We start from the raw sequence: 54,222 nt of genomic DNA, 5'->3' as shown, positions 1-54,222 counted from the left end.
CCCGCTCGTCCCCCGCAGCAGAAGCCGCCTGCGCCGCCGCAAGCGCTGCGGCTGCGGCGCGCTCCGCCTCGACGTAGGCCTTGGGCTTCCGGCCGCGGCGATGCGGGCGAAGCGCCGGGTCGACGGCAGGGGCTGCAGACACGGCAGCATCATCTGCAACGGGAGCCGTCGCTGCATCTGCAGCAGCCTTGTCTGCGTCACCGGCGGCCTTCTTGGTCCTCTTCGAGGTGCTGCGCGGCTTGGCAGAAGCCTTTGCGGGCTCGCTCGCCTGCACGGCATCGCCCGGAAGCGCCGCCTCGCCAGAGGCAGCCGTAGCAGCATCGGCCGCATCCGCCGCCTTCTTGGTGCGGCGCGTCCGCGTGGCCTTAGCGGGGGCCGTCAGCGCTTCCTCCGCGCGAGCGGCGGCGCGGCGCTGCTTGCGAACGATCGACGCCTGCGAGATCTGCGCCAGGGCGCGCGCCTGCGCGACCTCGGCCGTCACTTCACCGGCCGCCGCCTTCGATGCGCTCGGCGCGTCAGGCTCGCTCGAAGCGGATGCCGGCGCCTTCTTGGCGGCAGGCTTGGCCTCCTCTGCCTTCTTCGTCGTACGACGGGCACGGGTGGTGCGGCGCGGCTTCTCCTGCGCCTCGGAAGCTCCTGTGCCGGAGCCGGTGGTGGTGTTCGTATCCTCTGCCACTATGCCTGTTCAACCTTCTTCCAGTCTTCCAAAAACGATGCAAGGCCGCGGTCGGTGAGCGGATGCTTGACGGCCTTCTTCAACGCGGCGAACGGAACCGTCGCGATATCGCAGCCCATGAGGGCGGCTTGGGTGATGTGATTCGGCGTGCGAATCGAGGCGCCGATGATTTCGACCTCGTGGCCGAAATCATAGTTGTGGATGGCGGCGCACACGTTCGAAAGCTGCTCGACGCCATCCTCGGCGATGTCGTCAAAGCGCCCAACGAAAGGCGAGATGTAGCGCGCGCCCGCACGGGCGGCGAGCAATGCCTGGGGAACGGTGAACACGAGCGTCATATTCACCGAGATGCCCTCCTGCGCCAGCGCATGCGTCGCTGCCAGGGCCTCCGTGCACACCGGAAGCTTGACGACGATATTCGGAGCGATGCGCGCGAACCGGCGACCGTCCTCAATCATACCCTCCGTGGTATCGGCACAAGACTCAGCCGAGACCGGCAGGCCGTCGCATACGGCGCAGATGGCGCGCATGTGGTCCTCATACCCAGCAAGCGTACCTCCCGTCTTGGCGTACAGCGACGGATTCGTGGTAACGCCCGAGATGACGCCCCAGCTCACCGCCTCGCGAATCTCGTCGAGATTCGCGGTGTCGAGGAAGAATTTCATCTTCGACCTCCTAGTCTTGGCATTATGATCCCAGGTCGCAGCGACAATGCGGCCTGGCAGTCTGCCCGAGCCGATATTCCTGGCAACCGATATGCCTGCGAAACATGCGAAAAGCGAATGACATGCGTATATGGCTATGATTTTGAGCGGAATATGCTGCTTATGCGTTCGGCATGGTTGCAGTGTATCACAGGTGAGCAGCGTTGGTGAGCGTGAGCAGGCGATGCATGCATCGGCATAAAGAACAGGCATAGCTACGATCATTCTCAGCAGTAGTTTTGCCGCAACTAATATCGAACATATGTTCTTTTTCTGCTAAAAAGGTGATATTATTTAACTAAGCGAGCGGGCGGTGCCCTCCGAGTCCAGCGGGGTAGATGGAGGGATCCCATGCAGAAGCTCACCCAGCTGCTGCTTTCGGCGGCAGTGCTTCTTGCTCTGGTCTTATTGGCCTACGAGATGCTCGTCTAATCCGAGCCTAGGGTGATGCTTGACGCAAAAGGGAACAGCCGCCTTGGTGGAGACGGCTGTTCAGCGTGGGCATCACCCACAAGAAAGTTATCCACAGGAGGGCTTAAAACCTTCTGCTCGACACGAGTATACCCCAAACGGCGCCCCCGTTCGCCGCAGGGTATACTCGGTTTTTCGTTCCACATATCCCTAGCCTGAGCCCCATCGAGACGACCCCAGACTCAGCGCAACATGTTCGGCTGAGCTCGAGAACAAGCCTCCAAAGAGTTGGGGGAAGGCAGCTTCGCTATACGCCGAAAAGAAGCTGCTGGTACGCCCGGACGCCGCGCAGCAGCACGCGCTCGTCGAAGTTGAAGGTATCGGCATGGAGCGGGATGCCGGTTCCCGTCCCCAGCAGGAAGAACACACCCGGCAGATAGCGTTGATAAAACGCGAAGTCTTCGGCTATGAGGAGCGGTTCGGGCACGCGCTCGAGCTCCGGTAGCGCCTGCGCGGCCTCCCCGAAAAGCGTCCCGTCGTTTACCACGGGTGGATACCCCTCCGAAAAGTGGAGGTCGAAGGTGCACCCCTCCTCATCGGCAGCAGTTTGCGCCAACGCACGGACCTCGTCCTGCGCGCGTGCGAACATATCGTCCGAGAACACCCGGAGGCTGCCCTCCACGCGCGCCTGCCCGGCAACGGCGTTTCGCACCGTACCTGCCGTCATATGGCCAAAGCGCAGCAGAAACGGCTCGTCCTGCTCCAGTTTTCGCGAAAGCCACTTCGATCCCACCACGAATCGCGCCGCGGCCCCCAGGGCGTCCCGACCATCCCTCCACTTCGCGATATGGCTCGACACGCCGTGGAACGTGATGGTCGTCTCGCTCGAACGCGCGAGCAGCGGGCCAGGCCGCGATGCGAGGCTGCCCGCGGGCAAATCGGGCCAGAGGTGCATGCCAAAGATGCGCGTAACGTGGTAGCGCTCGAAAACGCCGCTCTCGCACACGCGCTTCGCGCCGCCCGTGGTCTCCTCCGCCGGCTGGAACACGAAGAGAACGTTTCTGGGGAGCTGCTCGGCCTCACCGGCGCCGCCTGCACCCCGCGCCACGCGATCGACCCATGTGGCCGCCGCAAGCGCCATGGCCATGTGGCCATCGTGGCCGCAGGCATGCATGCGACCGGGGTGCTCGCTCGAGAACGCCGCTCCGCTCGCCTCGTCGATGGGAAGCGCATCCATATCCGCCCGGATCGCCACCGTCTCGGCGCGACCGAGGTCGAAAAACGCGCATACCGCCCCCTTGCACGGCTCGAGGACATCGCACGAAAGCCCGCTGAGCACGCTGCGCACGTAGGCGATGGTCCGAGGCAGGTCATCGTCAAGTTCGGGAATGCGGTGGAGGTCGCGGCGGTAGCGCGTGAGCTCGTCGAGGAGCTCCTGGCCCTCGACGGAGCTGAGAAGGCCCTCGCCATCGGTGGCGGAGGCGTTGAAAGGCGGGCACGCGTGCGGCATGGCGATCACTCCCTACATAACGACCACGACATTGTAGCGTCTCGTCAACGCGCGCGAGGCGGTGGCTCGCCTGTGGCCGCGTGGCGCACCGCGTGTAACCAACCGGAAACCTAACGGCAAAACGAACGAAACGGGCCGGCTTCGCGCAGGCCTATGGTACAGTTGACGCACTTGATAGAGGCGCGGGCGAGATTGAGCGCGGGCGAGCCGGCAGGCAGCGACCCCGCAGCAAGGCGGACCCGCCGAACACGGCAACCGGGCGCGGGCGCCGTGTGGGCTTGCGGGGAACACTCGTAAGACTGTCTGCAAGCATGCAGGAGCGCTATCAGCCAAGGAGTTTGCCATGAAGCGAACGTTTGTCACGAAGCACCAGCTGGTCGACATCGCCGGCCGCTACCCTACCCCATTCCACCTCTACGACGAGGCGGGAATTCGCGCCAACATGGAAGCCGTGCGCGAAGCCTTTTCCTGGAACCCCGGCTTCCGCGAGTATTTTGCCGTCAAGGCCAATCCCAACCCAGCGCTCATCTCGATCCTACGGGAATACGGCTGTGGATGCGACTGCTCGAGCTCGACGGAGCTCATGATCGCCCGTGCCCTCAATGTGCCCGGCCCGGAAATCATGTTCTCGTCGAACGACACGCCCGCTGCGGATTTTCGCCTTGCACGCGAGCTCGACGCCATCGTGAACTTTGACGACATCAGCCATATCCCGTTTTTCGAACGCGTCGCGGGCCCCATTCCCGAAACCGTGAGCTGCCGGTTCAACCCCGGCGGACTCTTCCGTCTTGCCAACGACATCATGGACAACCCGGGAGATTCGAAATACGGCATGACCGAGGAACAGCTTTTCGAAGCATTTCGGATGCTTCGCGAACGCGGTGCCAAGACCTTCGGCATCCACGCCTTCCTCGCCTCGAACACCGTCACGAACGACTACTACCCCGCGCTCGCGCGCATTCTCTTCGAGCTTGCTGTGCGCCTGCAGCGCGAGACGGGGGCGCACGTTGGGTTCGTGAACCTCTCCGGCGGCGTGGGCATCCCTTACCGGCCCGATGAGCCCGCCAACGACATCCGCGCCATCGGCGAGGGCGTGCGACGCGCCTTCGAGGAGATTCTCGTGCCGGCGGGCATGGGGGACGTCGCCATCTACACCGAGATGGGACGCTTCATGCTGGGGCCGTACGGCTGCGTGGTCACACGCGCTATCCACGAGAAGCGCATCTACAAAGACTATATCGGCGTCGACGCCTGCTCTGCCGACCTCATGCGTCCCGCGATGTACGGCGCGTACCACCACATCACCGTGATGGGGCAGGCAGACGGCCCGGACAAATCGCAGGAGGCGGCCACGCGCACCTACGACGTCACGGGAGGGCTCTGCGAGAACAACGACAAGTTCGCCATCGACCGCAAGCTCCCCGAGATTGAAATCGGCGACCTGCTCATCATCCACGACACCGGCGCGCACGGGCACTCGATGGGCTACAACTACAACGGTCGGCTTCGCTCGGCAGAAGTGCTGCTTCGCACCGATGGGTCGACGGAGCTTATCCGCCGGGCAGAAACCCCCGCCGACTACTTCGCCACGCTCGACGTGCTGCCCCAAGGGCGCGCGCTGCTCGAGCACGTCGCCATACACGAGACAGATGAGACAGATTAACCCGGCACAACTGTCTCATATCAACAGGAAGGAGCAACGATGGACGTGCGGCATCTTGAAGGGTCGATCGTCGCGCTCGTAACGCCATTCAACGACGACGGAAGCGTCGACTTCGAAGCGCTCGACCGCCTCATCGAATTCCAGATCGAAAACGGCACCGACGGCATCCTCACACTCGGCACCACCGGCGAGAGCTCCACGATGTCGCATGAAGAGGACAACGAGGTTTGCCGCTTCGTGGTCGAGCACGTTGGCGGCCGCGTACCGGTCATCGCAGGCTCGGGATCCAACAGTACCGAGACCATGCTGGAAAAGAGCCTCGCCTACCAGAAGCTCGGCGTGGATGGACTGCTTATCATCACGCCGTACTACAACAAGGCGAACGAAGAGGGCATCTATCGCCACCTCGCGACCGTCGCAGACGGAGTCGACATCCCCTGCATCCTCTATAACATCCCCGGGCGCTGCGGGTGCTCCATCTCGGCCGCGAACATGGAGCGGCTTGCCCAGCACCCCAACATCATGGGCGTGAAAGAAGCGAGTGCAAACGTCGCATTTGCCGCGAGTATCGCGCATCTCATTGGGCCCGAGTTCCGCATGTTCTCGGGCGAGGACGGCATCGCGGTGCCGCTCATGTCGCTCGGCGCGAGCGGAGTCATCTCGGTTTGGGCGAATGTGCAACCCGCGCTCGTGCATGAAATGTGCCGCGCCTACCTGGACGGCGACACCCAGCGCGCACGCGAGATTCAAATTGCCGGGCAGCCGCTCGTGCACGCGCTCTTCAGCGAGGTCAACCCCATCCCCGTCAAGGAGGCGCTCGCCCAGATGGGGCTCATCAAGGCGAACTACCGCCTGCCGCTCTGCCCGATGTCGGAGGGTGCGCGCAGCGGGCTTACCCAGGCTATGAAGGAGGCTGGTCTTCTTGCTTAGCATCGTTATCTGCGGCACGGGCCGCATGGGAACCCTCATCGACCGCACCGCCCGTGAAATGCGCGACGGCGCGGGCGAACCGCTGTTCGAGGTGGTGGCGCAGGTCGGCTTTGAGGTGAAAGAGCTTGAGACCGCCCCTGCTGCGGAGATCATCATCGATTTCTCGAACGTGGCCGCACTCGACGCTGTCGCCGGCTACGTGCGCAGGACCGGCGCCGCCTTGGTAAGCGGGACCACAGGCCATTCGGATGAGCAGCTCGCGGTCTTGCGCGAACTGGGCAGCATCGCCCCCGTCGTGTGGTCGGGCAACTACTCCATCGGCATCGCGGCGCTCAGGCACCTTGTAGCCCAGGCGACGCGCGAACTCCCTGGTTTCGACATCGAGATCGTGGAGACGCACCACAACCAGAAGGCCGATGCGCCGAGCGGCACGGCAACGATGCTGCTTGACGAGGTGCGTGCAGCAAAGGCTGAGTTGGGCGCCGGCAGCGTGAAGCCCGTGTACGGACGCGAGGGCCTCTGCGGCGCGCGCGATACGCAGGAAGTAGGCATCCACGCCCTGCGCGGCGGCACGGTGGCGGGCGTGCACACGGTATCGTTCTTCGGACCGAGCGAGGAGGTTTCGCTTACGCATCGCGCCGAAAGCAGGGAGATCTTCGTGAACGGGGCGCTCGCGGCGGCGCAGAAGCTCGTCGTTCGCGACAAGGGGTTCTTTACCTTCGACGAGGTGATGTTCGGGTAAGGGTAACGAACGGGGCGGCACGGAAGGTTTCCTGCTCGAGCAGTCCTCGCCGGCGCTCGCGCCGGCTGCGGAACTCGCGATAAACCTTCCGCGCCGCCTCTGCGCAACGGCCGCCCAATCGTCTAGCGCAGACGCTATTGTCTATGCAGGCATGGGCTTCTGCGCCGCGCTCGCTGAAAGAATTTGTCATAGAAAGGGTTATTGATGGCTGATAACGGCACCAACATGAATGCTCAGGAAATCATCGACTTCATCGCTTCGGCTCCTAAGAAGACGCCGGTAAAGGCATACATTCGGGAAAAGCCGGGAGCGACGATTGAGTGGGGATCGTTGCGTGTGTATGGTTCTCCGGAAGGGCGCGTGGTCTTTGGCGATTGGTCCGAAGTCTCTGCCCTGCTGGAAGCTAACGCCGACGCGATCGAGCACTTCGACATCGAGAACGACTGCCGCAACTCCGCCGTTCCGCTTTTGGACCTCAAGGGCGTGAACGCGCGCATCGAGCCCGGCGCGATCATCCGCGACCGCGTGTCCATCGGCGACAACGCAGTCATCATGATGGGCGCGATCGTGAACATCGGCGCCGTCATCGGCGAGGGCACCATGATCGATATGGGCGCCGTCCTGGGCGGGCGCGCCACGGTAGGAAAGAACTGCCACATCGGCGCCGGGACCGTGCTCGCCGGCGTTGTTGAACCCGCAAGCGCTACGCCCGTCATCATCGAAGACAACGTGATGATCGGTGCGAACGCCGTGGTGCTCGAGGGCGTCCGCGTAGCCGAGCGCGCCGTGGTTGCCGCTGGCGCCGTGGTCGTTGAGGACGTTCCAGCCGGCGCTGTAGTGGCCGGCGTTCCCGCGCGCGTCATCAAGCAACGCGACGACAAGACCGACAGCAAAACCGGCCTCGAGGAGGGGCTGCGTCAGCTCTAGGACGAGTATGCAAAATCGAGCAAGCGCGGGAGAGGCCGACTGCGCTCCAGCCAGGCTGGAATGCGCAGCCGGCCTCTTCCGGACCTTTTCCCGTTCTCGCGCAAGTTCGAGGCTCGAACCTTCCCACCGCGTGGATTCATGCGACAATAGAGGCTCTTTGCGCGGCCCGCTTACGCCCGCGCAGACCATCACCATCGGAAGGCCTCGTCCATGTTCAAAATCAACCACGCGATCTTGCACGTCATCGACCTCGACTCTGCAGTCAACGTGTTTTCCCAGCAAGAGCTTGAACTCGAGACGCGCTCGACGCGCAATTTCGTGGCCAAGCACCTGCGCCGCGCCCGTACCGCCGACGACAACCGCCGCGGCACCTTTGCGGAAGAGAGCGCATTCGCCACGGAGCTCAAGCGCTACTTCTTCGGCGAACGCGACTTCATCGACCTCTCGCTGCAAATCGCCGAGTTCCTTGGCGGCGAGCTCGCCCGCGCCGATAAACCGGAATCCACCGACATTCTCGTTGCGGATTTCGAAGACGAAGACGACATCCGGTGGTTCGCTATCTTGCTCATGACGAGCCGCATGGCATTCATGCACGAGGTGGCCGATCAAAATGGCTCCGTGCGCAACGACATCGCCCGGCATTACGCCATCCTACCCAACCCGTCACAGAAGATCTCGTCTTACGCGCTCGTGCGCGCGAGCACGCTCGAGGTGCTCTACCAGGACAAGAAGCGCAGCATCGCAGGCCAAGACACCATGCTCATCCCCGACGGCCTGCTCCAATGCGAGGCGGGCGTGTCCACCAAAGAGATCATCGACACCGTAACGCGCGTGGTCGCCGAGGTGGCCGAGGAGCACGGCGCGAACACGAGCGTGGCGCTCGCCATGGCGAAAGCGGCGATGGTCGAGCATGTGGAGGAGGACGAGGAGCTTCCACCTTGGGATATCGTGGACGAGGCCTTTGAAGACGAGCCCGTGCTGCGCGACCGCGTGAAGGAAGCGCTCGAGGAAGAGCACCTGCCCGAGCGCGTTCCCGTCGAGCGTTCGCAGGTGCAGCGTGCCGCCGTGCGCAACCAGAAGATTCGCACCGACACGGGCATCGAAATCTCTTTTCCCGTTGAAATGGGAAAGAACCCCGAGTACATCACGTTCAAGAACGAGCCGAACGGCCTCATCTCGATCGAGCTGAGAAACATCGGAGCCATTGAGAGCCGATAGCTCCCCTAACCAAAAGTGAGACAGATTGAGACAGTTGTGCCGGGTCAATCTGTCTCATAAGACAAAGCGAGACAGATTGACCCGGCACATCTGTCTCACATCCGTCTCATGCGTTGGTGACATCGTCACTGACAAGCGGGACCGCCCCGTCCTATGCTCCCCTTGTACGAACGCATCCTACGAGGGGAGCCGCGATGTTCCTTAACGCACTGTTCGGACCCAATATCAACGAGCATATGCAGCAGGCAGATGCCGTGGCAGAGAAGACCGTGCTCGACGTGCGATCGCCCGAGGAGTTTGCCCAGGGCCATCTTCCGGGAGCGGTGAACCTGCCGCTTGACCGCATCCGCGAGGCACCGCACCACGTGCCCAACCGCAACCGCTCGCTCTTCGTGTACTGCCTTTCGGGCGCTCGAAGCGCCTTGGCATGCCGCTCGCTCGCGGCGCAGGGGTACACCAACGTTACCGATATGGGCGGCATCAACCGCTGGAGAGGGCCGCTCGAGATGGGAGGCAACGCATGAAGGTAGTCATCATCGGCGGCGTGGCTGGCGGGGCCACCGCCGCGGCGCGCCTGAGGCGGCTGAACGAGGCAGCCGAGATCATCGTCATCGAGCGCACGGGATACGTAAGCTACGCGAACTGCGGGCTCCCCTACTACATCGGCGGCGTCATCACCGATCGGGCCAAGCTCACCCTGCAGACGCCCGAGAGCTTCTGGGACCGCTTCCGCATCGACGTGCGGGTGCGCCAGGAAGCGGTATCGATCGATCGCGGCGCCCGCACCGTGAGCATACGGCGTCTGGACGACGGCAGCGTCTATGCTGAACGCTACGATAAGCTTATCCTCTCGCCCGGCGCGCGACCCGTTGATCCCGGCGTGCCCGGCACGGATTCCGACCGCCTCTTCACCCTGCGTACCGTTGAGGACACCTTTCGCATCCATGACTTTGTGGAGCGCGAGCACCCGCAGGCGGCAACCATCGTAGGCGGCGGCTTCATCGGGCTCGAGATGGCCGAAAACCTGCGCGAACGGGGGCTCGACGTCACCGTGGTGCAGCGCGGAAGCCACCTCATGCCCACGCTCGACCAGGATATGGCGGCGATTCTCCACAACCACCTGCGTAAGCATGGCATCCGCGTGCTGCTCGATGCGAACGTGACCGGCTTTTCCGCTTTGGACGGGGGCATACGCACCGCACTCGCCGAAGGCGCTCCGCTCGACGCCGACCTCGCGATCATGGCGGTGGGCGTGGCACCCGAAAGCACGCTCGCGCGCGAAGCGGGGCTCGAACTGGGGCTCCGCGGTGCGATCAAGGTGGATGAGCACCTGCGAACGAGCGATCCGGACATCTACGCCGTGGGCGACGCCATCGAGGTGAAGCACGCCGTCACCGGAAAGCCCGCGCTCATCGCGCTCGCCGGCCCCGCCAACAAGCAAGGGCGCATCGCGGCCGATAACATCTGCGGCATCGACCGCACCTTCAAGGGTTCGCAGGGCTCATCAGTCCTCAAGATGTTCGACCTCACCGTGGCCACGACCGGGCTTACGCTGCGCGCGGCGCAGGCAGCGGGCCTTGCCGCCGATGCCGTGGTGCTCACTCCGGCGAACCACGCCACCTACTACCCCGGTTCCGAGAGCCTGGTCATGAAAGTCGTATTCGAGCAGAATACCGGCCGCATCCTTGGCGCCCAGATCGTGGGCGGAGCGGGGGCCGATAAGCGCATCGATGTTATTGCAACCGCGATCCGGGCGGGCATGGACGCAACCGACCTCACCGAGCTCGACCTTGCCTATGCCCCTCCCTACGCCTCGGCAAAGGACCCGGTAAACATGGCGGGATACCTCATCGAGAATATCCTTGAGGGGCGCGTCGAACAGGTTGGCTGGAGCGAGGCGCTCGAACTCGCGGCGTGCGAGCACGACAGCGAGGCAAGCCCCGTTCTCCTCGACACGCGCACTGCCGACGAGGTTGCACGCGGCAGTGTCGAAGGGGCGCTCCACGTCCCCCTCGACGAGCTGCGCGAACGTCTTGATGAGCTTCCCAGCGGCCGCCGCCTCCTCGTGTTCTGCCAAAGCGGCCTTCGGAGCTACGTTGCCTGCCGCATCCTGACGCAGCACGGCTTCTCCTGCGCGAACGTTTCCGGAGGTTACGGATTCCTTGAGCAGACCCTCCGCGACGGTGCGCTTCCTCCGAGCGGCACCGGCCCATGCGGGCGGCAGGTGTAGCAATCCGACGCAAGCGGCAGCCACCCCTTCCTCGCACATGCGCCGCAACAAGCCATACGCACGGCTCCCATCTGGTCTACCATGGAACGAACACCCCTCGACCAGATGGGAGCCACGTGCCCTATGCCCGCCATCGAAGAGCTGCTCGCGCAGCGCATCCCCTTTTGGCATAACCTGATCGCCGCCGAGAAGCAGGACCTTGTGAGCAGCGCCCGAGTGGCTCGCTTCGCTGCCGGCGAGCACGTGCAAGGCGCCGGCACGGGCTGCGCCGGCGTGATTTTCATGCTTTCGGGGTCGCTCCGTGCCTATCTTCTCGATGAATCCGGCAAGGAGGTCACGCTCTTCCGCGTGGGACCGCGAGAATGCTGCGTCCTCGCCGCCTCGTGCATCATGCCCATGATCACCTTCGATATCGCGCTCGATGCCACAGAACCTGCCGAGCTCATCGTAATCGACGCCGCGAGCTTCGGGCGCGTTGCGCAGTCGAACGTGCACGCCGAGGCATTCACGTACCGGCAGGCGACTGAGCGCTTCAGCGACTGCATCTGGGTCATGCAGCAGGTGCTCTTCATGAGCTTCGACCGCCGCCTCGCCGTCTTCCTTTCCGACGAGCTCGCGCGCGGCGGGCAGGATCGCATCGCCATGACGCACGACCAGATCGCCCGCCATCTCGGCACGGCGCGCGAGGTGGTTTCGCGCATGCTCAAGTACTTCGAACAGGAAGGCATCGTCGAGCTTTGCCGCGGCTCGGTGACCGTCCTCGACCGCACGCGACTGCGCAACCTCGCCGCAAGCGCGTAGCCCGCGGATGAAACGCAGGCACCGGGTGACTACGATTCATATCGGCCGATGAAACGCAGACACCCGGTGTCCACGATTCAAACTGCTACGATTCCGCCGTTTCATCCTCGTGCGGCATGCGCAAACGGGGAAGCGGCGGCGCGGGAAGCTTCGCCATGGCGCTCGACGCCGCACCCGCAGCCTTAGCAGCCGCGGTCTTCGCCCGCTGCGCCGCGTCGGACACCTTGCCCACCGTTGCAGTCCGAGCAAGAATGCCCAGCGTGCGGGTTATAAGCGAGCGCGTCTCGGGGTCCACCTCCCCTGCCGCAGCAAGCATCTTGGGCACGCTCTCCTGCCAAGAATCGCGAATGTCGGCAAAGCGCGTCGCATCGGTCGCGTTGATCACCTGGAAGAGCGCGTCAATGAAACGCTCACGCTCCTCGGGGGTCACCTGGGCAACCCAGTTCGCGAGCGTGGAATCCACATAGCGCGCGCCCGCCGAGATGCGCTCCACGCAGCGAAACTCCGTGCCGTCGACCACCCACGAGAACGGATTGTGCTGCATGAGCGCGAAGCTCGTGCTGTCCACGATGGAATAGTCCTCCTGGTCCTCGAAGATCATGCCGAAAACCGAAGACCGGGGCAGCGTCTTGTCGATGCGGTCGCGCATGCGGGCAAACCCCTTGCCACGCAAGAAGTTCTCATTGAAGCCGGGACCGTCATGCGAGAAAGCGCGCACGATGCGGTCCTGCTGGGCATGCGGGCACATGATGGCGGCGTACACCGCAAGGTTGCCCCCTTTGGAATGGCCTCCCACGTAGAGCGGGCCGTCGAGCGCCGCAGCGGCCTCCTCCAAGTACTCCTGGGCAGACACCTGCGAGGGCACGGGGCTCTGGAAGGCCATGTTGAAATCTTCCTTCCAGCCCACGAGGGTAGAGTCCGTTCCGCGAAAGGCGATGTAGGAGGAGCCATCTGGGAGCAAAAACGTCGCTGCGGCGAACTGTTCCTCGGTCGCGTCGTCAAACGCCGTGCGATACCCGGCGATGCGCATCCCACGGAAGCGAGGGTTGGCGCAAACGGCGAAGAGCAAGTCGCGCCCGCCGTCTGGATCCCAGCTACCGCCGAGCATCTCCTCGAAATACTCCGCCCTCAAAAGCTCCCCAACAGGAGCCCCCTTCCAGGATGCGATGCCAGGCACCTCGCGCAACAGTCGCCCGGGCAGGCGATAGTAGGAGAGCCATGAGAGGACGAGGCTATCGACGGCGCCGAAGGGTCGCTCGTCGAGCGAGTCGAAGTTCGTCTGCGCATAAGTAACGAACGTGCCACCTGCCTGCCGCTTCGCAAACGCAGGTCGTTCCTTGCTCTCTTTGTCCATGTGCCCTCCATTAATGCTTAAGGCAAATCGAACGTGAATCCAACTCGTCTGTGGGCTCCTCCGCTAAAGCCAGCACTACGAGCAAGATGTTCCACACTACCACGTACAAACCAAGCCGGTTATCCCCCAGCACCAAAAGCTTGCATGAGCCATAGGGCAAATTCATTAACTTACCGGTTTTTGCAGGTTACCACAGGTGTACGACATGACATACGCACTTACATCGGCAACCATTTCCCCTAAAGCTTGCGCCTGACCGCATGGGCGACATCAAGGTAGCCACCTAGCTTAAGAAAGAAGGTAGCATGAGAACAAGGTTGAGTTCTGCAGGGCTCGGGATAGCTCTGCCCCATCCTGCTGTGCTGACCGCTGCAGTCGCCGTTGTCATATTGTTTGACCTTCCATCCGCCTTCTCAACCATGCTCGGCTATTCGGTGCTAAGCGACCGAGAGTTCTGGCTTCGCGACCTCCCTCCCCTACTCGCCATGCCCTACGCACTAACGAACTCGTATGTCCTAGTGCTCGGCATACCGATCTCGCTCTGCCTGCGCATGGCAGAGCGCCTGCCCCTCGCATTCCTCCCGGTCATGACCTGCCATGGATGCAGCCCGCATCGCGTGGTACGCGACCTTTTGCGCGAAGCAGTCTTGCATTCACTGCTATTCTGGCTGGCAACCACAGGAATCGTCGCCATCGCGATGCACATCTGCTGCACGGGAAGCTACGACCCTTCTTATCTTGACACGCTCGCGCAGGCGGGCGCGGACCTCTCGCCCCTGCCCCATGCCGCGCTCATCTCCCTCGTCCTCTGCGCCGAAACCCTCATCGAGGCACTTGGCCTTGCCCTCGTTGTAGCCGGCATCAGAATCATCTCGGCGAACGGAGCCGCGCCTATCGTTGTGCTCCTTGCGATGGTCCTCGCGCGCGACGTCGTCGCACCCCTTGCACTCACGTTCGCCCCGGCTTCGTTGCAAGAGTCCGCAATGTCGATCATCGGGCTACTCGAACCCGACTCTTACAACGAACTTTCCGCCACGCTCTCGCATGCCGCGGCGTTCTCGCTGGCATGCCTGACGGCGGGCGGCGCGTTGGCTGTTGCATGCCTCTGTGCCCCACGCGCCTGCACGAAAGGAGGCCGTTGGTGAACATCTTGCACCTGGCACGACTCGAGTTCGAACGCCCCCTCTCCAGCAGAACGGTCATCGCCTGCACGTTGCTGCTGGCAGCCATTATCGGCAGGTCGTACCTATGTCTCGACACCATCCAATACGACTTGGGTGGCGCGCTCGACGGAACGACGGCCATCGATTTGTTCTACATCGCCATTAACGATACCTGGTGCGCCATTGTCCTCATCCCCATTACGAGCCTCGTGTTGTGCATGAGCGTCTTTTCAAGTGACGCCGCCACGGGCTTCGACCAGCTGCTTCTCACCAAAGTCGCCGATCGGAAAACGCTTTGGCTGTCAAAGGCCATCGCCGTCGCGCTGCGATGCGCAACCTTCGTCGCCATACTTGCCATAACCTTGGCAATCGTCGACCAGGCGCTCTACGCAACCCCACTTCCCACTTCCCGCGTACCCGAATGGCTTGCCTATTCTGGCATTACGGACGAGTATCTGTTGCCGGGCCTCCCAACGTATTCCCTTGTCCCCGAAACCTGGAATTACACGTACTTCATTTTGTTTATCTGGTTCGTCGAAAGCATCATCTGCGCGAGCGTTGTCCTGTTCTATACGGGAATCACCATCCGCTCGGCATTCCCCGCGCTACCCGTACTCGTCGGGTTCCTCGGGCAATTCATCGTGCTTCAACTTCCCCAACTCTTTGCCGACCTCACATTCCTCCTCGATCCGGCGGGGGCGGCGGAACGTGCGGGCGTACCGGTTCGAGGCGTCGTGGTCGACGCGCTCTGCCTGGGAACGTACGCCTGGGGAGCCGGCCTGTTCCAAACGGGCGTCGGCGGTCCGGCGCTGCTCGCACGGGCAGCGAACGAGCTCCCGCTCGATGAAATGGCCCCGCAGCAGGTGGAGAGCCTTCTCCGTGGATACAGCGTTAACAGCTTTGCCACGCTCATCGGAGTGGTCGTTACGCTCCTCATCATCTCTATTGCATGCATCGCCAAACGGTACGCGCTACGAAGAACGCGCAAGGTTCAGGAACATGCCGCCACGACCGAAAGGGGAACCCGCCCATGATGACCACGCTCGAATCATCCTCCACGGCCCCACGCCACGGTTCCCGGGCAACGTCAATCAAGCTGAACGCCCTGTCCGTCACGTTTCGATCAAAACGCGTCCTCGAAAACATCTCGTTTGAAATCAAAACCGGAGAGATCGTGGGCCTTATCGGCCCGAACGGGCAGGGGAAATCTACGCTCATCAGAACGCTCGCGGGGCTTATCGCGCCGAGCGCGGGCACGGGAACGGTCTGCGGCACCGACCTTGGAAGCGGCCATGTTCCCGAGAGCGGCATCATGTTCGAAAATCCCCCGTTCATCGACACCGGAACCGGAAGGTACAACCTTTCCTTCCTAGCTCGGTATTCGCAGAACACAGTGAACGACCTCAACGCCCTCATGCGCCATGTAGGCCTCGATCCAAGCGACGCTACCCCGGTGAGAGCATATTCCCAAGGTATGAGAAAACGCCTAGGCTTTGCCCAAGCGCTTTTGGGAGATCCCCCGCTCTTGCTCCTCGACGAGCCCATGAACGGGCTGGACCCGGAAGGGGTACATATGATGAGGGAGGAGCTGCTCGCCCGCGCGCGGAAGGGCGCGACCATCGTCTTTTCAAGCCATCTGCTTCACGAGGTAGAGCGCCTGTGCACACGCGTTTTCTGGATCGAGCAGCGCGGGGTGCAGAGCATTCCGCATGAGGCGATAGAGCAGAAGGGGCTCGAAATGGAGTATCTTGAGCGGTTGGGGCGTCGAGCTTGATGCCACCTATCCTGCCCAGCCCCGCATGGCGGTCGCGCGCCTTGGCAATGGGAGCGCAAACAGCCCTCATAGCCGCTCCGCTTGCACTCCTTACCCTCAATCTCATAGGCCTACCCCTCGGCGAAGCGCTGCCCGCCCTTTGGGATAGCCGGTTTCCACTCGGCAGGCTCCCCTATCCGCAGGCGCTCTCGAACCTGCCGAGCATGAGCCTCATCACGGTCGTGGTATCTGTTGCCTACCTCTGCTCCCCCCGCGTGCGACGCGCCATGAGGGCGTGCGCAACACGTCCCGCAAGCGCTGCGGGAACGATTGCCGGGGCGGGAATCCTGCTCCTCGTGTACACGGTGAGCCGAGGTGAAGCGAACGCCGTGTTTGAACCCGTCGCCTCCGCCTGCTGGTTCACCGCGCTCCCCCTTGTCGCGCTCATCCTCTATCGCTCTGCGTTCAGATGTTCCGCCCGCATGCTTTCCGGAGCCAGCATGCTCGCCGCGGGAATCGTCTTGCTTGCCTTGCTCCACCCCGCCATCGCAAGCGCGGTCGTGATGCTCGTTGGCTTCAGCGTGCTTGCCATAAGCTGCTCAAAACGCAGGGGCAATCGATGCGAATTCGAAGATACAGGCGTCCCGCGCATCGACGACGCCGCTCCGTGGGCGCATCCTCCCCGACTTCGCATCGACGCCATCCTAATCGGGGCGCTAACGCTCGCCTTCTGCCTGTGCGCGAGCGACGGCAGCCTCACCGCCCTCGAGAGCTGGCCGGTGTGGCTGCCCCTCGACGCGGGCACCTGGCTCAGGCTCAGCATCATGTTCGTGCTCGTCGCCTGCGGATTGACAGGAAGCGTCGCGCTTGGACAACACCGGATCGAAGCGCGATCCCTGCTCCTTCCGGCAATCGGCGGCGCCATCGGAACCGGCGCCGTTATAGCTACCCCTCCCGTCGCGCTACCGACCGCCTTCTCCCTCACCGCGATACTCCCTGCAATGCTATCCGTAGCCTTTGCATGCCCCACGCCTCGAGCGGGACTTCGGGCAGCATCTTGTGAAGAGCCTATCGCCCTATTCCCCGCCCTCTGCGTGCTGATGGCCAGAGCCGCCTCGTTCAACGCTGCATCCATCTATGACGAGGGAGCGCTGGCGACCGCAGGGGTGCACTATCTTGCCATTGTGCTCGTATTGGCAATCGGAGCCGCAACCCTTGCGCACCCGCCATCCAACAAGCTCGTCAATCCTCCAGAACGGTTTTCCCCGTTTTTCGATCGCTACGGCATCGCCGGTCGCGAGCAGCAGATTATCTACGCCCTCTATAAGGGGAACTCCTTCAGCGAGGTGGCGCATGAACTCGGGATCCGTCGATCGACGGCATCAACCTATGCTGAGCGTTGCTACCGCAAGCTTGGGGTCACCAACAAGCGCGATGCACTCGATGCCATGCGTCGGTTCGACGTGTCCTCCACCCAACGCGGTGGGGCAATCTCGATATGGCTCATGCGGCGATGCGCCGCCATCGCGACCGGTACGGCGCGCTCGTGGATTGGCACCTCGCTCTGGATGGGCTGCCTGCTGTTCTCGGTTGGTAGCGCATTCTCGCTAAGGCTTCACGTGTTAGTGCAGGCCAGCAACATCGCCGTAGGCAGCACCATTCCCCTTTTGATGGGAGCGGCGCTCGTCGCGCTCATCCTTCACCGCACCCATGATGGCATCTCGGAGCCCACACCTTCCATTGCCTGCCTCGTCAGCCTTCTATCCCTTGTCGCCACGGCGATGCTCGCGTTCCCGCCTGCAGTCCCTCGCCCCGCATGGGCAACCGCCCTCTTCAGCGAGCTTGCCGCCTACGCGATCATTCCAATTGCAGCCCAGTGCATGTTTTCTATCAACCTCATCGCGTCCCGCAGACTGCCGTTCAGGCTACTTTTGGCAAGCGTCACCGCGGGCGGGCTGTTTACGCTTTCTCACGCGTTTCCAAGCACGGGAGCAACGCTGATCATAGGAGCCCACGCGTTATTGACGCTCGGCACCGCCTGCTTCATCTTGGGCATCCCGGCCGGTAAGCATCGCTCGAACGACGCGCACAGAGAAATCTACCGTATGCGCCCGCTCCAGGTTATTGGGTTCGCGCTTCTAGGAGCCGCCCTCACCGCTGCGCTCACGCGGCTCTCGCCCACAGACCTCATCACCCCGATCGCAGCAACGCTTCCGGTCGTCTTCGCCGCGCTGCTGGCCGCATCAAGCGCACTGGCACTCTCCCTTGCCCGATACACCGCTATTCCAAGCATCCTTCCCGCGCTTCCCCCATATGCATGCGTTTTAGCAGGCGCATGCTGCGCGGGCGGGCTTCCCGCATCGGTCGACGCCACAGTGTCGCCATCCATCGCAACGGGTGCCCTGATGGTAATTGGGCTTGTCTTCGCATGGAGCTATCCGAAAGACGTTCGAACCCGCTATTCGCTCTTCTCGCTCCCCGAGCACCTGCTCCGCAGGCGTCTTGCCCGAAAGGCGCATCTCACCGATGCCGAGCAGACCGTAGCCGTCGGGCTCGCGCGCGGGCTCAGCGCGAGCGCCCTCGCGAGCCAGCTCGTCGTCTCGCCGCATACCATCAGGACGCATCGAAAGCATATCTACCAAAAACTTGGAGTCCATAGTTACCAGGAGTTTCTCGAAGCATTCCAAACCATTGCAAGCAGGAGCCAACACGGCGGGGAAGAAGCTGCCACGGCCCAGAACAAAATCACCGGGTGGAAGAGCTCCTCGCGCCCTCCCACCCGGTGAATCGCTCGCCTTGCGCTATGTTCTTCCAGCCGGCGACGCACGGCCTTCTTTAGCTATGCCTCGAAATCAACCTGGTCGATGATGGCCTTGAGCGCATCGGCAGAGCCGTGCAGCTGCGCCATCTCGTCATCGGAAAGCGCCACCGGCACACGGCACACCACGCCGTCCTTGCCGATGATAGTCGGCATGGAGATGGCGATATCGTTAAGCCCGTACTCTCCCACCATCAAGCTCGAGACAGGCAGCACGCAGTCCTCGTCGCGCATGATGGCGGTGCAGATGCGCTTCACGCTCATGGCGATGCCATAGTAGGTGGCGTGCTTCTTCTCGATAATCTCGTAGGCGCTGTTCTTGACGTTCTCGGCGATGCGCGCTTCGGCGGCCTTATGGTCGCGATGCCCGCGCATCTCGCAAAACGTGTTGAGCGGCACGCCGGCGACCATGGCGCTCGACCATGCCGCGAACTCGGAATCGCCGTGCTCGCCCATGATATAGGCGTGGACGTCGCGCGGGTCGACGTCGAGGTGCTCGCCGAGCATGTACTTGAGCCGCGCGGTATCGAGCACCGTGCCAGAGCCGATCACGCGGCCCTCGGGCAGGCCAGACATGCGTATGGCGGCATAGGTGAGAACGTCGACCGGATTGGCGACGACGAGCAAGATGCCCTTGAAGCCGCTTTCGCGAATCTGCGGAATAATGCTCTTGAAGATCCCGACGTTCTTGTTCACCAGGTCGAGCCGGGTCTCGCCGGGCTTTTGAGCGGCGCCGGCAGTGACCACGATAATGGCAGCGTCCGCGACATCGTCGTACGTTCCGGCGTAAATCTTCATAGGGCTCGCGAACGGCACGCCGTGCACGATATCGAGCGCCTCACCCTCGGCGCGCCTGGTGTCAACATCGATGAGAACCATCTCGGAGAACAGCCCGCTCTGCATGAGGGCGAACGCCGAGGAAGATCCAACGAACCCGCAACCGACGACGGCGACTTTGCGATCGTTAATCATAGGAAACCCCTATCACTCAGCCGGGCGCAACGGCGCCCGATGCAATCGCTACTGATTATCACCAAATCAGCAACATTTCATACGCCGAGATGCCCAGTATGCGCCGAACACGCCGCAAGCACCGCAATGCGCACCGAGGTGCCCCGCATCAGCGGATGCCCGCCGCCTCGATAGCGGCGACGGCAGCACGCAGGCCGTCCGGCGGAAGCACGAGCGCCATGCGCACATAGCCTTCGCCGTGCGGGCCAAAGCTCGCACCCGGCGTGACCACCACGCCCGCCCGCTCCATGAGCTCCTCACAGAACGCCATGGAATCGGTGCGGCCACCGGGAAGCTTCACCCACACGAACATCGAACCATGCGCATTGGGGCGCTCCCAGCCGATGGCCTCGAGCCCGTCGCAGAGCGCGTCGCGGCGCTCCTGGTACTTAAGACGTTGGTTCTCCACCTCATCGAGCGGACCGGTGAGCGCGGCGATCGCGGCTTTCTGGATGGGAAAGAACATGCCGAAGTCGATTTGGCTGCGGAGCTTCGCGAACGCCGCCACCACATCCGCGCGGCCCACGAGAAAGCCGATGCGGGCACCCGTGACGTTGAACGACTTGGAGAGCGAGAAGAACTCCACGCCCACCTCGAGCGCGCCGGGATAGCTCAGGAAGCTGCCGCCGCGGGGCCCGTCGAACACGATGTCGGAATAGGCGTTGTCGTGCACGATGATGAGGTCGTGCTCACGCGCGAACGCAATGATTTCTTCGTAGAGCTCAGGCGTGCCAACGCTACCCACCGGATTCGCCGGCAGAGAGACGATCATGTACTTGGCGCGATCCGCGACCTCGGGGTCGATGCCCGCCACGTACGGCAGGAAATCATGCTCGGCATTGAGCGGGTAGTATGCGAGCTCTCCGTCGGCGATCTTCACACCGGCCTCGAATACGGGATAGCATGGGTCGGGCACGAGCACCGTATCGCCGGGATCGAGCAGTGCCAAGCCCAGATGCCCCACGCCCTCCTGCGTCCCGTTGCAGCTCGCGACCATATCGGGCGTGATGCCCTCCACGCCGAAGCGACGCTCGTAATAATCGCAGACCGCTTGCTTGAGCTCGGGCAGGTCGCCCAGGCTGTACTTCCACTGTGCAGGATCGGCAGCGGCATCGCGCAGCGCTTGGACCACGTGGTCGTACGGAGCAAAATCCGGCGTGCCGACCGACAGGTTGTAGATGGTGCGGCCCTCGGCCTCAAGCTTCAAGCGCTTGGCGTTGAGCGAGCTGAAAACCTCCGCGCCAAACCGATCAAGACGCTGGGAAAACTGCATGGAAGATCCTTTCGTTGACAGCAACTGGTTACCTAGCCAAGGAGGGGCGCCGCGGGAGGCCGCGAATGGCCCCAAATGACCCCGTCCCAAAAGGGGCAAGGCGACGGGGCAGGCCGGAATGGGTCAAAACAACCCCGTCCCATTTTGACCCGTTTTATCATTTTTCGAGGCCATCGATCTCGGCGAGCCAGAGGCGCGCGCTGGCGTCGCTCGGCATGCGCCAGTCGCCGCGGGGGCTGAGCGTCACCGAACCCACCTTGGGACCGTCGGGCAGGCAGCTGCGTTTGAACTGCTGAGCGAAGAACCGGCGGTAGAACACGCGCAGCCAGCTGTGAATGGTTTCGCGATCATAGACGCCCTCGAACGAGCGGCATGCCATTCGGAAGATCTTCCCCGGAGCGAATCCAAAGCGCAGCAGGTAATACAAGAAGAAATCGTGCAGCTCGTAGGGGCCAACCAAATCCTCGGTCCTCTGCGCGATCTGGCCATCGCCCGTAGGAGGCAGAAGCTCGGGCGAGACGGGCGTATCGAGAATGTCGAGGAGCGTTTCTTCAATCTGCCCGCCGAAAACCCCGGCCGCGTAGCGCACGAGGTGGCGCACGAGCGTCTTGGGCACGCTCGCGTTCACGGCGTACATGCTCATGTGATCGCCGTTGTAGGTAGCCCAGCCGAGCGCCAGTTCCGAAAGGTCGCCCGTGCCGATTACGAAGCCGCCCTGCTGGTTGGCGAGGTCCATGAGCACCTGCGTGCGCTCGCGCGCCTGACTGTTCTCATAGGTCACGTCTTGCACCGCGGGATCGTGGCCGATATCGGAAAAGTGCTGTTCGACCGCCGCCCCAATGGGAATCTCACGGAAACTCACCCCGAGCGCCTCGGCGAGCGTCTGGGCATTCGTCTTGGTGCGCACCGTGGTGCCGAAGCCCGGCATCGACGCGGCCGTGATGCCATCGCGCGAAAGCCCGAGCGCATCGAAGGCGCGCACGGTCACGAGCAGCGCGAGCGTGGAGTCGAGCCCGCCCGAGAGGCCGATGACCGCGCGCTTGGTGCCCGTATGGGCGAGGCGCGTCTTGAGGCCGGCGGCCTGCAGGCTCAAGATCTCCTCGCAGCGCTCGGCAAGGTCGCCCGCATCAACAGGCACGAACGGAGCCTGCGGAAAGACGCGGTTGATATCAAGCGCCGAGAGCATGAGGGGCGCCGTGGCGGGAGCGCCCTCCCCTTCTCGCGCCTCACCCCGTGCGGCTGCAAACGAGAACGGCACCTCGCGCGACAAGCCGTGCGAAAGCGGCGAGGGGGCCCAGGTGGTAGAGCGGCGGCGCTCGGCGCAGAGCCGGTCGAGATCGACATCGGCCACAGCCATCTCGCAGCTGAAGAGCGGCGTCTTGGCGAGCACCGATCCGTTCTCGGCGACGAGGTTCTCACCCGCGAAGACCAGATCCGTCGTAGACTCGCCCTCCCCGGCATCGGCGTAGGCGTAGGCGCAGTACAGCCGCGCCGACTGCTGGCTCACGAGCTGGCGGCGGTAGGATGCCTTGCCGATGATCTCGTCCGAAGCGGAGGCGTTTAGGATGACGGTCGCGCCGAGCTCGGTCGCCATAGCGGTCGAAGGCGGCTCGGGAACCCAAAGATCCTCGCAAACCTCCACACCGATGGCCACCGATGAGGCACCCGCATCTTCGCAGCGATAGACGATGCGCGCCCCGAGCGGCACGTCGCGCTGGCCCGCAAACAAGGGGACGATCTTTGGCTCCGCCGGCGCTGGAGTAAACCAGCGGCACTCATAGAATTCGCCGTAGTTGGGAATGTGCTGCTTGGCGGTAAGCCCGAGCAATTTGCCCGCGCAGCACACGGCAGCACAGTTATAGAGCGCCACAGCATGCGCCACGGGAAGGCCTACGGTAAAGATGATGGGGAGGGTGCGCGTCTCTTCGAGAAGCCAAACGAGGGCAGCCTCCGCCTCGCGCAGCAAGGCGCGGTCCAAAAAGAGATCCGCGCAGGTATAGCCGGTTAGGCACAACTCCGGCAATGCGAGCGCGCCCACGCCGCCCTCGGCCGCCGCGCGCACGCACGCGAGGACGGCCTCGGCGTTGCCCTGCACATCTGCCACGCGAATCTTGGGCGTCGCAGCCGCAACGCGAAAGAACCCGTCGCGCGCAGCAGGATCGGGCGATCCCGTGCCGCAGGCCCCCGTGAACATCAGCTCATCCATGCCGAACTCCTTTGCATCGGACATTCTTTGCTCAGTATTCTAACCCGCATTGGTTGTTGCAGCGGGTCGGGGACAGGAAGGGCGCCGTCCGCGCGCGTTCGTTCCACTTTTGGGAATATCTTTTGCGCACGGCATAAGATAACAGCCTTACGCCCAGCGATATCCTGCACGGTTTCCATGTTTTTGTAGGCGTTACCCCATGACACCGGAAAAGAAGTTCCCAAAAGTGGAACGAACATGCGCAATGATGCGATCGGCAGTTTGGCACCCCGCTCTACCGCAGCACCCGCTGTACGCACGCGCGCAGGCCACGGGTGGCGAGAAAAAAGCGCACGATGTCGATTTTACCCAGCGTGAGGCCCGTGCCCGCGGCGGCAGCGTCGGCAACCTGCTGCGCCGTACGCCGTACGGCCTGCTGCCGGGGGAGCTCCGCCCAAGCTTCCCCATAAACATCCGCCAAAGTCTGCGCAAGACGCGCGACGGCGGCGGCCCCCTCCTTCGCAGGCAAGCGCACGAGGTCGAAGGCGGTCATATCCAAACACCACGTCACCATCTGCGCGGGGCAGAGCGACTCGAGCCCGCGACGCGACCATTCCGCAAAAATCGCCTCGAACGCGCCCAGGTGCTGGGCAACCTTCCGTGCAAGAGCCGACGGGTCGTCCAGCGCGTGTGTGAGCGATCCGCCCACCATGCGGTAGCGGTATAGCTTGTCGGGAATCAGCTCGATACCGTGCGCCACCGGATAAAGCGTGAAGAGAAACGCGGCGTCCTCGCCAAGGCGAACGCCCTCAGGGAACCGCACGAGCTCGCGCTCTTCCAGCGATCGCGTCCACGCCGCCCGCCACGCGTAGGGTTGGGCATGCGCGGAAAACAGCAGCTCGGGCGCGAAAGATGCATAGCTCGCTGCCCTGGGGCTCAAAAGCTCACGGATACGCTCCGACGCCGCGTCCTCCGGCTCGCACACCGCGCCGAACACCACGACCTCGGCGCCGGTGCGCTCAAAAACCTCGACCAAGCGGGCGCAGTGCTCCGGCACAAGTGCATCGTCGGCATCGATCGTGCAGATGATGCGCCCCCGCGCCGCATCGAGCCCCGTGTTGCGCGCGGCGGAAGGACCGGCGTTCTCCTGCGCGATCACGCGAACGCGGGCATCGCGACCAGCAATGCCCTCAAGCACCGCTCGCGAGCCGTCCGTCGAGCCGTCGTCCACGCAGATAAGCTCAAGGTCGCCCATGGTCTGAGAAAGCACCGACTCGACGCTCTCCCCCACCGTGGACGACGCGTTGTACACGGGCATGACGAGCGATACCGCTGGAGCGCGCCCTTCCGCAGGCCTACTCATGGCCCAACCTGTTCCTGGCATACGCAAGCAGAAGCCCCGGCCCGCCGAGCTTGAGATAATGGAGTGCGCGGCCAGCCGGCCCCGCTGTGGCATACGAGGCATTCGCTCGCTCCCACGCCTCGGGATCGCGCAAGATCCCCTTAAGGTTTGCCCGCTTCCACGGCTTCATGTCGTCGAGGGCGACCTCCCCCGCGTCGAGCGCCCGACGGTACTCGGCCGCCATACGCTCCAGAAACTCAACATGGAATTGCGGGGCCAAGCGCACGTAGCTCCACATATAGGAATCGTATTTTGCAACAAGCGCACTACGCAGAAGGCGCGCGGCCGCGTCTGCCCCAAAGCGAGCGGGCGCTTCCGCGCTCAACCAACGCTCGATCTCGGCATACTCCTCGCACACGCAATACACCTTGTTGGACGCGTTGACCGAAGAGCCTTCGTTATCTTGCCGGTATGCGAGCACGGGATCGTGCACGTACACCACGCGTTCCGCGCAGGCATACGCCTTGAACGAGAACGACGTGTCCTGGAACGCCGCACCTGGCGTGGGCAGGAAGCGAATGCCGTTCTCGGCAAGGAACGCACGCCGGTAGACGGCCGACCAGATGGAGGGCTTTTGCCCGAAGATAAACGGATCCTCGCGGGGGCGCACCGGAACACCGCAGCGCTCCGCACGCGCGACCTCGAAGAACTCACGGCGCTCCTGCGGAGTCGACCAGTACAGGTCGAAATTGCCCTTGGCAATCATGGCGTCCGCATTCTCGGCGGCTGCAACGAGCATCTCGAGCGCACGGGGATACATGATGTCGTCCGGCTCCAGGATGGCGATGTAGGCACCGCGCGCAGCATCGAGCCCTCGGTTCATAGAATCCCCGTAACCTGAATTAGCCTTGGTGATGACCCGGATGCGCTCGTCTTCGGCAGCCGCGCGAGCAATGATCTGGGGCGAACCGTCGGTCGAGCCGTCGTCGATGCAGATGATCTCGATGTCTCGAAGCGTCTGCGCGCGCGCCGAGGCGATGCTCTCCTCGAGATAGCGCTCGACGTTGTAGATAGGCATGAGCAACGAGGCCACGGGCGCGGCAGCGTTCCCGGACGCCCTGTCCCCTGCCGCGGCTGCATCGGCTGGCGAGATACCCACAAACCCCTCCTTCTTCATATAGCTAAGCACGGCCCCATGATACCGCGTCGGTGCGCCCGCAGCGAGGCGTCACACTGACGAGCGCACGTTTCGCGGAATTTGGCGGGGGATGCGGGGCCGGAGGCCCGGAAAAGCGCTCTCGCGTATAATGGGGAGGCCCGGGATGGACCGGGAACCATGCTCCGGCACGAGGAAAGGGGCGGCGCGGGTGAGCGCAGCAGCCAACACATCGAATGCGCCCGCCGGCGGCGCTCAGGAACATCTCGACCGCTTGGCCATCGTCGTGGTCACGTATAAGCGGCAAGAGCTTCTCTCTCGCCTCTTCGATTCTTTCGCCACCCTCACGCAGGCGCCGTGGCGCATCATCGTCATCGACAACGAGGCATCCCCTGCAACCGAAGCGCTCGTGCACAGCGCGAACAAGCGCTTCGCCGAGCTCTGGGGCGCCGCAGATGCCGATGCGCTCGGTGGGACGGACCGCATGATCTGCGTGCCTCAATATGAGAACACCGGTGGCGCGGGCGGATTCTCAGCTGGCGTGCAGCACGCTTGGAAGCTCGGTGCCCAGTGGTTCTGGGTCATGGACGACGACGTGGAGGTCATGCCCGAGGCCATCGACCGCCTCGCCCGCTGGGGAGCGCGCTACCAGGTGGTGCAGGGATCGCGTCTCGATTACGACGACGGTCCTTTCTATTGGCAGTACCAGCAGCTTCTGCGCCTTGGCATCCCCAACCCGCTGGCTCCCGCAGACCTTGGGCCGGAGGGCTACAAGCGCATGAACTCGCTTTGCTTCGAAGGAGGCCTCTTCTCGCGCGATGTGGTGCGAAAGATCGGTTTTCCCGATGCCCGCTTCTTCATCTACGGCGACGACGCCTGCTACGGCTACCTTGCATCGAAGGTGACCGAATGCGTGGTGGTTGCCGACCTTATCCTCAAGCGCAGCCGCGTGGTCTCAAACTGGGATATCGCGGGAAAGCGGCAGCTCAACAGCACGAGCGACACCAACCGCTTCTACATCATGCGCAATCGCGGGTTCCTAGCGCGCTATCTGCGCGAGCATGGCGACTATCATCGCGTGCTCTATGGCGTGGGAACGTTCGCGACCTTTTCGAAGGAGCTCATCCGCCTGGCCGTAGTCGACCGTACCTTCAAGACGGGCATTGCGCAGCTTGTGCGCGGTATGCGCGCGGCACGACGCATCTATCGCGATCGCGATTGGACACCCATGCCGCCGCTTGACGAAGCGTAGCATCCCCCACCACCGATACCGCGCGGATTCTCCCTGCGTGCGCCCGCTTCCCATCCCCAGTGAGCATCAACGCCCCGCGGTCTCCCGTGCGCACCCGGCCCTGCGCGCACCGCTCCCCCGTGCGCCGACCCCCGCGCGCACCGCCTGAATATGCATGCTCGCGACATGCGCCTGCCCCCCTTCACAACCCCTTCATCTGTTCGCTGTCTTTCTGTTGACTTCCACATGGAGCGGACAATGCCGTGCACGCCGGGTAGGAGAGATGTATAACGAACACGCGCGGGCCGAGGGGCGGCATCGCGCTCTATAGACATTCAAACGGGAGGCACCATGGCACCCGATGCATATGAGGAGTTCACCGATCGGCAGCGGACGCGCGTGGTCAGGCGCGAGAGCGACGACCAGGCCGCAACCGAGGCATCTATTGGCAACACGCAATCGTTTTCCAAGCATAAGGAGCGTCTGTTCGACGACCTCTCGATTGCCCAAATCATCGCGGGAGCGGCCGCAGCCGCCACCTCGGTGGTGCTCGCATCGAGGATCGGCATCGCTGGCTCGGTAATCGGCGCCGCAGTAAGCTCCGTCGTGACGGTGGTCTCATCCCAGCTATACCGTCGCTTTCTCACGGCAAGCGCCGAGAAGCTCAAGAAGAACGTCGTCGCGCCCGCAATCGGCGACGACCGGCACTCGGCGCGGGGAAAGCGGTCGGGCTCCTCATACCATGCGGGCGACCAAGGCGTCACCCAACCGATAGCGCCCGACCCGATCGATATCTCCAGCGGGCAGGCCACCACCTGGACATCGTATGGAAGCGCGAGCGGCTACGCGCGGGAAGCCGGAGGCACTCCAACCGCCTACGCCTCACAGGGCGCGCGGAACGGTGCCGCAGCGAGCGCGGGCTCGGGAACGAGAATTGCACCGAAGCGGCTCCAAGCACGCGCCGTGGCTGAGCGCTCGGCTACCCAGCGCAAGGTTGTCGCGTTCTCGATCATCTCGGCCGTAGTGGCGCTCGTCGCCTGCACCGCGGTGATACTCGTCCTCACCGCTGGCGAGGGCCTGGGCACGAGAACCACGCCCATCTTCACCCCTGCAACCGAAGAGCTTGACACCTCCGCCGATGCCACCGTAGACACCTTGGAGAACGGCACTTCCTCTGATGAAGAGTCACAAGCTGCAACGGGATCAGAATCCAATCCGGGCACGGCAAGCGACGGCACCTCGGCCGATTCGCCATCGACTCCGAGCGCGAGCGACCCTGCCACCGGCGGCTCCGGAGATGGAACGCAAGGAAGCGGATCGGACGCAACACCGGAAGACGGTACGGATAGCTCCGGAAGCGGCGACGGCACGTCGGGCGGCACCGGCGGTTCGCAATCCGGCACGTCGGGCGGCACCGGAGGCGGCACGAGCAGCGGAGCCACGGGACAGACGCCCGCGGCGGGGACGACGACCGGCGCCGCCGCATCTCGATAGGCGCCGCGAGCCTCCGATCGCCTGAGCGTCCGAGGCAATAGGTGCCCGCACGAGCCCGAGCGTCCGAATCCGTCACGGTGCCTGTTGCATCGTCGAAAATAGGCGCCCGAGTGCCTGAACGTCCGAGGCGAGAGGTGCCCGGCGAGCCCGAGTGTCCAAGGCGAGCGCCGATGCTAAGATGCTAGGGGAACATACTACGAAAGAGGCGCCCATGTCATCGCAGCAACAACCGCAGCTTAGCCAAGGCAATCGCATGTACCTGTATCGCATGCTGAAGGCCGCCATCGGAACCGGACGGCAAACGTTTATCACGCAAATCGAAGAAGCACTCGCCGCCGACGGGCTCGCCGCCGAGGACATGGGGTTTGCCGACGCGCGCGCCCTCATGGAGGCGCTGGGCGATATAGTGACGCTCACTGTCTTCAAGGGAGGCCGCGTCTACGCAACGCTTGTTGCCCAGCCGGAATGGGACGAAGCGCTCGAATCCGCCGACGACTCCCCCAAACCCGCCGGCGGCAAATCCGCGGGAAAGCCCTGGAAGCGCAAGAAGGGCGCACGCGGCCTCAAGCCGGTTCGGCCGCGCATCGTTCCGCGCGAGACGGCCGATGAGCCCGCCAATGTGGAAACCGCCGAATCCGCGAGCGCCGAGCAGGAAACCCCTGTGGCTTTGTCGGAAACTCCTGCAACCTCGCAGGAAGCCCCCGCGCGCGCTCCAGAAGCCCTCGTGGCCCCAGAGGGGAGCGCCGAGGCCGACGTGCCCGCAACCCGCGAAGCCGCTGCAGATGCTTCAGGCGAAGCAGCCTCGCATGACGCCGAGGAGCCTACCAAGCACGCGGCAAGCGAAACCGATGGTGCCGAGCAACGAGGACCGTCAATGTCCGCGAAAGGCGATGGGCTGGAACCGTCTGGGGCGGCAACCGATTCCGAAGAGAACCCATCTGCCACGGCAGACGATGCGGGGATAGGGTCACCTGAACCCGCAAGCAACGTTCAGCAAGAGCGTGCCGAGACAACGAACAACGCCGTGCAAGAGACCGCGGGAGCCACAAGCGGCGAGGCGCCCGAGGCAACGGTGCGCGCCCCTGAACCGGCCTTCTCGCTCACGGTCACCTTCGACCCGGACCGCGCCGATGCCGGCGTGACCACGCTGGAATCGACTCCGGTCACAAACGACGCGTCAACCGCCGAGACCGCGGCGGAGGCCCCGTCAGGCGGCAAGCCGGGAGCAAGCGAGGCCGCAGCCGACGAGCCCGAGGCTAAAGCGGCGGATTCCAATGCCGCGACCGCCGGGCCACGCCCCGTCGACCTCAGCATGTATCCTCAAGACTTCGCCGCAGAGGTGTACTGCCCCGCTTCAATCATGGCCGAACTCGCCGCCCTGCTGCCCTATGGAGCCGATGCGCTCGGCATTGCCGGCGAGTACTTCTACATCGCCTGCCTGCGCGGCACCGCCGACCTGAGCCGCGGCGGGGCATCGTTCCCCCTTTACTACCTACACGATGGTGAGCGCCATGCGGCAACGGTACGCCTGAAGAAGCGCGCGGTGAGCAACCTCGCGTGGGCTATCGACGCTGTCGAGATCGATAGGTAATCGGCCCGCCGGCGCGGCGTGTTGCCAATCGCACAACGCGTTGCCACGTGCGCGATGCGTTGCCGCGAGCACGACAGTTGCCGCGCGCACCATCGAGTGCCCACCCGCTCGTTGCCGGGCGCTTTTTGGACGCTCAAATGAATGTCGGGCGACATTCGGACATTGAGGCCCCCCATTTTGTCCAAATGTCGCCCGATAACGAGCTCACTGTCCGGATCTCGCCCGACAACGGGCCTGCTGTCCGGATCTCGCCCGTTAATCGCGGGTGAGCTTGCGATGGATGCGATGCGGCTTGGCGGCGTCCTCGCCCAGGCGCGCCACACGGTTTTCCTGGTACGCGGCGAAGTTCCCCTCGAACCAATACCAGTTGCCCGGGTTCTCGTCCGAACCCTCCCATGCCAAGATATGCGTAGCCACACGGTCAAGGAACATGCGGTCGTGGCTAATGACCACGGAGCAGCCGGGGAATTCGAGCAGCGCCGCCTCGAGTGACGAGAGCGTTTCCACGTCGAGGTCGTTCGTGGGCTCGTCGAGCAGCAGCAGATTACCGCCCTGCTTCAAGGTGAGCGCCAGGTTCAGGCGGTTGCGCTCGCCGCCGGAAAGCACGCCGGCGCGCTTCTGCTGATCTTGCCCCTTGAAGCCAAAGCTCGCCACGTACGCGCGGCTCGGCACCTCGGTCTCGCCGACGATCATCTTGTCGGTGCCGCCCGAAACGACTTCCCAGAGCGTCTTGTCTGCATCGATGCCCGCACGCCCCTGGTCAACATACGAGATCTTGACGGTCTCGCCCAGCTCGATCGCACCAGACGTGGGCTTCTCTTCCCCGATAATCATCTTGAAGAGCGTCGACTTGCCCACGCCGTTGGGGCCGATCACGCCCACGATGCCGTTGCGCGGCAGGCTAAAGGAGAGGTCGTCGATGAGCACGCGGCCGTCGAACTCCTTGTGCAGGTGCTCGACCTCGAGCACCTTCGCGCCCAAGCGCGGCCCCACGGGAATGCGGATGTCCGTCCAGTCGAGCTTCTGGCTTGCGCGGGCCTCGGCCTCCATCTCCTCATAGCGGGCAAGACGCGCCTTGTTCTTGGCCTGGCGCGCCTTGGGGCTCGAGCGCACCCACTCGAGCTCAGACGCCATGCGCTTAGCGAGCTTGGCGTCGCGCTGGCCCTGCGCGGCGATGCGCGCCGCCTTGGTCTCGAGATAGGTGGAGTAGTTGCCCTTATAGGGATAGAGGTGCCCGCGGTCGACCTCGCAAATCCACTCGGCCACGTTATCGAGGAAGTAGCGGTCGTGCGTGACGGCGAGCACGGCGCCCTGGTAGTTCTTGAGGAAATGCTCGAGCCAGAGCACGGACTCGGCGTCCAGATGGTTCGTGGGCTCGTCCAAGAGCAGCAGGTCGGGCGCCTCGAGCAGGAGCTTGCAAAGGGCCACGCGACGGCGCTCGCCGCCGGAGAGCACCTTCACCGGCATGTCGGAATCGGGCAGCTGGAGGGCGTCCATCGCCTGACCGAGCTTGGAATCGATGTCCCAGCCATCGGCCGCATCGATCTCGTCCTGGAGCTTGCCCATCTCGGCCATGAGGGCGTCGAAGTCCGCATCGGGCTCGGCCATCTCCTCGCCGATCTTGTTGAAGCGGTCTACCTTGGCGAGCAGGTCGCCGAAGGCCATGCGCACATTCTCGATAACGGTCTTATCGTCGTCGAGCGGCGGCTCCTGCTCCAGGAGCCCTACAGTGTAGCCGGGCGTGAGGCGGGCATCGCCGTTGGACACCTCCTCCTTACCTGCCATGATCTTGAGCAGGGTCGACTTGCCCATGCCGTTGGGTCCCACAACGCCGATCTTCGCGCCCGGGTAGAACGAGAGGGTCACGTCGTCGAGAATGACCTTGTCGCCATGCGCTTTGCGCGCCTGGTACATCTGGTAGATGAACTCTGCCATATAAAAACTCCCTGCTATCCAAAGCATCTTATCGGTGTATCTTCGGTATCGTCTCAAACCTGCATCGCCGCGGGAATGGCTAAGGGCGCTCTCCATTCCGAAACCATCAGCGAGCCGCGGCCGAGCAGGACGACGGACCGCGCCGCGCAGGACGGCGGGCCGTAGCCGCGCAGCGCAACAGGCGGCGGGCGCGCCCTGCTACAATGTACGCATGAACGAAGAAACGGCTACATCTCGGCTCGAAGCCCTCTGGGGCACCGCGGGACTCGCGCGTCAGCGGGCCGCGACCGTCATGGTCGTGGGCGCGGGCGGCGTGGGCTCGAACTGCATCGAGGCGCTCGCGCGCGGCGCTGTAGGAACGATTATCGTCGTCGACGGCGACGAGGTCGCGCCGAGCAACATTAACCGGCAGGCGCTCGCTTGGTCGGAAACGATCGGCATGCGCAAAGTCGACGCGGCGCACTTGCTCATCCAGCGCATCAATCCGGACATCCGCGTCATCACACGCGGGTCCTTCGTGCTGCCCGGCGACGTCGCCGCGCTCATCGAGGACGTGCGCACGGAGGCGGGCGGGCACATCGATTACCTCATCGACGCCATCGATACCATCTCAACGAAACTCGAGCTTGCCACTTATGCCGAACGTGCGGAAATCCCCATCGTGAGCAGCATGGGAGGCGCAATGAAACTCTACCCCGAGCGGCTCCGCTTCGCAGACATCTACGAGACGAGCGGCGATGCCCTCGCGCGCGTCATCCGCAAGGGCTGCCGCAAGCGCGGCATCCGTCACCTCGACGTGCTGTACTCCCCCGAAGCACCCATCGTCGCGCCCAAACTCCCAGCACGTACCGAGCGCGACGGCGGCCGACCGCCTCTCGGTACGACCTCCTACCTGCCACCCATCATGGGGCAGATGCTCGCCGGCTTTGTCCTGCGCCGAATCGCAGGCGTGGAGGATACCCTCAGGGCGAGCGCGGCGGGCTGCGGACGTGAAAACATGGGCGGCGGAGCATGATGCGCTTTGTCGACATGCACTGCCATCTCGACCTCATGACCAACGGAGTCGAAATCGCCCGCGCGGCCCATGCGGAGGGCATCGGGTTTTTCTGCACGACCGTCACCCCGCATGATGCCGTGGCTGCACACGAACGCTTCTCGTGCTACCCGAACGTCCGCGTGGGGTCAGGCCTCCATCCCTGGTGGCTCGCAGACGGCACCTGCGGCGACGCCGACGTTGGGCTGCTGGAGGAGCTGGCGGCGCGGGCGCGCTACATAGGCGAAGTGGGGCTCGATGCCGGCAAGCGCGGAGCGGAGAGCATCGAGGCGCAGGCGGCCGCCTTTGAGCGAACCATGCGCACGGTCTCCGAACACCCGCTTCCCAGGCGCGTCATATCCATTCATGCCATCAGGTCCGCGAGCCGCGTGCTCGACATCCTCGAGCACACTGGCGCCGCCCGGAGCGCCACCTGCGTCCTGCACTGGTTCAGTGGCACCAGCGACGAGCTTTGGCGCGCGGTTCGCCTGGGCTGCCTCTTCTCAATAAACGAGCATATGCTCGCCACGAAGCGCGGCCGGGAGTACGCGCGCATCCTGCCCGGCGATCGCCTGCTGCTCGAAACGGACGCACCGCCCCAGCTGGGAAATCCTTACCGGCTGGACGCCATCGAGCGCTCGCTCGCCTCGACCCTCGAGCAGCTCGCGCAGATTCGCAGGGTCAATGCCGCAACGCTCGGCGCCCAGATCGCCGACCGCAGCACGCGCCTGCTCGACTTCGCGAGCTGAAGCCGCGCACAGCCAAGAGACGCCTCGCGCGCCGCTTCGACCAGCCCCTCAGCGCACCAGCTCCTCGAGGGCGGCGGCGATGCCGTCCTCGTTGTTCGAAAGCGTGACCATATCCGCCGCGCTCTTCACCTCGTCGGTTGCATTCGCCATCGCAACGCCCACGCCCGCAAGCCGCAGCATGGGAATATCGTTCTGGCCGTCACCGAACGCCACGAGCTCGGACGGGTCGATGCCGCGCTCGGGCAGCGCCACGGAGAGGGCACGCGCCTTATCGATGCCCTGAGCCGTGAACTCGAAGTAGAAATCAGCGGTGAACATGCAACTCAGCTTATCGACGAACGGGGCGGCCATCGCCTCGTGATGCTCGGACAAGTACGTATCCGTGCCCGCCGTGAGAATCTTGTTCTGCGGCGTGATGCACCAGTCGAGAAGCGAATGCACCTCGTGGATGCGCAGGTCGCAGGCATCGCGCTCGTATTTGACGATGTTCTTCGGCGCGCCCTTGTGGTAGATGGTGCAGCGATAGGCATCCTCGATATAGAGGCGATCGGCATCGACGAGCATGGGAATGACGTCGAAGCCCCGCAGGTGCTCGAGCACCGCGCGCGCCTCCTCCACAGGAATCGCCTGATTGAACAGGAGCTCGCCCGAGGTCGCATCGCGTACCTGCGATCCGTTGTAGGCCACGAGCATCCCGTGGTACCGGTCGAGCTCGAGCTCATGAGCAAGTGCGCGCAAGCCGTGTGCAGGGCGCCCCGAAGCCAGGATGAGCGTGATGCCCGCCCGCGCAGCGGCAAGCAACGCCTCCTTCGTGCGCGGCGTGATGCGCTTCTCGTCGTTGGTAAGCGTACCGTCGATATCGAGCGCGATGGCCTTGATGGACATGGGAGCCTTTCCTTTCCGTTCCGAATCTGTTGTCGCGAAGAAGAGCGATCGCCTCGAGTGCCGCCCCCTGAAATCCGGGCAGGAGTTGGCACGCTACTCGACCGCTTTCTCGATGAGCGCCTCATTTCCTGCCAGGTTTTCCAAGCGAGCAAGAAACGAGACGGTGCCGCGCGCTATGCGAAGCGCTTGGGATGACCCCACGCGCCCTCGATACCGCATACCTCGGCGGCAAAGGCGGCAGCCCCGTCGAGCGCGCGGGCAATGGCCTCGTCGCGCGCCTCTCTCCGCTTGCAAGCATCGAGATATCCTAGCAGAAACGACGCGATGAACGAATCGCCGGCACCCATCGTGTCGCGCACCGTCGTGGCAGGCTTGATGGGCTGCTCGAAGAAGCGGTCGCCATCGAACGCGACCGATCCACGTTCGCCCCGTGTCACCACAGCGATGCCAGGTCCCAGGCTGCAGAGCCAGCGAAGGCGCTCGCCCACCATCTCGTCGCTCGCCTCGTCTTCTGCGGAGTAGAAGGCGAAGTCCACGAACGGCGCCACGTCCTCCACATACGCATCGACGGAGTCCTCCGAGAAGTCGAAGCTCACCGGCACGCCTGCTGCGCGCACCACCGGCAGTTCGCGCTCTGTGAAGCAATAGCTGCCGGTATGCAGCACATCGAAACCTCGCACGTATTCGAGGGCAAAGCGATCGAGCACATAACGCGACCTCCCGCGGATCCCGCCTTGGTTCGAACCGAGGAACACGCGCTCGCCCGCCTCCACCGTCACGCTCGACGCGCCGTTCTCGCCAAGCTCCTGCCGGCAGCGCACGAGCTCCACACCTTCATCGACAAGGCTCCCGATCACGTGCTCGGCAGCTTCGTCCGTGCCGAAGATGCCCATGTACGCGGAGCGCGCCGCCCCGAGACGCCGCGCGTACACCGCGACGTTCGCGGCGTTGCCGCCGGGGTACATGATGCCCAGGTGCTCATAGCGGTCGACGACGTTATCCCCAAAGCCCAGGATCGAGACGTCGAATCCCATGACGACCCCCCCCTAGTACGAAACGACTCCCATGTAGCGGCGATAATCCGGATCATGGTCGAACACCTTGCCGCGCGCGGCGCGCAGCTCGACGTTCATGGCATAGAAGAGCACGGGGTCGAGATAGGCGCGTACGCTCGCCGGCACCTTGTCCATTCCGTACTCGAGGGCGTCGAGCACCATGAGCGTGTCGGTATGGTCGCTCAGGAACGCGAGCGCGCGCTCGTCCATGGTGCGGTACTCGCTCGATCCCATCTGCAAAAAATAGAACACACCGGGTTCCGTGACCTCGAAAGGCCCGTGGAAGTACTCGCCCGAATGGATATAGCTGCAGCTCTGCCACTGCATCTCCATGAGCGAGCAGATGGCGAAGCCATAGGTCTGGCAGAAGTTGGGGCCGGAACCCAAGATGTAGAGGAACGGATGATTCTGGCAAAGCGCCGCGAAGCGCTCCCCCAGCTCCGCGTTCACCTTCTCGCGCGCCGCGGGCAGCACCTCATCCATCGTATCGACACCCCGGTAGAGGTCGGGAAGATCGGCGAAGCCCTCCTGCTGATCGAGCAGCTCGGCGGCAAGAAGCGGCGCGATACCCGAGGGCACCTCGCTCGCGGGGACGTCGGCTCCCCACGGATACACCCAGCACGTCCACGCACCCTGCGCGATCTTGGACTCCGCGCCGTCGGTGAGCGCGACGACCTCGGCACCGCGCTCGCAAGCGAGATGGCACGCATCGAGCACCTCTGGCGTGTTGCCGCTATGGCTGCACGCGACCACGAGGCTGTGCTCGCCCAAGCGCTTCGGCGCGGCGATGCAGAACTCGCGCGCCGTGTAGGCCCCCGAAACGATGCGCCTCGCCTCGCGCTCGAGCAGCATATGGGCCGGCAGCAGATCGATGAGCGAGCCGCCGCAGGCGACCCAATACACCTCCTCGATCGCCCCGCGCTTCTCGATGATGTCCTTGATGAGATTGAACGGCTTCATGATGTCCCCTTTCACATGCCGCGTCGACCCCTTATGCCCCGGCGGCGCGCTCCCCCTCGACAATCGCGATGCCCGCCGTCGCGCCGAGCGCGCTCGCCCCCGCCTCGATGAACGCTTTCGCCTGCTCATACGTGCGAATTCCGCCCGCCGCCTTCACCTGCACCTTGTCGCCGAGCACCTCGGCCATAAGGCGCACGTCATCGAGCGTCGCCTGGTACGGGCGACCGGACGAGGTCTTGAGAAACGCAGGGCGCGCCTTGAGCGCAATCTCGCAAACGCGCCGCTTGTCTGCCTCGGATTCGAGCTTCGGCATCTCGACGATGACCTTGTCGCGCATGCCGTGCGCACGGCAGAACTCCGCCACACCGCGCATCTCGCGCTCGATGGCATCGAAGTCGCGCTCATCCACGGCGCGCTGATTCAGCACGTAGTCGATCTCCGTAAACCCGGCCTGCGCATAGCGCTCGAATTCCGGCAGCTCCTCCTCGAGCGTGAGCGCGCCCTCGGGAAAGTCGATGGCGCCCGCGACGATGACCTCTGTGCCCGCGAGCATCTCGCAGGCATGTTCGTAGGTATCGGGATCGGCAAAGACGCAGCGGAAGCCGTAACGGCGCGCTTTTTCAAGGTAATCGTCGAACGTGTCGTTCGGATCGTCGATGTAGTCGATGTATGAGTTGATACCCATGTTGCGGTCTCCTTTCGAACCATATCAGGCCTGGGCAACCCTTGCTCGGCGCCTCGAAATCCAGACAGGAGCTGGCGCGTAGTCGCAGCATGTTCAAAAGCACACGCCAAGTTCTGCCCGCATTCCCGCGCACCGGGGTCTCGCGAACGGAAAGGACAATGGATCCGCTTATGCGGGGACGTACTCCAGGATGGCGCCAATAACGCCCGGTATCTCGTTCACCATAACGTCTGCTCCCCGCTGCGTGAACCCGAAGCGCTCCTCACGCTTGGCAATCGTGTAGAGCCCGGCGCGGCGGGCGGCCTCGATGCCGGGATCGGAATCCTCGACGGCGCAGCACGCTTCGGCAGGAAGACCGAGTTTACCCAACGTGAGCAGATAGATCTCGGGGTTCGGCTTGCTCTGCGTGAGCTCGTCGCCGCTTTCCACCACCTCGAAGAAGCCTGCGATGCCGCATTCCTCGAGCACCTTTTCGATATGATCGAGCGGCGAGGACGAAGCGACCGCCAAGCGGTATCCCAGGTGCTTGAGCTCCTCTAGGGTTTCGGGCACGCCAGGGTTCATGATCTCGCGGTAGCTGATGGGATGGCTGTCCCAAAACGCATCCTCAAGCCGCTCGATCGCCTCGCCGTCCATCTTCTCGCCGCGGGAGCGCTCCCACCACGCAGCATAGAACTGGCGCTCCACCTTGCGTGACGAGCCGGCAAGCATGTCGAACTCCTCGGAGGAGACCTCGACGCCCTGCGCCTCGAAGAATGCCTCGTGAACGCGGCGGTAGGCCGCCTCGGAATCTACCAGCACGCCATCCATGTCAAAGATGACCGCCTCAAGCTGTTGCACGAACAATCACTCCTTTACCTGGGTACGCCGAACGCGCAGACGCCCGCTCCGCATAATGCTTGAAAAACCGCCCACCAGTGCGATGATACACGAGGCACCGAAGAGCACCCGTTGCACACCGAAGGCCTCGGCCAGAAACGGCGCCACCGCGAGCGGAATCACGCCCGCGCTGTTGAGCCCCAGCCGCACGAAGCCCATCACGCGCCCAAGATGAGTCATGGGCGTGCGCTCTTGCACGAGAATCGCCTGGGTAGGCTCCATAAATCCCCAAGCAAGCCCGTTGATGAACTGGCCTGCGATAGCGACGACAAGAATGTTGGTGCCCACGTAGATCATCGATCCGATGCCCACGAACATGAGCGTGGCAAGCAGCAACGGGATATCGATCTTGCGCGCGGGAATCTTGGTAAAGATGTATGAACCGATCGCCATGCCGAACCCCGAGATCGCTGAGAGGATTCCCATCCACACCACATCGACGGCAAGCACGTCGCGATAGAAGAGCGACTCGAGGGAATCGAAGGCACCGAACGCAAAGAAGCCCAAAAAGCCGCTCACGAAGATGAGGCGTAGGTCGTGGGTGCGCATGGTGACGCGCGCGCCCTCGATCACGCCGGAAACCATGCCGAGCTTGTCGTCCTTCTGCTTACCGCTGCCCTCGCGCTCCGGCGTAACGGTCTCGCGACAATCCCATGTGACGCGGATCGCGCCTACCAGGCACGCCGCCATGAACAGAAACACCACGCGCGTGGGGAAGAACCCGGCAAGAACGCCGCCGGCGATGGGTCCAGCCGCATAGGCGATGTTGCTGTAGAACACCATGAGACCGTTCAGGCGTGCGAGCCCCGCCTTTCCCCGCGTGAGGTACACCGGGTAGGTGCGCGTACACGTGTTGATGGAACCGCCGCCCAAGCCCATCATGACAGCGGCGAACATAAGGGTTGGAACAGAAGGTGGAACGATTCCCATGAAAACGCTCATGGCGAGCATGGCGTAGAGCGTCGCGAGAGCAGTCTTGCGCGGCCCTATGCGGTCGATCACAGGACCGGAAGCCGCGTTCGCTAGCGAATTGCAGAGGTTGCGCACGAGCGTGATGGCCGCCACGAGAAAGGCGTTTCCACCGAGCTCGTAGGTCGCCGCGCCGATGAGCCCAAGAAAATACACGGCGTTGACCGCGCACCACTGGAGTGATTCAAGCGCGATGAGGCGCTTCTCACCTGCCGTCAGCGCGCCCAGACCGTTGTCGCTCGCTTGCTTGCCCACGCTATCAACTCCCTTTGCCGTGCACGCTGCATCGCAGCCACGCACTGCCACCCTTTCGAACACTCCACCGAACTTTGATAGGTCGTATTATAACGTTATGCTTTGACGGATACGAGAAAAGGGGCGACAGCAAAGCCGCCGCCCCGAAACCGGGCCGTTGGTTTAGGCCAGAATGCCGAAGTACACGCCCACGACACCGAGCACCATGGTGCCCAGGATGAGAATCATGGGAGAGACCTTCTTCTTGAGGAGGAAGTAGTACAGGCCCATGAAGGCGAGGCCGAGCATGCCGGGCATGATGCCATCGAGCACACTCTGGAGCGTGGTGACCTCATCCCCAGAGCCGAACTCAACCGCAAGCGTCGCCCAGAACATACCGCAGGTCATGGAGCCGACGACCATCATACCGATGATACCCGCGGCCTTAATGACCTTGTCCATGATGCCGGACTGCTCGGCAGTCTCGAGCAGGCTCACGCCGATCTCATAGCCCTTGTGGATGCCCCACACGCGCAGGAAGTACTGCGGAACGTTGAAGAGGAGCAGGAAAATGATGGGACCGAGCACGTTGCCCTGAGCCGCGAGCGAGATGGCGATGCCGGCGGCGACCACGCGGATGGTGGTCAGGAAGACGGCGTCGCCGATGCCCGAAAGCGGGCCCATGAGGGCGGCCTTGATATCGTTTACGGACTCGGGAGGCATCTCGCCCTTGGCGATGCGCTCCTCCATGGACATCGCGATGCCGCCGACGAACGGAGCGAGGCAGACCGTGATGTTGAAGAACGCGGTATGGCGCTCGAGTGCGGCCGCGTAGCCGCTCGGATCGTCATGATAGATCTTTTTGAGCATCTTCTTGACCATCATGCCGAAAGCGAGGCCCATCTGGTTCGCATAGGTCCAGGAGAACTCCATGCCGAGCGCGCCGATGGAAAGGGCAGCCTTCGTGAGGTCTTGCTTGGTGATGGCGTATTCGCCGGTCTTGTAGGCGCCCTGCGCCGTCTCATTAGAAGTCATCGTCGTCAGCCCCCTCAATCTGTGCCACGGTCTGGTTCTTATCCAAGAAGCCGAGCGTCAGGACGGCGATGATGACGGCGATAAGCGCCACGCCGAGCGTCGAGACGCCCATGTACGAGGTGAGCAGGAAGCCCAGGAACAGGTAGGGCAGGAGCTCCTTGCGGTAGATGAGGCGAAGGAGCATCGCGAAGCCCATGACCGGCAGGATGTTCGCGGCGGCGGCGAAGCCGCTGAGCACGAACGCGGGCACGGCGTTCACAAGCCAGTCGATAGCGCCGGAGCCGAAGTACACGGCGCAGAAGATGAGGATGAACCACACGGGAGCAAGCCAGAGGCCGAGCAGCCAGTGGAGCGCCATGAGCTTCGAGCCCTCGCCCTTGAGCGCGATGCCGGGGATGAAGCTCGTAAGCCAGTTGCTCACCAGCTGGCCAAGGTTGGCCACGCCGAGAACGAGCGTACCGATGGGCATGGCGAGGCCGACGGCCGCCTCGGTGTCGAGACCGAGCAGGATGGCGTAGGCGGTGCAGAGCAGACCGGCCGAGGTGGCATCAGGCGGAATATAGGCGCCGATGGAAACGGAGCCCATGAAGAGCGCCTCGATGCTGGCACCCATGACGAGGCCAGTGTTGAGGTCACCGAGGAATGCACCCACGACGGGGCACACCACGATGGGGCGGAACGCGTAGAGCGTGCCGAGCTGATAATCGAAGCATTTGAAGAACACGTACAATACTGCGCAGAGTATGCTCTCGAAAAGCATGCGTCTACCTCCAATCACTTGGGAGCACGGTGATGCCCTAGATGAGCTTCAGGGCGTCTACCTTTGGCTCTTCTGCAAGCCCGCGAATTTCGACCTCGACACCGCGGGCACCGAGCTCGCGGAGGATCTCCTCCTCCTCAGGCTCCAGGAACACCTGGCGCGCGATGGTCTTCGTCGTCGAAGACTCCTTGGTGTTGCCAAGGTTGAGGCTCTTAATCTGCGGGCATCCGTCGATGAGCTGCTTTGCCTCGGCGATGGTCTGCACGCAGATGATCATCTTGTACTTGTCGGTCACACCGCTGTTGATCGCCTCGATGGCATGGGCCATGTCCTTGATCACGAGCTTGCAGCCGGCGGGCTTGCCGAGCTTGAGCGTGGTCTTCCACACTGGGTCGTTCGCCACATGGTCGCCGACGCAGAAGATGCAATCAGCTCCCAAGGTTCCGACCCATGAGGTTGCAACCTGCCCGTGAAGCAATCGATGGTCGACGCGCGTGAGAAGAATCATCGTTTCCCTCCTTTTCCTTTTCTAAAAATCCTCGTCGTCCGCATTGAGCGCAGCCAGCTCGTCGTTGCAGTACTTCGGCCGAACCTCATCGGTCGACACGGCGGCGCGAATCGCTGCAGCCAGATCGGGCTCGTTGATGGAGAACAAAAGCGAGATCAAAAGCGGCAGGTTCATATTCGTCACGAGATGAATGTTCTCCCGTTGCTGCACGACATTCGTGAACTCGTTGTTCACGCTCCCACCGAAGATGTCGGTGCAGACGAGCACCTCGTCTTCCGCAGGAATCTCGGCAAGCGTGTCGGCGACTGCCTGGGCGATATCGTTCTTCCCATCGACGAACGCGCAGATGACCTTGATGTCGACGCCCGCGCCGCCTCCCAAGAAGGAAAGCGCCTCGGAGATGCCGGCAGCGAAGTGCGCATGCGACGCAATTACCATATGCCTCATTGGTACACCTCCTTCACCATATCGAGGGCCGCACGGTACTGCCGAGCCGACTGCGAGAGTGCAGCAGCTGGATCGGTGTGATAGCGAGCATTGACGATTTCGAATGAGAGCGGGCCCGTGTAGCCGCAACGCGCGAGCGCTGCAAGGTCAGACGGCAAATCACGGGCACCGTCTCCCCAGGCAAGGTGGCTCACCTGCCCGATATCGGAGAAATGCATATGCTTGATGCGCGTGCCGAAACGCTTGAAATAGCCGGGGATCGTATCGCCGGCGCGCCAAGCGGCGCCAAGGTCGAGGCAGACGCCCAAACGGTCATCGGCGACATCATCGAGCAGGCGCTCGAGCTCCTCGGCGGAGCGGACGAGATTCGTCTCATCGCGCTGGAGCGCCTCTATCGTGGGCACGACGCCCTGCTCGGCCGCATAGGAGACGACATTGCGCAGCATCGCGACGCTACGCTCCCAGGCGTCCTCTCGCGGTTCATCGAGAAATCCCCAGCCGCTCGTAACGACGATCTTGCCCGCGCGCGTGTCGCGCGCCAGATCGATGACGTTCTTAAAGGTCGCCAGCGTGCGGGCCTGCGCCCCCTCGCCCCGAGCGGCCATGTTCGCGGGCTTGGGGTTCGTCTGCTCAGGGCAGATGCCGATGATGCGTATGCCGTAGTGCTCGGCAAGGTCGACAAGCTCCTGCGGATCATCGCGGCGCGCCCAGTCGACGGCGACGTGCATTGGGCCGCACCACACCTCGGCAGCGGCATATCCGGCATCGCGCGCATCGCGGAAAAAACTCTCGAGAGAGTAGAAGCGGTAATGGCAGTTCATCGCCGCGATCTGCCAGGTTTCTTCCATCGCGTCCCCCTTTCCGTTGCCTCACCCGTCAACTGCGAATCTATATATGTGGACTGTTTTTCAGACCAATACAGTAATCAGGATAGACACTTGCGACCGCCCCTATCTCCTGGTAACTAGAAAACTGGCTAAGTGGTATGAAAAAGTCGATAAGCGGTATATATATATCCTCTACCCGTGTACGAGACAAGGCGACCTTCTTCACTGCAGCACGGAATAGCAGGCGTATTTCCCGATTGCCACCGAAGTGACGTACTCGAGAGCACGGTCGTTGGCGTCGTAGCTCACGCAGCGGATTCCGAGCGCGGGATCATCGACGCTCCCCCGCAACAGCTGCGCCTCGCGCGGTTTGAGCTTGCAGGCTTCGAGCCATTCCTGTGCACGGACGACCTCGTGACCGCGCAATGCATAGAACTCATACAAACTGAAAAGCGAGACGTCTATGGTCTCGATGCCCGGAAAGAGCTCGCACGGCACGAGAGCGCTCTCGATAGCAAACGGCTCGCCATCCACACGGTTCAAACGTCTCACCTGAAATAGGTTGCTTTCAGGCGATACCTCGAACAGCCGGGCGTAGTGAGCTCCCGCAGGGCGAAGCGACGTCTCGAGCACGCGCACGCTCGGATGATGCTGTAAATCGCTCTGACTGGCACGAAATCCGCGCGGACCACGGGAGGGACTGTTCGCCTGAAGACCATGCGTGACGAACGTGCCCTTTCCCTGGACGCGGAACAGAAGCCCCTCATCGATGAGGCCGTCGATGGCGTTGCGTATGGTGAGCTTCGTGGTGCCGTATTGCTGGGCGAGATCCGATTCCGAGGGAATCGCCGCCCCCGGTGTAAAGGCACCGCTGTCGATTTGACTGCGGATAGTTCGGCGAATACGCAGGTACAGCGGAAGATGCGCCGGTTCAGCGTCTTCGTTGAGCCATGGTGCGCTGCTGTAGCCCTTCGTCATGCGGGCACCTCCTTCCGTACCCGACGCTTGCGGTCCATCGTAAACACCGTGTTGTATGACATGCCGAAAAGCTCGGGAACGTAGACGGTCTCACCGTATTCCAAGGGAGCGTACGAGGCGTCAGCACGCACGCCGCACTCGAAGAACACGAGAGCTCCCTCGGAAATGGAAAGAAGCGCCGCCTCCTCTGCGCTAGCACGTCTCACCGAGACGGTGAGACGCGTGTGAACGGTATCCCGTCCATAGCGAATCCCCAGCACATCGGTGAGCGACTCGCGTGCGAAATCGATGCCCTCGATACCGGGGAATGCAGAAGCGGGCACATAGGCCGTCTCCACGCACACCGCCACGTCCTCCACGCCACGCACGCGGCGCAATTCGAACACGTGGTCGCCAGCTGCAAGGTTGAGGCGCCCGGCGATCTCGTCCGGGCAGGCGATGATGCTGCTGCCAATAACACGGGAACGCGGTTCAGCGCCGGTCTTGCGCACGATCTCGCTGAACCCGGAAAGATCATCCAAGTGGTTGGTGGGCCGGGAAGGACACACGAAGCTACCCGCACCGGGTCGGCTCTCCACCACATGCTCGGCGACGAGCTGAGCGAGCGCACTCCTCAGTGTCGTGCGCGACACATCAAGCAGGACGCAGAGCTCGCGCTCCGAAGGAAGGCGGTCGCCCTCCACGAGGCCGTGGGCGGAGATATATTCCATGATGCCCTCATACGCCCGATCGAACGGAGAGACCTCGACGCATTTAGCCATGGAGCTCACCCGTTATCATGGTATCGAAGGTGCGCTTGAGCTCCTGCGCGCTGTCTACAACGTTACGATAGGCGCGCGACCCCCGCTTAAGCTGCCGTGCCCACAGGCCAATCCGAACAGGTGCAACGGGCTCTGCCATCTCGACGAGCACACCGACGCCGAAAACGCGGTCCCGGCGGCGCGCCGCGTTGGCTCGCGAGACGGCCATGGGATTAGCGAGGATGTCACCGAGCGCACGAAACCCCTCCGGCTCAGGCTGCTGGTCGCCCTCGACCTCAAAGACCTCGCAGGAGCGGATATCGGAGCATCGATAGATGGAGGGCTGCTCCGCGCCCGCGGCGCGCACGCTCCACAGGCCGCGCGCTTCATCGACAAGGACTTCGGGGATGCCGAGCACGGGCATGGGCGCGAGTATGGTGCGCGTCGCCTCGAACGTGCCGTTGTCCGTCTGGGGCTCCATCATGCTCGTCTCCGTTCCCTCTTGGCATCTCTTGCTTCAACTATACCTATTCAAGCAATTTGATACCAATTCCAATCCGTAGATGGCAGCGGGTCTCCCCCGAGCGGCAGGATGGGAGGGGCTTCGTTGGCGAATGTCCACGAAACCGTAGCGCTACAGGGCGCGTTTCGGACAGGCATTCTCGGAGCCGGACTGCAACGCACGTGGGCTCTTTTCGCGCTGCTCGAGCACGAGGTTCACGATGATGCTGCCGATGATGAGCACGGTGCCCACGAGGGCAAAGCGGCCGAAGCTCTCATGGAAGAAGATGAACGCCCAGGTAGGCGCAAAGACGACCTCGAACATGGTGATGAGGTTCGCCGTGAGCGGCTGGGCGCGCTTGATGCCGCGCGCGAAGCACACGTTCGCAAGCCCTGAGCATACGATTCCGCCTGCCGCCATGAGCGCCCATTCGCGCGGCGCAACGTGAGGAAGCTGCGGTAAGAAGAGCAGGCCGGGGAGGACGGAGATGGCGCAGCTGATCATCGCCGAGGTGACGGGCGACGAGCCCCGTTTGGCATTCAGGAAGAACATGAGCCCAAAGAACGCGCCCGAGATGATGGCGAGCAGGTTCCCCAGCACGTGCTCGAATGAAAGGCTGTCGAGGAAGAACACGACCATGCCGCTCAGCGCCATCACGATCACGAACACCTTGCGGGCGGGCGGCACGCGGCGCTGCTCGATGGCTTCATAGAGTGCCACGAATGCCATGGAGCTGTACTGCAGCACGATCGCGCTGCCCACGCTCGTAAGCTTATTTGCATAGGTGAAGGTGATGCCCATAAGGTAGGCTGCGATGCCGGCAGCCACCACGAGCTTCGAGACGCGAATCGTGGGACGGATGATGATGAAGTAGAACAGCAGGGCGACCACGGAGGACACCGCGCTTATGAGAAAGCCGGGCTGGCTGTTGAGCTTCGTGAAGACACCTGAAAAGCTCCATGCGACCGCTGTGCCCAGCAACCATAGATATCCCGTGTTCATGCGCACCTCGCTCATTCGGCAAAAAGCGGCCGGGAGCCGAGCTCCCGGCAGCCCTTCATCGACCTCGGTCTATGCGTGCCTGGAACCAGGCGCAGCCCTTAGTAGTCGAACTGGTGATAGTAACGACGATACTTGAGGTTGTGCTTGGTGACCGTCTCGTAGTAGCGGGCCAGGCGGTCGGTGGTGAGGATCGTGAGGATCCACGGGGAGACGATGACGCGGAAGTCGTCGTCGAGGCCGGGGATGGCGTACTCGGCGGTGTCGATCACCACGATGTCCTCGTCCTTGGTGCGGTCCGCGAAGTTGGTGAGGAAGGCCTCGACGCGCTCGTCGAGCTTGCGGCACTCGTCCTCGCCCTTGAACAGGAACACGGGCACGTCCTTCTCGACGAGCTCGAGGGTGCCGTGGAAGAAGTCAGCCGAGGTGATGTAGCGGGTGCGCTTCCACTGCATCTCCTCGAGGATGCACATGGCGAAGAGGATCGTCTCACCCCAGAGCGCGCCGGAGCCCACGAACATGGTGTAGGGAGCGAGGGCGTACTTCTTGGCGAGCTCCTCGGCCTTGGGCTCGAACTTCTTGCGGATGTCGAGCAGGTCCTTCCAGATGTCCTTGGTCTGCTCGATGAACAGATCGTACTTCGGGAAGCAGCCGCGACGGTAGAGGAGGCGCAGGCCGAAGCAGTCAGCGAGGTAGTAGCCCTTCTCGCAGCCGCCCGAGCCGTGGTCGCTCGCCATCTTGACGCAGCCCTCGGCGCCCACGGCCTGGCCGATGGGGCCCTCGGGGCTCGTCATGGCGATGACGCGGATGCCCATCTCCTTCATCTTCTTCACGGCCTCGAGGACCTCGGGCGTGGTGCCGGACTCGGAGGCGGTGAGGACGACGGACTTCTCGGTCATGCGCTTGTGACCGGAGACGTTCCACTCGGCGGCGTGGATGAGGTAGACCTCGAGGTCCTTGTCGCCGAACTTGTTCATGAGGTACTCGAGCTGCATGAGCTCATCCCAGGTGCCGCCGACGCCCATGAGGAAGATCGCGTCGTAGCCCTCGTCGGCGATCTGGTCGGCCATGGCCGCCATCTTCTTGCCGGTCTCGACGAGCGCCTTGCCGTCCTCGAGATAACCCTCCTGGTCGAAGTTCATGATCTCAACTTTCTCGGTCTCAGCCATGAGCATTCCTTTCTCGTTGTTCGATGCGTCTGGCCCACGCGATGGCAGTTGGCTGTCGTTCGCGTTGCTTAGAAGATAGCAGTATCGTTATAAGACGTTATATCTATTCTGGGTGAACGGTAGGAATCAGTCGGTGAGCGTTATTACGTTATATAACGTATTATTCTTTACGGTCAAAATGAGTCAAAACGGGACGGGGTTGTTTTGCACCATCAAGGACAAGACCCGAATGCGTAGGCCCGAAATGGTGCAAAACAACCCCGTCCCGTTTTGACTCATTTTACAGACGGAAGCTGTAATGCTTCCCCACCACATGCTGGATGCCTAAAAACATCGGGTTGCCGTATTGGTCGAGATACTCGCCGCGCACCGAGAAGAGCGGTTCGTTTTCCGGCACCTGCAACAACCCCGCAAGCTCGATGTCCGCGCGCTCCATGCTGAGCACACAGGAGTCGCTGTTGCGTGGGACAAGCCCGCAGCGCTCCTCAATCAGGCGGAAGATGGAGCAGCCGTCGAGGTCGCTCTCAAGCAGGAACTGATACCGTTCTGGATCAAAGAAATTGTCCTCCACCATGAGAGGCCTGCCGTCTGCCGTGCGAACGCGCTTCACGCGCACCGCCCGGCCATCGCACGCGCCGCCGAAAAAGGCCGCGCCACCATCGGGAAGCGGCGCGAGCTCGCGCGTCACCAAAACGGCGCCGGGGACCACGCCGTTGGCCTCGCAGGTAACCGAGAAGCTCTGCACGATGTCATCGTTTTGGAACGACGACGGTCCCTCCTCCGCCTCGTTGACGAACGTGCCCTTGCCCTGCCGCTTGGTAAGCTTCCCCTGCTTCACCAGCTCCTCTACGGCACGGCGCACGGTAATGCGGCTCACGTCGTAGATATCCCCCAAGTCCGCTTCCGAGGGAATCTTCTCACCGGGGCGATAGAGCCCGGAAGCGATATCGTGCACGATATCGTCCATAACTTGCTGATAAAGCGGACTCGAAGACCGGGGGTTGAGCTCAGATGGCATAAGACGACGCTTTCTGTGACGAACGGAAGAGACGGCGCACCGAAGCTAAGACATGGAAGCGTTCGCCACACACGTATCATTCGTTATAGGTTGTATTAGTATAACAGCTTATAGATGCGCACAAGAGACGAGGACGCACGACGTGGCTCGCTCCGGCAGGCGACCAGGCCGCCTAGCGGGCGAACGCGCCCAGCAGGTCGGGAATGGCATCGATGATGACATCGGCCTCGTCCTGCGAGAACCCGAAGCGCTCCTCGCGCTTGGCGACAACGGTGAGGCCCGCGCGCTTCCCCGCCTCGATGCCGTACACGGAATCCTCGACGCAGCAGCACGCCGAGGCGGGCAGGCCGAGCACATCTAAGGTGTGCAGGTAAATCTCGGGATTAGGCTTGCTCTCGTGAAACTGCTCGCCGCTCACGATAGCTTCAAATGCGTCCGCGATGCCGCATTGGCCGAGCACGTCCACGATGTTATCCATAGGAGATGACGATGCGAGCGCCAGCCGCACCCCGCGGTCGCGCAGGGCCCCGAGCGTCTCAGCCACTCCAGGATTCAGCATCCCGGCGTAATCGTATACGGTCCCCTCCGTCCAGCGGTTGAAGAGCGCCACCGCGTCTTCGGGCGTGAAGGACCCCAAGCCGTTGCGTTCGAACCATCGCGCGAGCGACGTCGTGAACGTCTTTTGCGACGAGCCCACCAAGCCGAAAATCTCGGCCTTCGTGATATCGAGCCCTCGGGCGCCGAACACCTCGATAAGCTCCTCGGCATATGCTGCCTCGGAATCGATCAGCACGCCGTCCATATCGAAAATGACTGCAGAAAATGGAAATGCCTCGGTCACGTTGCCCCTCGCCTTCTTTCTCTCCCCTTCGCTATGGCGCTCTTCATCGTTCCCGCCGCTTCCGCACGTGTGCGTAGGGTTTGAGCAGGAACGAAAAATGCGTCTCGGAAAGCACGATCGACGTAAAGATGAGCGCGAAACCGGCCACGAGGCGCATCGTCAGCTGCTCGCCGGCGAAGAGCACCGAGAAGAGGACTCCCGACGGCGATTCGAGCGAAAGCAGCAGCGACCCCGTGGACGAGGGAACGTGCGCAAGGCCCAGATTCTGCATGAGCATGCCGAGGCACGTGCAGCAAAGCGCCAGGAACAGGATGGTGCCCACGAGCTCGGGCGTCCACGAGACAGCCGTGACCGGGGGCTCGGTGGCGAGCGACGCGACAGCATCCATGACGCCTACGGTGAGAAACATCCAGAACGTGATGACGTTCACATCGAGCTCGCGCCCGTACTTCGCCGCCGTCGCGATCTGGAGAGCGAAAAACACTGCGCCGATAAGCGTTAATGCATCGCCTCGCTGCATGGAGAAGCTGTCGAGCGCCACGAGCGCGATGCCCGCCACGCAGAGCGCCGCCGCGCCCACGTTAAAGCGCGTGAGCGGCTCGCGCGCCATGAGATAGCTTACGAAGGGTACGAGGATGCAGTAGGTACCCGTGAGAAAGGCGTTCTTCCCCGCCGTGGTCTCGGCCAGGCCGAACGTCTGGAAGGCGTAGGCGAGCCCCAAGAAGACGCCCATGGCGCAGCCCACGACGATGTTCCGGCGGTTGAAGTGGACGCGAATGCGCTTCATGAAGAGCACGAAGAGGACCACAGCCGAGATGAGGAACCGGCATGCGAGCAACATAAACGTCGGGATGCTGTCGAGGGTATCCTTCATGATGAAGAATGAATACCCCCACATGAGGGCCATCACCACGAGCATGAGCTTCCAGAACAGCGGCGAACGGGCACCAGCGCCGCGCAGGAAGCCGGGCGCACGATCCTCGGGCGCTACCGGCGCATCGCCGCCGAGCATCTTCAACCGATCAGACATCTCCCCCCGCCCCTCCTCTACAAAACGCCATCCTCGTATAACGTCATTCCGCGTCGAAACGCCGCCGCCATAAAAGCAGCCGGGCTGGATTCTATCATGTTCGATAGCCTCCAACCCGGCCGATGGGCCCGATGCGGACGATGAATCGTAGACACCCGGTGTCTACGATTCATCGTCTGTCCCCAAACGCGACAGGGCGGCCGCAAGCGACCGCCCCGCGCCTGACCTTGCGAGCAGCGCTACTTGCGATGCGCGCGATAGAACTGGATGAGCGCCTGCGTGGAGGCGTCCTGGGCAGCCAGGGCCTCGTCGTCATGGAATGCAGGCGTAATCTGCTTGGCGAGCTGCTTGCCGAGCTCGACGCCCCACTGATCGTAGGAGTCAATGCCCCAGACCGTGCCCTCGACGAACGTGATGTGCTCGTAGAGCGCGATGAGCTCGCCGAGCGCGAACGGAGTGAGCTCGCTGCCGAAGATCGAGGTCGTGGGACGGTTGCCCGTGAAGCAGCGCGCCGGCACGATCTCTTCCGGCGTGCCCTCGGCGCGCACCTCGTCGGCCGTCTTGCCGAAGGCGAGGGCCTTGGTCTGCGCGAGGAAGTTGCCCAGGAAGAGCTCATGAACATCCTGGTCGCCGTCCTTGGCGGGGTGCGCCGTGTTGGCGAAGGCGATGAAATCGGCGGGGATCATCTGCGTTCCCTGATGGATGAGCTGGTAGAACGCATGCTGGCCGTTCGTGCCCGGCTCGCCCCAGAAGATCTCGCCCGTCGTGGAGGTCACCACGGTGCCGTCCCAGCGGACGCCCTTGCCGTTGGACTCCATGGTGAGCTGCTGCAGATACGCCGGGAAGCGGTGCAGGTACTGCGTGTAGGGCAGCACGGCATGGCTCGCCGCGCCAAAGAAGTTGACGTACCACACGTTCATGAGGCCCATGAGCGCGACGACGTTCTCCTCGAGCGGCGTGGAGCAGAAGTACTCATCGATGGCATGGAAGCCCTCGAGGAACTGCTGGAAGCGCTCGGGACCGAACGCGATGATGAGCGAAAGGCCCACGGCGGAGTCGACCGAATAACGGCCGCCCACCCAGCTCCAGAAGCCGAAGGCGTTCTCGGGGTTAATACCGAACTCGGCCACGAGGTCGAGTGCGGTGGACACGGCCACGAAGTGCTTCTCGATGGCATCCGCGTCCTGCTCAGCGGAGCCGTCGATGGCACCGGCGTCCTTGAGCGCGGCGAGCATCCATGCCTTGATCTCGCGCGCATTGGTGAGCGTCTCGAGCGTCGTGAAGGTCTTGGAAACGATGATCACCAGCGTGGTCTCGGGATCGAGACCACTGAGCTTCTCCGCCGCATCGTTAGGGTCGATGTTCGAGATGTAGCGGCAATCGATGCCAGCGTCGGCATAGGGCTTGAGCGCCTCGTAGACCATGACGGGACCGAGGTCGGAACCGCCGATGCCCACGGACACGACGTGCTCGATGCGCTTGCCCGAGACGCCCTTCCATGCGCCGGAACGAACCTTCTCGGCAAAGGCGTACATGCGGTCGAGCACCTCGTGCACGTCGGCCACGACATCCTGGCCGTCGACGATGAGCGCGCCCTTCTCGCTCGCCGGGCGGCGGAGCGCGGTGTGCAGCACGGCGCGGTCCTCAGTGGTGTTGATGTGCGCGCCGCAGAACATGGCGTCGCGGCGCTCCTCGACGTGCACCGCGCGGCCGAGGTCGCTTAGAAGCTTGACGGTCTCGTCGGTGATGAGGTTCTTGGAAAGGTCGAAGTGCAGGTCGCCGGCCTCGAAGCTGAGCTTCTTCACGCGGTCGGGGTCCGAGGCGAACCAATCCTTGAGACTGATCCCCTCCTCCATGAGCTGATCGTAGTGCGTTTGAAGCGCCTGCCATTCCGGGGTCTGGACGGCGTCGATCGGCGAGGGGACAGATGACATAGGTTCCTCCTTGATGCTGAGCTGCATGCCACCGCATACGCGGACGCCTCCATTCTACCGCATCGCAGGCACGCGGGAGCAATGATCGGGCCCAACGCCCCCGCCGCGCCGAGCGATGCGCGCCCTAGAACAGCGCGCCCGCGTCCACTCCGAGCCCGGGCTCCTCGGAGAGCACGACCACATCGCCTTCCTCCGTGAAGCTGCCCGCGAAGGGGATGCCGTCGGCGGGATAGTATCGATAGCTGTCGCAGTCGGTGTCGCGGATGTTCGCGCGGGCGGCTGCGAGCGAGAGCCCCGCGCTGATGGCGATCGGCGTCTCGAGCATGCAGCCCACCATGCAAGAGGCGCCGTTGGCCTCCGAGACGGCGTTGATTGCGAGCGCCGGATAGAGCCCGCCGCACTTCATGAGCTTGATGTTGATCTTGTCGGCGGCGCCCAGGCGGCAGGCGCGCGCGGCATCGGCCGGCGTGTGGATGGCCTCGTCGAGCATGATCGCCACGCCGTCCGAGCGACCGCGCAGCCATGCCGCGCCCTCGACATCGTCCACCGGGAGGGGCTGCTCGAGTTCGCGCACGCCGTGCTCGGCGAGGAACGGCAGCATGCGCGCCGCGGTCACGCGGTCGTAGCCCTGATTCGCGTCCACGCGCAGCTCCGCGCGGCCCGCGATGGCCTCCGCCACCGCGGCGACCGCGCGCGCATCGGACGCCGGGTCGATGCCGACCTTCATCTTGATGATGCGGAACCCCTCCTCCTCGACGCGGCGGCGGGCAGTCGCCGCCATGCGCTCGGGCTCGTCGATGCTCACGGTGATATCGCTCTGCACCCGCGGGTCCGCACCGCCCAGCAAGCGCCACACGGGCAGTCCCACCGCCTTGCCCATGATGTCGTAGCAGGCGAGGTCGATCGCGCACTTGGCGGAAGAATTGCCCACGACGAGCCGGTCCATGACGCGATGCACCTGCTCGATCGAGAACGGGTCGATTCCCTTTAAGGCGGGCGACAGGTACTCGAGGGCGGCCGTGATGGTACCGAGGATCTCCCCCGTCACGCAGGGCTCGGGCGCGGCCTCGCCATAGCCCACCGTGCCGTCATCGGTCGTGAGCTGCACGACGACGACCTCGGTGTAGTTGACCTCGCGCAGAGCGATGCGGAAGGGCTCGAGCAGGGGCACGCGGAGCGTCTGGAAGCGAAGCGAGGAGATGACCATGGCACTGCCTTTCTCTTGGAGGCGATCGAACGAACGGGGTCCGGGGACGCGTCGGCGGGCGCCTATGCCGGCCGTCCCTTCCAGGGAAGCTCCTCCAGCTCCACGAGTTCGACCGATTGGTCGATGGCACCGGCGGGCAGGCCGCAGCCGTTGCACGCGGCCTCGCCCATCTGGTTGTCGAAGGGGTCGCGACGCATGCCCGGGCAGGACGGGTTGAACGGGGCGAAGAACGCCCGGTTGCACACCGTGCGCCAGGGGTCGAGGTTGCCGAAGTAAAAGCGCCGAAGCTCCTCGTCGCCGGCGCGGCGGGCACCGGACCCGAAGGAGCAATCCGCCCAGAGCCAGCCCGTGTCCGGCGTGTAGAACATCGCCCAGTCGTGCGCGCCGATATCGGAGGGCGCGGCATAGAGGCCGCTCTGCCAGCGGGCCGGCACGCCCAGGCACCGGCAGAGCGCGATGAAGGTGAGCGCCATGACGCCGCAGTCACCGTACCCCGAGGCGATGGCGTAATCGGGGATGGCGTCGAGCTGGATATAGGGCGGCTGGTACCGGTACGAGACGTGCTCCGTCACGAAGAGATACGCGGCGCGGGCGAGCTCGAGCGGGTCCGCGCGCCGCGCGCAGCGAGCCACATCGCGCGCCGCCGCGCGCACGAGGGGC

48 protein-coding genes, 1 pseudogene and 1 riboswitch are annotated in these 54,222 nt (G+C 63.4%); of the genes and pseudogenes, 17 read left to right on the top strand and 32 right to left on the bottom strand.

The window, feature by feature from the left end; genetic code table 11:
• The 3 genes and pseudogenes from HGEM_RS10335 to HGEM_RS03865 all read right to left on the bottom strand — a co-directional run.
• Positions 1-676 (bottom strand): annotated as a pseudogene (locus tag HGEM_RS10335) (hypothetical protein); the annotation flags it as partial.
• Positions 676-1,341, bottom strand: coding sequence for a transaldolase family protein (locus HGEM_RS03870; RefSeq protein WP_019128097.1), 666 nt, complete (start codon positions 1,339-1,341; stop codon positions 676-678). The pseudogene HGEM_RS10335 and the gene HGEM_RS03870, both read right to left, overlap by 1 nt.
• Positions 1,342-2,098: 757 nt before the next feature.
• Positions 2,099-3,301 carry an amidohydrolase gene (locus HGEM_RS03865; RefSeq protein WP_019128096.1) on the bottom strand — a complete coding sequence of 401 codons (1,203 nt, stop codon included), beginning with the start codon at positions 3,299-3,301 and terminating at the stop codon, positions 2,099-2,101.
• A gap of 167 nt (positions 3,302-3,468) precedes the next feature.
• Positions 3,469-3,634, top strand: a riboswitch (Lysine riboswitch).
• 10 nt (positions 3,635-3,644) lie between these two features.
• Here HGEM_RS03865 and HGEM_RS03860 point away from each other — a divergent pair.
• The 8 genes from HGEM_RS03860 to HGEM_RS03825 all read left to right on the top strand — a co-directional run bounded on the left by HGEM_RS03860 (position 3,645) and on the right by HGEM_RS03825 (position 11,812).
• Entirely contained in the window at positions 3,645-4,964 is a 1,320-nt protein-coding gene (locus HGEM_RS03860) for a diaminopimelate decarboxylase family protein (protein ID WP_019128095.1), read from the top strand.
• 39 nt (positions 4,965-5,003) lie between these two features.
• Positions 5,004-5,894 carry a 4-hydroxy-tetrahydrodipicolinate synthase gene (dapA, locus tag HGEM_RS03855; RefSeq protein ID WP_019128094.1) on the top strand — a complete coding sequence of 297 codons (891 nt, stop codon included), beginning with the start codon at positions 5,004-5,006 and terminating at the stop codon, positions 5,892-5,894.
• Entirely contained in the window at positions 5,887-6,636 is a 750-nt protein-coding gene (gene dapB, locus HGEM_RS03850) for a 4-hydroxy-tetrahydrodipicolinate reductase (RefSeq protein ID WP_019128093.1), read from the top strand. The genes dapA and dapB overlap by 8 nt, the downstream gene beginning before the upstream one ends.
• Positions 6,637-6,840: 204 nt before the next feature.
• Positions 6,841-7,563, top strand: coding sequence for a 2,3,4,5-tetrahydropyridine-2,6-dicarboxylate N-acetyltransferase (dapD, locus tag HGEM_RS03845; protein ID WP_019128092.1), 723 nt, complete (start codon positions 6,841-6,843; stop codon positions 7,561-7,563).
• A gap of 210 nt (positions 7,564-7,773) precedes the next feature.
• Positions 7,774-8,781 (top strand): nucleoid-associated protein, encoded by a 1,008-nt coding sequence (locus tag HGEM_RS03840; RefSeq protein WP_019128091.1) that lies wholly within the window; start codon positions 7,774-7,776, stop codon positions 8,779-8,781.
• A 194-nt stretch (positions 8,782-8,975) separates the two neighbouring features.
• Entirely contained in the window at positions 8,976-9,305 is a 330-nt protein-coding gene (locus HGEM_RS03835) for a rhodanese-like domain-containing protein (protein ID WP_019128090.1), read from the top strand.
• Positions 9,302-11,011, top strand: coding sequence for an FAD-dependent oxidoreductase (locus HGEM_RS03830; protein ID WP_019128089.1), 1,710 nt, complete (start codon positions 9,302-9,304; stop codon positions 11,009-11,011). The genes HGEM_RS03835 and HGEM_RS03830 overlap by 4 nt, the downstream gene beginning before the upstream one ends.
• Before the next feature lie 81 nt (positions 11,012-11,092).
• Entirely contained in the window at positions 11,093-11,812 is a 720-nt protein-coding gene (locus tag HGEM_RS03825; protein WP_230197214.1) for a Crp/Fnr family transcriptional regulator, read from the top strand.
• Positions 11,813-11,897: 85 nt separating this feature from the next.
• Here HGEM_RS03825 and HGEM_RS03820 read toward each other — a convergent pair whose 3' ends face one another.
• Positions 11,898-13,166: a DUF2974 domain-containing protein gene (locus HGEM_RS03820; RefSeq protein WP_019128087.1), complete on the bottom strand. Its 1,269-nt coding sequence runs from the start codon at positions 13,164-13,166 to the stop codon at positions 11,898-11,900.
• A 305-nt stretch (positions 13,167-13,471) separates the two neighbouring features.
• Here HGEM_RS03820 and HGEM_RS03815 point away from each other — a divergent pair, with 305 nt between their 5' ends.
• Genes HGEM_RS03815 through HGEM_RS03800 form a run of 4 tightly spaced genes read left to right on the top strand, consistent with a single transcriptional unit; the run spans position 13,472 to position 18,868 of the window.
• Positions 13,472-14,311, top strand: a complete 840-nt coding sequence (locus HGEM_RS03815) for a hypothetical protein (protein WP_154646800.1) — start codon at positions 13,472-13,474, stop codon at positions 14,309-14,311.
• The gene (locus HGEM_RS03810; RefSeq protein WP_019128085.1) at positions 14,308-15,363 is read left to right on the top strand and encodes a DUF2705 family protein; all 1,056 of its coding nucleotides are present in this window, start codon (positions 14,308-14,310) and stop codon (positions 15,361-15,363) included. The genes HGEM_RS03815 and HGEM_RS03810 overlap by 4 nt, the downstream gene beginning before the upstream one ends.
• Positions 15,360-16,103 (top strand): ABC transporter ATP-binding protein, encoded by a 744-nt coding sequence (locus HGEM_RS03805; protein WP_019128084.1) that lies wholly within the window; start codon positions 15,360-15,362, stop codon positions 16,101-16,103. The genes HGEM_RS03810 and HGEM_RS03805 overlap by 4 nt, the downstream gene beginning before the upstream one ends.
• A gap of 47 nt (positions 16,104-16,150) precedes the next feature.
• Positions 16,151-18,868 carry a helix-turn-helix transcriptional regulator gene (locus HGEM_RS03800; protein ID WP_019128083.1) on the top strand — a complete coding sequence of 906 codons (2,718 nt, stop codon included), beginning with the start codon at positions 16,151-16,153 and terminating at the stop codon, positions 18,866-18,868.
• 53 nt (positions 18,869-18,921) lie between these two features.
• Here the strand turns inward: HGEM_RS03800 and HGEM_RS03795 are convergent, their stop codons facing one another.
• From HGEM_RS03795 to HGEM_RS09685, 5 genes are all read right to left on the bottom strand, one after another.
• Positions 18,922-19,872 carry an L-lactate dehydrogenase gene (locus HGEM_RS03795; RefSeq protein WP_019128082.1) on the bottom strand — a complete coding sequence of 317 codons (951 nt, stop codon included), beginning with the start codon at positions 19,870-19,872 and terminating at the stop codon, positions 18,922-18,924.
• A gap of 148 nt (positions 19,873-20,020) precedes the next feature.
• A complete protein-coding gene (locus HGEM_RS03790) occupies positions 20,021-21,184 on the bottom strand; it encodes a pyridoxal phosphate-dependent aminotransferase (RefSeq protein ID WP_019128081.1) in 1,164 nt (387 codons plus the stop codon).
• Between the two features lie 157 nt (positions 21,185-21,341).
• Positions 21,342-23,390: an NAD(+) synthase gene (locus HGEM_RS03785; RefSeq protein WP_019128080.1), complete on the bottom strand. Its 2,049-nt coding sequence runs from the start codon at positions 23,388-23,390 to the stop codon at positions 21,342-21,344.
• Between the two features lie 274 nt (positions 23,391-23,664).
• The gene (locus tag HGEM_RS09690) at positions 23,665-24,732 is read right to left on the bottom strand and encodes a glycosyltransferase family 2 protein (protein ID WP_195891233.1); all 1,068 of its coding nucleotides are present in this window, start codon (positions 24,730-24,732) and stop codon (positions 23,665-23,667) included.
• Positions 24,725-25,870 (bottom strand): glycosyltransferase family 2 protein, encoded by a 1,146-nt coding sequence (locus tag HGEM_RS09685; protein ID WP_019128078.1) that lies wholly within the window; start codon positions 25,868-25,870, stop codon positions 24,725-24,727. The genes HGEM_RS09690 and HGEM_RS09685 overlap by 8 nt, the downstream gene beginning before the upstream one ends.
• A gap of 163 nt (positions 25,871-26,033) precedes the next feature.
• Here HGEM_RS09685 and HGEM_RS03770 point away from each other — a divergent pair, with 163 nt between their 5' ends.
• The 3 genes from HGEM_RS03770 to HGEM_RS03760 all read left to right on the top strand — a co-directional run bounded on the left by HGEM_RS03770 (position 26,034) and on the right by HGEM_RS03760 (position 30,183).
• The gene (locus HGEM_RS03770; protein ID WP_081580791.1) at positions 26,034-27,119 is read left to right on the top strand and encodes a glycosyltransferase; all 1,086 of its coding nucleotides are present in this window, start codon (positions 26,034-26,036) and stop codon (positions 27,117-27,119) included.
• A gap of 330 nt (positions 27,120-27,449) precedes the next feature.
• On the top strand, positions 27,450-28,592 hold the full coding sequence (locus HGEM_RS10330) for a hypothetical protein (RefSeq protein WP_019128076.1): 1,143 nt from the start codon (positions 27,450-27,452) through the stop codon (positions 28,590-28,592).
• A 211-nt stretch (positions 28,593-28,803) separates the two neighbouring features.
• Positions 28,804-30,183: a hypothetical protein gene (locus HGEM_RS03760; RefSeq protein ID WP_154646799.1), complete on the top strand. Its 1,380-nt coding sequence runs from the start codon at positions 28,804-28,806 to the stop codon at positions 30,181-30,183.
• Between the two features lie 255 nt (positions 30,184-30,438).
• On the opposite strand, the gene ettA is transcribed toward HGEM_RS03760, so the two are convergent.
• Positions 30,439-32,118, bottom strand: a complete 1,680-nt coding sequence (gene ettA / locus HGEM_RS03755; RefSeq protein ID WP_019128075.1) for an energy-dependent translational throttle protein EttA — start codon at positions 32,116-32,118, stop codon at positions 30,439-30,441.
• Between the two features lie 211 nt (positions 32,119-32,329).
• Between ettA and HGEM_RS03750 the strand changes: the two genes are divergently transcribed.
• Entirely contained in the window at positions 32,330-33,133 is an 804-nt protein-coding gene (locus HGEM_RS03750) for a tRNA threonylcarbamoyladenosine dehydratase (RefSeq protein ID WP_019128074.1), read from the top strand.
• On the top strand, positions 33,130-33,900 hold the full coding sequence (locus HGEM_RS03745) for a TatD family hydrolase (protein WP_019128073.1): 771 nt from the start codon (positions 33,130-33,132) through the stop codon (positions 33,898-33,900). Before HGEM_RS03750 ends, HGEM_RS03745 begins: the two co-directional genes overlap by 4 nt.
• 48 nt (positions 33,901-33,948) lie before the next feature.
• On the opposite strand, the gene HGEM_RS03740 is transcribed toward HGEM_RS03745, so the two are convergent.
• The 22 genes from HGEM_RS03740 to HGEM_RS03635 form a co-directional block, all read right to left on the bottom strand.
• Positions 33,949-34,785 carry a Cof-type HAD-IIB family hydrolase gene (locus HGEM_RS03740; protein ID WP_019128072.1) on the bottom strand — a complete coding sequence of 279 codons (837 nt, stop codon included), beginning with the start codon at positions 34,783-34,785 and terminating at the stop codon, positions 33,949-33,951.
• Positions 34,786-34,958: 173 nt separating this feature from the next.
• On the bottom strand, positions 34,959-35,819 hold the full coding sequence (locus tag HGEM_RS03735; RefSeq protein WP_019128071.1) for a PfkB family carbohydrate kinase: 861 nt from the start codon (positions 35,817-35,819) through the stop codon (positions 34,959-34,961).
• 12 nt (positions 35,820-35,831) lie between these two features.
• The gene (locus HGEM_RS03730; RefSeq protein WP_019128070.1) at positions 35,832-36,800 is read right to left on the bottom strand and encodes an SIS domain-containing protein; all 969 of its coding nucleotides are present in this window, start codon (positions 36,798-36,800) and stop codon (positions 35,832-35,834) included.
• 31 nt (positions 36,801-36,831) lie between these two features.
• A complete protein-coding gene (gene deoC / locus HGEM_RS03725) occupies positions 36,832-37,485 on the bottom strand; it encodes a deoxyribose-phosphate aldolase (protein WP_019128069.1) in 654 nt (217 codons plus the stop codon).
• 168 nt (positions 37,486-37,653) lie between these two features.
• The gene (locus HGEM_RS03720) at positions 37,654-38,325 is read right to left on the bottom strand and encodes an HAD family hydrolase (RefSeq protein ID WP_230197213.1); all 672 of its coding nucleotides are present in this window, start codon (positions 38,323-38,325) and stop codon (positions 37,654-37,656) included.
• Positions 38,326-38,331: 6 nt separating this feature from the next.
• Positions 38,332-39,588 carry an MFS transporter gene (locus tag HGEM_RS03715; RefSeq protein ID WP_051008434.1) on the bottom strand — a complete coding sequence of 419 codons (1,257 nt, stop codon included), beginning with the start codon at positions 39,586-39,588 and terminating at the stop codon, positions 38,332-38,334.
• Positions 39,589-39,750: 162 nt separating this feature from the next.
• Positions 39,751-40,602, bottom strand: coding sequence for a PTS system mannose/fructose/sorbose family transporter subunit IID (locus HGEM_RS03710; RefSeq protein ID WP_019128066.1), 852 nt, complete (start codon positions 40,600-40,602; stop codon positions 39,751-39,753).
• Positions 40,592-41,362 (bottom strand): PTS mannose/fructose/sorbose/N-acetylgalactosamine transporter subunit IIC, encoded by a 771-nt coding sequence (locus HGEM_RS03705; RefSeq protein ID WP_019128065.1) that lies wholly within the window; start codon positions 41,360-41,362, stop codon positions 40,592-40,594. The genes HGEM_RS03710 and HGEM_RS03705 overlap by 11 nt, the downstream gene beginning before the upstream one ends.
• Positions 41,363-41,399: 37 nt before the next feature.
• Complete coding sequence (locus HGEM_RS03700) at positions 41,400-41,870, bottom strand: PTS sugar transporter subunit IIB (RefSeq protein ID WP_019128064.1); 471 nt, start codon at positions 41,868-41,870, stop codon at positions 41,400-41,402.
• Between the two features lie 21 nt (positions 41,871-41,891).
• On the bottom strand, positions 41,892-42,317 hold the full coding sequence (locus tag HGEM_RS03695) for a PTS sugar transporter subunit IIA (RefSeq protein WP_019128063.1): 426 nt from the start codon (positions 42,315-42,317) through the stop codon (positions 41,892-41,894).
• Positions 42,314-43,165: a sugar phosphate isomerase/epimerase family protein gene (locus HGEM_RS03690; protein ID WP_019128062.1), complete on the bottom strand. Its 852-nt coding sequence runs from the start codon at positions 43,163-43,165 to the stop codon at positions 42,314-42,316. Before HGEM_RS03690 ends, HGEM_RS03695 begins: the two co-directional genes overlap by 4 nt.
• A gap of 201 nt (positions 43,166-43,366) precedes the next feature.
• Entirely contained in the window at positions 43,367-44,122 is a 756-nt protein-coding gene (locus tag HGEM_RS03685; RefSeq protein ID WP_019128061.1) for a GntR family transcriptional regulator, read from the bottom strand.
• Positions 44,119-44,883 carry a GntR family transcriptional regulator gene (locus HGEM_RS03680; RefSeq protein ID WP_019128060.1) on the bottom strand — a complete coding sequence of 255 codons (765 nt, stop codon included), beginning with the start codon at positions 44,881-44,883 and terminating at the stop codon, positions 44,119-44,121. Before HGEM_RS03680 ends, HGEM_RS03685 begins: the two co-directional genes overlap by 4 nt.
• Positions 44,876-45,346, bottom strand: a complete 471-nt coding sequence (locus HGEM_RS03675; RefSeq protein ID WP_019128059.1) for a hypothetical protein — start codon at positions 45,344-45,346, stop codon at positions 44,876-44,878. The genes HGEM_RS03680 and HGEM_RS03675 overlap by 8 nt, the downstream gene beginning before the upstream one ends.
• Positions 45,347-45,496: 150 nt before the next feature.
• Positions 45,497-46,366 (bottom strand): DMT family transporter, encoded by an 870-nt coding sequence (locus HGEM_RS03670; protein WP_230197212.1) that lies wholly within the window; start codon positions 46,364-46,366, stop codon positions 45,497-45,499.
• A gap of 98 nt (positions 46,367-46,464) precedes the next feature.
• The gene (locus HGEM_RS03665) at positions 46,465-47,532 is read right to left on the bottom strand and encodes an SIS domain-containing protein (protein WP_019128057.1); all 1,068 of its coding nucleotides are present in this window, start codon (positions 47,530-47,532) and stop codon (positions 46,465-46,467) included.
• Between the two features lie 280 nt (positions 47,533-47,812).
• On the bottom strand, positions 47,813-48,550 hold the full coding sequence (locus tag HGEM_RS03660; RefSeq protein WP_019128056.1) for a GntR family transcriptional regulator: 738 nt from the start codon (positions 48,548-48,550) through the stop codon (positions 47,813-47,815).
• Between the two features lie 172 nt (positions 48,551-48,722).
• Entirely contained in the window at positions 48,723-49,391 is a 669-nt protein-coding gene (locus HGEM_RS03655; RefSeq protein ID WP_019128055.1) for an HAD family hydrolase, read from the bottom strand.
• 43 nt (positions 49,392-49,434) lie between these two features.
• Positions 49,435-50,421, bottom strand: coding sequence for a DMT family transporter (locus HGEM_RS03650; protein ID WP_019128054.1), 987 nt, complete (start codon positions 50,419-50,421; stop codon positions 49,435-49,437).
• Positions 50,422-50,660: 239 nt separating this feature from the next.
• Positions 50,661-52,355: a glucose-6-phosphate isomerase gene (gene pgi, locus HGEM_RS03645; protein ID WP_035100643.1), complete on the bottom strand. Its 1,695-nt coding sequence runs from the start codon at positions 52,353-52,355 to the stop codon at positions 50,661-50,663.
• Between the two features lie 124 nt (positions 52,356-52,479).
• On the bottom strand, positions 52,480-53,562 hold the full coding sequence (locus HGEM_RS03640) for a mandelate racemase/muconate lactonizing enzyme family protein (protein WP_019128052.1): 1,083 nt from the start codon (positions 53,560-53,562) through the stop codon (positions 52,480-52,482).
• Positions 53,563-53,624: 62 nt separating this feature from the next.
• A partial coding sequence (locus HGEM_RS03635; RefSeq protein ID WP_035100640.1) for a transglutaminase-like domain-containing protein occupies positions 53,625-54,222 on the bottom strand: 598 nt, incomplete at its 5' end.

The sequence above is a fragment of the Enorma massiliensis phI genome (assembly GCF_000311845.1).
Taxonomy (GTDB): Bacteria; Actinomycetota; Coriobacteriia; order Coriobacteriales; family Coriobacteriaceae; genus Enorma; species Enorma massiliensis.
The sequence above is the reverse complement of the archived record's forward strand: the minus strand, read 5'-3'. Positions and strand labels throughout refer to the sequence as shown.

Coding starts and splice junctions, on each gene's coding strand:
- HGEM_RS03735 (WP_019128071.1), bottom strand. CDS start 35,819: ATGGGATTCGACGTCTCGATCCTGGGCTTTGGGGATAACGTCGTCGAC.
- HGEM_RS03760 (WP_154646799.1), top strand. CDS start 28,804: ATGTCATCGCAGCAACAACCGCAGCTTAGCCAAGGCAATCGCATGTAC.
- ettA (WP_019128075.1), bottom strand. CDS start 32,118: ATGGCAGAGTTCATCTACCAGATGTACCAGGCGCGCAAAGCGCATGGC.
- HGEM_RS03745 (WP_019128073.1), top strand. CDS start 33,130: ATGATGCGCTTTGTCGACATGCACTGCCATCTCGACCTCATGACCAAC.
- HGEM_RS03800 (WP_019128083.1), top strand. CDS start 16,151: ATGGGAGCGCAAACAGCCCTCATAGCCGCTCCGCTTGCACTCCTTACC.
- HGEM_RS03695 (WP_019128063.1), bottom strand. CDS start 42,317: ATGAGGCATATGGTAATTGCGTCGCATGCGCACTTCGCTGCCGGCATC.
- HGEM_RS03750 (WP_019128074.1), top strand. CDS start 32,330: ATGAACGAAGAAACGGCTACATCTCGGCTCGAAGCCCTCTGGGGCACC.
- HGEM_RS03825 (WP_230197214.1), top strand. CDS start 11,093: ATGGAACGAACACCCCTCGACCAGATGGGAGCCACGTGCCCTATGCCC.
- pgi (WP_035100643.1), bottom strand. CDS start 52,355: ATGTCATCTGTCCCCTCGCCGATCGACGCCGTCCAGACCCCGGAATGG.
- HGEM_RS03815 (WP_154646800.1), top strand. CDS start 13,472: ATGAGAACAAGGTTGAGTTCTGCAGGGCTCGGGATAGCTCTGCCCCAT.
- dapA (WP_019128094.1), top strand. CDS start 5,004: ATGGACGTGCGGCATCTTGAAGGGTCGATCGTCGCGCTCGTAACGCCA.
- HGEM_RS03830 (WP_019128089.1), top strand. CDS start 9,302: ATGAAGGTAGTCATCATCGGCGGCGTGGCTGGCGGGGCCACCGCCGCG.
- HGEM_RS03840 (WP_019128091.1), top strand. CDS start 7,774: ATGTTCAAAATCAACCACGCGATCTTGCACGTCATCGACCTCGACTCT.
- HGEM_RS03860 (WP_019128095.1), top strand. CDS start 3,645: ATGAAGCGAACGTTTGTCACGAAGCACCAGCTGGTCGACATCGCCGGC.
- HGEM_RS03675 (WP_019128059.1), bottom strand. CDS start 45,346: ATGATGGAGCCCCAGACGGACAACGGCACGTTCGAGGCGACGCGCACC.
- HGEM_RS03790 (WP_019128081.1), bottom strand. CDS start 21,184: ATGCAGTTTTCCCAGCGTCTTGATCGGTTTGGCGCGGAGGTTTTCAGC.
- HGEM_RS03670 (WP_230197212.1), bottom strand. CDS start 46,366: ATGAACACGGGATATCTATGGTTGCTGGGCACAGCGGTCGCATGGAGC.
- HGEM_RS03705 (WP_019128065.1), bottom strand. CDS start 41,362: ATGCTTTTCGAGAGCATACTCTGCGCAGTATTGTACGTGTTCTTCAAA.
- deoC (WP_019128069.1), bottom strand. CDS start 37,485: ATGGGTATCAACTCATACATCGACTACATCGACGATCCGAACGACACG.
- HGEM_RS03685 (WP_019128061.1), bottom strand. CDS start 44,122: ATGACGAAGGGCTACAGCAGCGCACCATGGCTCAACGAAGACGCTGAA.
- HGEM_RS03730 (WP_019128070.1), bottom strand. CDS start 36,800: ATGAAGCCGTTCAATCTCATCAAGGACATCATCGAGAAGCGCGGGGCG.
- dapD (WP_019128092.1), top strand. CDS start 6,841: ATGGCTGATAACGGCACCAACATGAATGCTCAGGAAATCATCGACTTC.
- HGEM_RS03690 (WP_019128062.1), bottom strand. CDS start 43,165: ATGGAAGAAACCTGGCAGATCGCGGCGATGAACTGCCATTACCGCTTC.
- HGEM_RS03660 (WP_019128056.1), bottom strand. CDS start 48,550: ATGCCATCTGAGCTCAACCCCCGGTCTTCGAGTCCGCTTTATCAGCAA.
- HGEM_RS09690 (WP_195891233.1), bottom strand. CDS start 24,732: ATGAGTAGGCCTGCGGAAGGGCGCGCTCCAGCGGTATCGCTCGTCATG.
- HGEM_RS03650 (WP_019128054.1), bottom strand. CDS start 50,421: ATGTCTGATCGGTTGAAGATGCTCGGCGGCGATGCGCCGGTAGCGCCC.
- HGEM_RS03870 (WP_019128097.1), bottom strand. CDS start 1,341: ATGAAATTCTTCCTCGACACCGCGAATCTCGACGAGATTCGCGAGGCG.
- HGEM_RS03865 (WP_019128096.1), bottom strand. CDS start 3,301: ATGCCGCACGCGTGCCCGCCTTTCAACGCCTCCGCCACCGATGGCGAG.
- HGEM_RS03835 (WP_019128090.1), top strand. CDS start 8,976: ATGTTCCTTAACGCACTGTTCGGACCCAATATCAACGAGCATATGCAG.
- HGEM_RS03805 (WP_019128084.1), top strand. CDS start 15,360: ATGATGACCACGCTCGAATCATCCTCCACGGCCCCACGCCACGGTTCC.
- HGEM_RS10330 (WP_019128076.1), top strand. CDS start 27,450: ATGGCACCCGATGCATATGAGGAGTTCACCGATCGGCAGCGGACGCGC.
- HGEM_RS03740 (WP_019128072.1), bottom strand. CDS start 34,785: ATGTCCATCAAGGCCATCGCGCTCGATATCGACGGTACGCTTACCAAC.
- HGEM_RS03700 (WP_019128064.1), bottom strand. CDS start 41,870: ATGATTCTTCTCACGCGCGTCGACCATCGATTGCTTCACGGGCAGGTT.
- HGEM_RS03785 (WP_019128080.1), bottom strand. CDS start 23,390: ATGGATGAGCTGATGTTCACGGGGGCCTGCGGCACGGGATCGCCCGAT.
- HGEM_RS03710 (WP_019128066.1), bottom strand. CDS start 40,602: ATGACTTCTAATGAGACGGCGCAGGGCGCCTACAAGACCGGCGAATAC.
- HGEM_RS03770 (WP_081580791.1), top strand. CDS start 26,034: ATGGACCGGGAACCATGCTCCGGCACGAGGAAAGGGGCGGCGCGGGTG.
- HGEM_RS03680 (WP_019128060.1), bottom strand. CDS start 44,883: ATGGCTAAATGCGTCGAGGTCTCTCCGTTCGATCGGGCGTATGAGGGC.
- HGEM_RS03640 (WP_019128052.1), bottom strand. CDS start 53,562: ATGGTCATCTCCTCGCTTCGCTTCCAGACGCTCCGCGTGCCCCTGCTC.
- HGEM_RS03820 (WP_019128087.1), bottom strand. CDS start 13,166: ATGGACAAAGAGAGCAAGGAACGACCTGCGTTTGCGAAGCGGCAGGCA.
- HGEM_RS03665 (WP_019128057.1), bottom strand. CDS start 47,532: ATGGCTGAGACCGAGAAAGTTGAGATCATGAACTTCGACCAGGAGGGT.
- HGEM_RS03795 (WP_019128082.1), bottom strand. CDS start 19,872: ATGATTAACGATCGCAAAGTCGCCGTCGTCGGTTGCGGGTTCGTTGGA.